Origin of the sequence: Proteiniclasticum ruminis DSM 24773, assembly GCF_000701905.1 — a bacterium.
In the GTDB taxonomy this organism is placed as follows: Bacteria; Bacillota; Clostridia; order Clostridiales; family Clostridiaceae; genus Proteiniclasticum; species Proteiniclasticum ruminis.
Window position 1 is genome coordinate 1 of sequence record NZ_JNKC01000010.1, and the last position, 57671, is coordinate 57671.

A 57671-nucleotide genomic window follows, 5' to 3' on the forward strand; every position below is an offset into this window, starting at 1 on the left:
CTTTGACACTATTTTCCAGAGCATCACTTCCGATAATGGTTCAGAGTTTGCAGATCTTACTTCCTGTCTTGAACATACCGCTACCGAAGTTTATTATGCCCATCCCTTCTCTTCCTGGGAGAGAGGCGCTAATGAGCAGAATAACGGCATGATCAGACGGTTCATTCCTAAAGGTATCGATCCTCAGTCCGTTACCCCTGAAATGGTTCATAGAGTGGAATCATGGCTTAATCATTATCCTAGAAAGGTACTTGGTTACGCTTCTTCCTTTGATGTGTTCTACCAGTACACTTCATCCCACGCTGCCTGATTCCTCCATCACTTCCTCTTCCACTACCTGTTCTCTGGTATCACTATGTTTTGGTTATGTTTGAAGTTTGTTGCATTTAAATTTGACATTAGGCCAGATTTTTATCTTTGTAATCAATCAAATTGCGGTGGACATCAGTACACCGATCACATGGTAACCAACTCAAACAAAACCGCCAATACAGTAATTATCTCTAACGTTGAAACTTCTCTACTTTAATTATCTGTCCATCCTTGGCATATCACATCCACTTCCATGTAATACGCATAAGTCAAAATGCTAACCACCTCAAACAGCAAATCCTTACCATCGGAAGTAGTATATAGGTTTCCACAAGCGGTATCGATTCCGCTAAGGTTACTGCTCCAAGGAGCTTCAATGGAACGATTATTCTTATCGTATACCGTATTGGAAGGTGTGATTTGGGAGAAGGCATCCCGGATGAGGTTGAAATGATTCGCAGTTTCAAAGGCATTCTTTGCACTGCATTTTCCTGTATTTAGAAAATTCATTGCAAGGTTTATGTTCTTTTCATAGAATCCAAGCGAACCTCTGCTGTCGAGAGAACAGAGTTCCATATCCCCTCACTCCCTACATCTACATACCGCTTATTATCACTAGTTGCTATCATCATAATCAATACCTCAACACTACAACTGGAATGTCCGGATAACCATTTATCAAGCGACGTCTTATGCCGGCAATAGTATTTTCGATAAGTTCATCGGTGTAACTACGGCCTCTTACATCAAGAATAATTTCTTGCGTTGAACCTAACGGTAGATTGGCCAAGCGTTCTTTTACTTGGCGCTCTATTTCAGTAAATAGCGACTGCCGATTAGAACTCTGAGACAAATTATAATTTTTCACCTCTATAGCCTTTACCGTGCCATTTGGATTCTTTACAACCACATCAGGGCGGGTAGCCCCAGACGTGTTCTTTGGTACTTCTTTTCCGTTGAGGTACGATACTTGTTCTTTAGAGTTCTTAGTGCGGTTCAGGACGGTAACTTCAGAATCTCTGGGTGTAGGGATCGTTCTTGAAGAACGAAGGATTTCTAAACCTTTACTGGCACCTCCCGTGATAACACCGGTAATAGCACCCCATTTGAAACTTTTGCTACCTTCAAGAGCTGCAGCTTTTATTGCTTCGTCGAAGTCGCCAGTTTGAAATCCCATAATCGTTCCGGCAGCCATAGCACTGATTGTTCCGGAGGCAAGAGCGTAAATAGTACCTGTTTCGGCTGCAGATGAGAAAATCATGCTGACTGCCGCAGGTGCGCCAACACCACTAGAAACAACGGATACAGTCACACAAACAAGTATTACACCCGTACCGATAGTGACATCCCTGATGATACGATCATATGTATCATCGTAGGCTGCAAATTCTTCTACAATAGTTTCTCCATTATCATCGAGGGAGAAGATATATCGAGTCCCCTGGAATTGAGCGTCCAGTTCCTCTAATGTATATCCGAAATACATGTTAGACTGTGAGTTAAAGGCCACCTCTTCGAGGTATTCATCAGACACATATACGGCGTTCACGCTTTCAATAATGTAATCATCACTGTCAAACCGTGCCACCAAATCTGTATAAAAATTATCCTCTACATACTGAAGCAAATTGGGGTCGCTGAGGCTTGCAAACTCGACAGGGGCATCTTCTTCAAATATGATATCATCGGATGTGCTATCCTGTGTATTATCAATTTCCTCTATATCAGGAGCTGAGGAATCCTCAATATTGGACGATTCGATTGGGTTTGTATCCTGGTTCTGAACCGGTTGCAGCGAACATCCAGTCAGCAGCATCAACACCGCAAGAAGAAGAGCAGTTACACGTTTCATTCTTCTGTTTCCTCCTTCTCAACTATAACATTCACCTTTGCTAAATAGTCTTCTTTGCGGTTAAGTGCAAGTACGACAGAGATAATTGCTACGACTGCGATACCACCAATCACGAAGGGTGTAACATTTGGGGGATTTTCTTTATCCACCACCGGAACATCATCTACTGGTTGATCTTCATCGACCGGTGGTTGTATTTCGGTAGAAGTATCGGTGGTAGGTTCATCGTTGTCAGTCGATGTTGACTCGGTTTCTGTCTCTTCAGGCCTAGGTTCTACGGGTGGAGCCATAACTTCAACGATTCCGTCTTCACGAACAATTGCACCAGCTTCAATCTGAGCGTTAAGTTCAACAATACTCATACCCGTTGCAGATAAGGCTCTTAAGTAATTGTTTGTGCCTACATAGATTGTCTTTGTGGTTTCTTCGCTTGTGTACAGATTTTTCACGGTAAAGGTATAAACGCCTTCACTGGTATACTGCTCCCCATCTTTTGCAGGATGGTTGAAACGCACATCCTCGGTCAAATAGCCATCCGTACCAACATCAATGACAGAGCGTTGGACATCGATAGTGAGATACTTTGACTTTGCCATATCCAGTTTAAATCCGTTCTCGGTAATCGCATTATTGGCAAGTTCTGTTCCAGTTAAACGATCAAATGGATAAACCATACAATTTCCATTCCGGATGGAGAAGTCGAACATTATTTTATAATTGGTATAGCTTGCCATGGCGTTGAATGGGCCACCCATAGTCTTTATTTCATAATTCAGGGAGACAACATAGTCACCTTCCTCAAACAACTGAACCTTGGTATTGGCACCGGTCGTAACGTTTGCATCAAGATAATCGGTGTAGATAATCGGCTTTTGTTCTTCGCCTTGCGCATTTGTGTATTGAATGATTAGTGTACCATGTTCAAAATTCGTCTGGTCAATTTCAAAGTAACGGTCATAGCCATTTGTATCTTCGCTGATAGAAAGATGCTTGTTTCCACGCAACTTATTAATATCCTCGGATAAGTGGAACCACAATGTAACCTTATCACCCACATTCTTCAAAAACACGGGAGTTTTATCAGATGTAGCAGTTTCACGGGTATAACCATTAACATAGAAATAGCCAATATCCCATCCATAATGAGGGTCATCCTTATCAATCGGCTTGTTACCAGAATAGCCATTGTCTTTCCCAGTGTTGACTTTACCACCTAATTTTTTCATCGGAGTTGCATCGGGGCTGTTTTCATCAGTTTGATTGAATACATAGAAATCATATACCTCTGCAACCTGTTTTTGCTCATAGTTTTTCTTGGTCACGAACAGGATTTTGGAATCCTCAACTCTGCGCTCCATCTTATAGGCTACAATCACTCTGTAATAACAACCGTTCTGAAGTTGTACATCCCTTGTCTCGTAGAAGCCGTCTGTATCGGCTTCTTCTTCAAAAATATCGGACATAAGAACATCTTCAGTCCAGTTGATACCGTCTAACGATGTTTGAAGAATCAAGACCCCGCTTTGGATTTTGGAATCCAAGGTCAAGCCGTTAACTTCCTTTCCACCATCATCAATCAGATGCCATTCTCTTTCCTTACGGTCTAGAACCCCTTTGTTAATTGAGTAAGTAAAGGATACATTTCCGTTATTCACCTCATAAGCAGGGAATGAATTAACATCAGAAGATGCTTTAACACTTCCACTGATGGACAATGTGCCAACGGCAGTGGATGCGGAAGGTGAATTTTCGCCCAGAATATAGTGGCTGCCTTTCTTCAAATCATATACATCCGCATTAATCGTCAGAGCGATATTGCTTGCATACGCCACTTCTGTTCCAAGCATACAGCATAGCAGCATAATGGCTGCGACGACTGTGGAGAATATTCTCTTCTTAATTCTACTTTTCATTTTCATTCCCGCTCCTTTATGGGCTCTTCACATTTTATTTTTGACGGGTCATATGACTAAAACAGCATTATTTCTACTGAAATCTATGCTCTATAAATGTGCCTGTAATGTTCACGAGATTATTGCCTCATTTGGGCAACTTGATTTTTAAGCAAGTCTAATCTAGTTTTCTATTTTGTATACTTTAACAATTGTTTTGGGAGAACTGCTTCTCATTTCTCCCAAAACACCCTTTGCTGTAATCGCGCTTCTTTTAATAATATACATCAGCATATTCCTGCAAATATATCATCAGCGCACATATCAAACCACCTTCCGTAGCTCATAAGAAGATATTTCCACAAGATAGCAGAAATAACATATAGGTTATCACACAACTGATGAGAAGTGCCTCCTTTTCTGGCATTAAGTGCTGTACTTTGTGGTAGAAACTGGTGCATTATTAGTGTTCTAATTGGATATACTTTATTTTACAATATAAAACGCTCCATAAGTCAGGGTGACTGAGAAAATTTCTATATTCTCATTATAAAAGAAAGAAATAAAAGTTACACCTTTTCGTAAGTAATTTTGATAACAGGAATTGTGACTTTTATTTATTCGGACTACATGCTTGCCGTTTGATGTACCAGCTGTCCACCATGGTACTGGGGATCGTGGCTTTTCTCTGCTTTGCCAATGCACTTGGAACCATGGTCCTGCTTCAGGATTTCCCGGAAGGCCTTAGATTGATGGGTCTGACCTGGCTGATGTGTCCCTTCGGACTGCCGCTGATCGCAGCCTTCCTGGTTGAGCTGCTTGGTGTATTCAATGATTCATTAAAAGCAATTTAGTAAGTATCAGGATATTGTTACTGGCGCAGTGGAGAAATCTGCTGCGCTTTTTTCATTTGGAAGGAGGTGCTCGTCGTGGCAACCACAAGATTAATCCCCATGCATGTCATTAAAGGTCAGTCCGTGGCCCACACGGTGCACGAGCGCCTTTCCTATGCAATCAATTCAGCAAAAACAAACAGCGGCCAGCTGGTAAAAGCTTATGACTGTGAACCGGAAACCGCCGCTGGAGAGATGCTGCTCTGTAAAAAAGAATATGAGACCTACATTGGGCGGAGTGAAGAGAATAAGAGCGACATCGTGCTCTATCAGATCCGGCAATCCTTCAAGCCCTGTGAGATCACTCCGGAGAAGGCCCGGGAGATCGGTTACGAACTGGCCATGAGCTTCACCAAGGGCAAGTACCAATTTGTTATATTCACTCATACGGATCATGCCCATATCCATAACCACATCATTTTCAATTCCACATCGATTGACCATACACAGAAATTCAGGAATTTCCTTGGCTCCAGTGAAGCGATCCGGAAAATCAGCGACAAGCTTTGCCTAGAGAACGGACTCTCGATCATAGAAGCTCCAAAACAGGGACCGTCTCATTACGGCAAGTGGCTGGGCGACAAAAAACCGCTATCCTGGCAAGAGAAACTAAGACAAACCATCGATACCGTCATGGCACAAAAACCAGCTGATTTTGATGCTTTCCTGAAGTTAATGGCGGAGAATGGTTATGAAGTTAAACAGGGACAGCATCTTGCATTCAAAGCTAGCGACCAGCAGAAATACACAAGATTGAGATCCCTTGGAGAAGGTTATTCTGAGGACGAATTGAGATCCGCGATTCTCAGAAAGACAATTCATACTCCAAAATCCAAATCTTCTTACCGAAGAACTCCGGACAAGATCAATCTCCTGGTGGATATCCAGGCAAAGCTTCTGGAAGGGAAAGGTCCAGGTTACGAGCGATGGGCGAAGGTTTTCAATCTGAAGCAGATGGCCCAGACCATCAATTTTTTGACGGAGAATAACATCACCGACTATGAAAACCTGGTTGAAAAAACAAAAGCTGTGACCGATCGATATCACGAACTGTCACAGCAGATTAAGGATCTTGAAAAGCGGATGTCTGAAATCACTGAGTTGAAGAAGCATATCATCAATTATTCAAGGACGAAGGATATTTACACTGCGTATCGGAAATCTGGATATAGCCATGATTACTATGAAAAAAACCCGGAAGCCATCTTAATCCATAGAGCTGCTAAAAATAGCTTTGACCTTTTGGTAGATAAAAAGATTCCTTCTATCAAACAGTTAAACAAAGAATATCAAAACCAAAAGCAAATCAAAAAGACCTTAAAAAAAGAATATTTACAGAATAAATCCGGATACAGAGAAATGGTAAACGCAACAACAAACATTAATATGCTTATTGGGATGGATAGGACTAAAGCCTATGATAAACAAAGATAGTTATTTTATACCCTCGCAACTAATTGTGCTATCTCATCAGCAATCTCTTCGATGGTATTTACGGCTGTATTTCGAGCTAACTTATCTGCTAAGGATGGGCTATAGTTAATAACCTCGCTCTTTGATATGTTATGCCATATGGGAAGAAGTATTTGCTCGCCTGAAATTGATTTTGTAATTATGCCGTCCAGCTCATAGTTTGCCCATCCTTTTTTTATAAAATCCCTCGATATGACTACTATGCCAAAACGACTATTGGCCAAGCCTTTATCGATCTTTCTGCGTAGACTATCTCCTATCTTTAATTCAAATTCATCATACCAAACGCTTATATTTCTTTCTTTCAAGGCGAATGCTAATGGACGGACGACATCATCTTTATCTTCAGATGCATGTGATACAAAAACATCAAATTGGGGCGTAAAGTCATCCTCGTTATTAACTCCGAATCCATGTTCATGTAGCAATGATGGCATTGAAGATAACGGCTTCTGTTCCACGCGTGGCAAAGCTGTGGGTAGAACTCTTACCGAACTCCTCACAATACCCTTAAGTCCCCTTAAATCTATTGCTACATACCAGTGGCCTGAATGAGTAGTTTGTAAGCGAATTGGAGATCGAGTAACTAACCCGCCGACATATCGGTATTTTCTACCATTTTTATAATTTGAAAAATTAGAGCTGTCTAATAGCTGTACATTTGCAGCACTACCAAAAAGAGTTATTTCAACAACTCGCCCTCTATCAAGATTACCTAAATCATATTGCTGGAAATTCATTTTAATCACCTCCAAGATTTTATTTTGGGTCAGGGACTCAAATTAGTTTTTAACGAATAGGATATTCGGTAATTTGGCAAGTGTATAAACACTTGCATTGCTTGCCATTCTTATTGCTCTATAATAACAAGTCATCAACTTCGTCAGCAATTTGGTTCTCTTCATGGCCTTCATCAAGCTGGCCATATTGCTGCCAATCTTTTGATATCTCAATCCAATTTACTTGCCCTTCTGATTTACATGTCCACACATCCCAAAAATCTGGATCGTTAGATTTTGGTCTGTGCTCTTCTTTCAGGTAATTCATTTGAACTAAAACCGGAAGTTCCGAAGCCCAACCCATCAAAATTGCGTTGCGGGAAGGCAATGATGGCAATTCTCTTAGCAAACCTCTTAAATTGTCTGGTACCAGTTTGTGCACTAATTCTTGGTCACGATCGTTGCTTATTCGATGCAGCAGAAACGTATTGCACTGTGATAATACTGTGGCAGATAATTCACTGGGCCTTTGTGATGAAAGAACCAAGCCTAATCCAAACTTACGACCCTCACGAGCAATTTTTTCAAATACCTGAGTGCACATTGCAGAAGCAGAAGTACCTTCGCCGTCTGTCTGATACTTTTTAATAAATGTATGTGCTTCTTCCATTACAATTGTTGTTGGCAGAGTATTTCCATTATTTATTTTTCTGAATCGCTGTAATGCCTCAAGCGTAGTTCTTGCGATTACTGCAGCAATTATATGAACTACTTCTGCAGGGACTAATGATAAATCGATGATTGTAATCGCACCTTCACTTGTGCTACTTGGGCAAATATACTCGTTTAACCAACCTGCCAGAGTCATCTCTGGGCAACCAGTTGTTATCATTTTTAGTCTTGTATCAGATAGGAGAGTGCGAATACGCATAAGCATCGTTTCAACATGTTCTGCAGTCCCCATTATTTCCGAATTTGCTTCGATACTTCTGAGCAGCTGATTCCCATCGAAAGGACGAGGTATATCAGCATCAATTGGCAATGAATCACTATCAGTACCACCAAATGCAGCATGGGCGATTTTTGCACATCTTAATAAATCTTCTACTTCAGATTTCCTAAAATCATGATGGGCGTATTGTACGCTTCTTGCTTGCACGAGGATGTCAATTTTGGTTCTTAAATTCTCCAATTTTTCTTTTTCATTATCTGAATATGAGTCATCAAGAACCAAATCACTTTGCCATTTCTGGATTTTTTCAAAAAATGATTTCGGCTTAGGGAATCCTCCCCAAGGAGTGCCGGCATTGTATTCAATTGTAATAACAGTAACAATTGTTCGAAGAAATCTTCGCATATCATGGCTTGGAGTTAGTGTTATCTCAAGTTTCCCATCCCGAACTGAGCGTAATGCTTGAATTAAGGTAGGTCGTTGTGCCTTTGTACTGGCCTGCGTGAATGCACACCATTCAGCACTATTCCAAAACCAAATAGGTACATGAAGTTGTTTCACGTTATTCTCTTCATCGGGCTCAACAGCAAATAGTCTTACATTTTGAAGCCCAGAGAAAGCCTTTGAATACTCTCCGTTTGGATCGAGAATTATGAATCTTGAATTGATAGAATTATCTGGTCTATCAGGCGAGCATTCCTTTTTATATTGTCCGGCAGCTTCAATTGACCAACGAATAACTCCTGCAACAGTACAAGATTTACCACTGCCCGTATTCCCCAGGATTGCTAAATGCCTTCCAAACAAACGATCAGGATCAATTGATACCACCGCATTACCTGCCAATGGACTAATCCCGATATTGACCCGCCTGTTTTCTCCTGATTCAACGATTGCTTTTAACTGATCTTGTGAAGGAAGTAAAACAGGATCCCCAACTGTTGGGTATATTTCAACGCCTCGCGAGAATGAATAAACTGACGATCCATTGGATAACTTTCTTTTTTCTTTTAAAATCCCTAATGGATTTAAACTCATTTTTCGTAGAGGGTAGGGAAGATCAATAACTCCGAAATCTTGCATGCCTTTTCTTTTTGGATATTGAGATCTCTCAATTGTTATCCATTCAATTTGAGACACAAGAAAGCCACTTTCACATGGAATTAAAACATAGCTGTTTATTCTTGGAAATGGCCTTGGAATGCCTGCATTTAATGCAATATCACTTGGTGCTTCAATATCTAAAAGCACTTTAATTTCATCTGGAGATACAAAATCAACACTCCCTATTCTCAAGGAATCAGCATACGCTAATGGTGTAATCATTAACTTTCCGCGCCTTCTTCAATATAGGTTGATTTACTAGACTCATCATATGCAGGACCATGTCTTTGCTTAAGTAGCTCTGCCATTCTTATTGTTGTGCGATCAATTGCTGGCTTAGGTAGAAAATTCTCAGTAAGTTTTCGTATATCAGCCAAATCTTTACCAATAATGAGACTAACTTGAGAGGCCCGCCCCAAATCAGCATAGAAATTTTTAATTCTACTCTGCTCGTCATCATAGGAAATAATAACAACATGTGTCGACGGAATTGTTAACATATCTCTAATTATTCGATTAATATGATCGTCTCCAAAACTATACCCGTAAATTACCAAAGTGCTATTCGGTCTACATAAGGCAGCAGCAAAATCACGGAACAATTCCACATAAGGATATTCTGACGTTTCTCTGTCCTTTGAAGAATTTGGATAAATCATTATTTTTGAGTGGTCTACACCCGAAAATCCAGGGAAATTAATGAATGGTTCAATATTTGCACCAAAAGGAAGGCCGATTCTTCTTATCTCTTTATTCGCCTCTATCCAATCTATTGAACCGTGTAATTTCGTATACCGCGCAACACCTTCAAGGTACCGTGGTTCACCTCTCATACCTGGCGGATTGTAATGCATGTCAATATCTAGCCTTGAAGATCTAAAAATAGGAGATAAATTACCAACAAAGCGGTCTATTAAATGTAAACCTGAAATCTCAGCGCCAGCTTCAATGACTCTGTCATAATTGGTTGTGAAGATGTTTAGTCGATCCCTAGTCCCTGTTCTACTACTAAAACTCATTAAAAACGTTGTAAGGATATTGAAGGTATCAATTCGTTTTTTCTCGTCTGATAAAATAATGCATGATTCACCAGCAGAGATACCAGCAACAAATTTATTCAACAAATCGCTATATTCAGTTCTAAGTTTTTGATACGCTTCTTGTTCGCCAATAATTTCCAGGCCGCACATTAGATCATTCATTACACGAAAATAATCTTCAATATTGCCCTCATTACCTCTACCGTTGTTCAAGGCACTTTTGGCAGCTGCAGCGTGAATTTTTTCTGCATAAGGGCAGTCTTCTTTTAATTCAGGTTTTCCCATACCGTTATAGGACACTTTTTCAGGGGATGCAATATATTGAATTCCAGTAGAAAGTCCGCTTCCAATTAGAAGTGATAAGTGTTCGGATTGAAATAAAGAAGTCAGCCATGGTTCTATTCTGTTGCGAAGATCGTTCACGGTAAACGAACCATCAGTTACCCATGTGTGTTTTGGTGAATCTGAACATACTGAATATTCTTCACTACTACCATTTTTACTTTCAAACGTTATTGGTAAGTGGTCATCTCTCACCTTAAGAATATTTTTCATTGTGGCGATACCTCCTTGGCATACGAAGAAGAATTTTAATGCTCACTAAGAGTAATTTGTTATTGTCCTCGGCATAATTAAATCTCCTCATTAAATTCACTTTCGGATCATCCTTGAACAAGTTCCCATAGCTTGTCGTAACTACTCACCACATCATATTTTATATTTTCGCCACTGATAGCCCGGAAATGCTCTCTGGCGCAGTGGGCTTTTGCTTTTTCAATTTCTCTGAGTTCCATAGAGGACATGTCACCTTTGGTTTCAGCAACAAAATAAATATGTTTGACTTTACCCTCATAGAAAGCAATTGCCCAGTCGGGATTGTATTTTCCAACAGGTGTATTTATATAGAATCCTTTTGGCAGTTTGACATATACTTCAACTTCTTGTGAGTGTGTCTCAAGCTGATTAGCAAAGTCGCGCTCATTGGTCGAGTCATAGATTACATAGTCATACAAATGCCGTTTTGCTTCTATGGCATTGACACCCAGAGCACCTTTCTTGAGATCCGGCTCAGTAAATATATTTGTGCTAAATTCAGATGTCAGCTTATCGTAGGTAATATGCTCAATAATCGCTGTAGCTTTCTGCTCGTTGATAATATTTGCTGCTCGCAGGATAAACTCTTCAGGATTATTCCCAAACTGGTCAAATATCGATTTTTCAATACCAACTAAAATTGAAGCTACCGCTTTGCGAGTCATACCAGTTTCAGACACGATCTTTCCAACGAGATCATACCGTACCAAACTACTAGCCTTCATTTCTAGGTAAGGGGATGCCTCCTCTCGAACCATATCAGCTCGAACAAAAGCCCCTCCGGCTTGCAGCTGAGCTTTGGATTCGATCTTTTTTGTTTGCTCGCCTTTCTCCACCTTGAAATATATTTTTGATACACGCAATTTGGAGTTCAGCTCAGTGATGGCTCTTTTGATCAGCTCATCCTCATCAAAGCTTACGGTATAGTAGCTTCGGCTGTTGATTCTTGACCAAAGTTCCTGGAAGGCTCTGCTATTCAATTTATCTTTATCGAGCGTCAAATTGACTGTATTTTTACGAGCGTTCTCTGGTTTATTAATATTAGGATCGTAGACAGAATCAAGCACAGAGATTACTTCATGGATTTGTCCAGATATTTCCTCTGGCACTTCAAGAGATCCACTTTGCTTTGATTCATAATACTTTTCTGTCAGTTCACCTCGCTTGATATAGCCGTTCTCTATCAGACTCTCATAGATAGCCAGTGCGATATCTTCTCCAAATTTCTCTTCAAATAATTTGGCTTGAACCTTGCGCGGACGATCGGCAACTGCTTCTGCAATTTCGCTTTGCAAGCCTTTTGCAAAACTATCGTAGCTTTCATTGGCGATAACAGTCAGAACATTGACATTGTGAATCTCTTCGTGAGAAAGGACATTTTCATCCATTCTCTCACCAACTTGGTTTACAGAGAGACGCAAACCACGTCCAACTTCCTGTCGCTTACGAACATCACTTCCACTTTGTTTCAATGTACATATCTGGAATACATTGGGATTATCCCAGCCTTCACGCAGCGCTGAGTGGCTGAAGATGAACCGGACTGGTTCGCGACGATCCAGAAGCCGTTCTTTGTCCTTCATGATCAAGTCGTAGGCATCAGAATCATCAGATGTACGTTCTTTCTTATCACCAAGTTTACTGTCGATTATTCGACCGCTTTTCTTATCTATTGAAAAATACCCAGCGTGTGTCTGATCAGCAGATATACTTTCAACGTACTTAAGATAACCATCTGCATCATCAAGAGAAAGCTGCATATTTCCAACTATAGCCTTATATTCTTCTTCAAATATCTGGGTATAGGTGCCACCCGTGGCATTTCCCTGATCATCGTATTGTCTGTATTTTGCTACCTCATCAATAAAGAACAAAGACAGTACCTTGATGCCCTTGGCAAACAATTGACGTTCTCTTTCAATATGGGAGTGTATGGTTTCTCTTATTTGAATTCGGCGCAACTGTTCTTCACTTACCGAACCAATTACATCGCCTGCATACAATTTTTTACCATTCGTAAATTCCACAGATGAATCACGTCCATCAATGCGAAGAACCGTATACCCATCCTTGTATTCTGCAAGTTCCCCAGAGTTATCAAAAAGGTTGTACCCTTCAGTGACAATTCTGGAAACCTTCCGAATACCTGTTTTCCCTTTAATATCAAATTCTATTGTTGCAGTTGGATTGCCCTTTGAGAGGTTGATGCTCTGAATATAGATATAGCCTTCAGTTGCAGTGCTCCCTGAAACAGAGATCCCCTTTACGGCGATTTTTTTAACAAGCTTTTTATTGTAAGCTTCAAGGGCATCAAGGCGATAAATCATATTGTAAACACTATCCGCCCGATGCGTTGCTGAATACCGCAGTGTTGCTAAGGGAGTGAATTCTTTTAATCTTTCTTTGGTTGCTGCACCTTCTACTGACTGTGGTTCATCGATTATCAGAATCGGATTTGTTTTAGCTAAAATATCAATTGGACGGCGAGAGCGAAAATCATCAAGTTTCATATAAATACGCCTTGCGTCTTTACCTCTGGCATTGAATGCTTGGCTGTTGATAATCATGGCATTAATTGAACTATCTGATGCAAAACGATCCAGTTCAGTTAGCTGCGCAGAGTTGTATATGAAGTAGCGGATCTTTTTACCGTAATCTTCAGCAAAGTGATCCTCTGTCATTTGAAATGACTTATAAACACCTTCACGTATGGCGACACTAGGGACGACAATAATAAATTTACTCCAACCATAACGCTTATTCAATTCGTACATTGTTTTGATATAGGTATAAGTTTTACCTACACCGGTTTCCATTTCAACGGTCAAGTTAAACCGTCCATCTAGTGATTCCGATGGCTTGATTTGGCCCGATCTTTGTATGCTGCGGATATTCTCAAGAACCTTATCGTCGCCAATAACCACTGGTGCATTATTGAAACCAGTAAAGCTTCGAGCATCTTCCAGGCCGATTTGTCCCAAACCTGGATCTATCATATAGGTCGGTGAGTGAAATGGCTGACCATTAAACACTTCACAAATCGCATTTGCAGCATCAGACTGAAATTTTTGATGCCTGAATCGTAATCTCATCATCTCACCCCCTTAAATCACTCTTACAGTGGTATTCGGTGCGAGAAGTTTGAAAATCTCGACCACATTTATTTTCTCTGGCGAACTTGTAAAACTGCTATCACGAAATACTACGCGAAGAGGCTGACGACTTGCAATCTCTCGGACCACCTTCTCAGTAATGCGCTCCTCAAAACAAGCTATTAAGTCACCTTCGTTATACGTGTGAACTGTGAAGCCATCAATCTTTTCATGAGTGTGAGGTAATGAAAGAGGAAGTCCCCAGTCAAGCAGACATCCAAACAGAAGATCCATATCTGTTCGGTCTTCCTTGATGTTTGACTGAAGCATAGAAATCATGTCTTGAGTGTAATCGCCTGCAGCATAATAAACATCGTTCATATTCGTTTCATCGAGTTTGAGGACGCGGAAGCCGATGTCAAGGTTTTGAGCAGTCAATCCAGCTTCGGCTTTGATTTTATCACCAGCACGGCGGATACGTTCTTTACCAATTTCACAAATATTAACATAACCAGCTTTATATGCATCTGACTTTTCATCTGCACATTCAGGGAGTTGTACCATTATAAACTGACGGTTACCACCATCCTCAGCGTTTAGTCGCATGACAGCGTGGGCAGTAGTCGAAGATCCAGAGAAGAAATCAAGAACAATGTCACTATGTGATGTTGATAATCTTAGTATCCTTTCAATTGTTCCCAGCGGTTTTGGTTTCGGAAAAATTCTTTTATCAAATCCCAAATCAATAAATTGTTCAGTACCTCGTTCGCTATTAACATCTTTGAATGTCCAGGAAGTCGTAGGTTTGACTAAACTACGTCCTTCTAAATAATCCTTTTGCATAATGCCCCACACTCTTCGTGTAGGCATAAATTTTGCTACGAGGTCACTAATCTGTTTGTTAGCTGTATTTAAACCCCACCGCCAATTCCCCTCTTTTCCGTCTTCACGCTGAGGAAATATGGATATGAAACCTTGAGGAGCATTCTTTTCAGTAGTCGGATACAAATCCCCAGTTTGTTCATTATAGTGGAAGTAATAAAACAGATTAGGTCTGTCTTCTCGCAAATCATTTTCGCCAGTTTTACGTAAATCAATCTCGCGATATTTTCTACCTTGCGCATCTATTTTGTTATAACGCTTTGTTATTTCTTCTGTTGGTTCAAATCCGTACCAAGTCAAGGTCGTTATATTTTTCGCATAAACTAAAAGGTACTCATGTGCCGTCGCGATATATTTATCGTCAGAGCGTCCTTTGGGATTGTTAATATTAGCAATACAACCTATGAAGTTACTAACTCCGAGAATCTCATCACACATTTTACGTGAATTGTGAATTTCGTTTTCATCGATGCTAATGAAAATTACCCCATCATCACTAAGCAGATTCCGCGCCAATACAAAACGAGGATACATCATGCTACACCAGTCGGAATGAAAACGTCCATTTGTTTCAGCATTCTTAACCAATCGGTTATTTACTTCGTCATAAAGCCCAGATTCTTCCTCGTATTCTTCCAGGCTCTTTGAGAAGTCATCGAGATAAATGAAGTCATTACCTGTATTATATGGTGGATCGATGTAGATCATCTTAACTTTACCAAGATAGCTTTCTTGTAAAAGTTTTAGAACTTCAAGATTATCACCTTCTATGTAAAGATTCTCAGTAGTATCCCAGTTCTTACTTTCTTCAGGACATGGGCGTAGAGTTTTCCTAATAGGCTTTCCAGCTTCAGCTATAGCTGCTCGCTTGCCCACCCAGGTAAACTCATATGCTTCATCGGTGAACACGCCTTCACCAAGCATAGAGCGAAGCAGATCAATATTTACTTTTCCTTCAACGACTACGCTAGGGAATAATGTGGCAAGTTTTTCTATGTTCTCAGCAGTAAGATTCGGGGTCTCAAATTTCATTTTATCAGCGATGTTCATTGGCGGTGTCCTCCTTGTTGATCCTTGCGGAATGTTCCTATTTGGTTTATCGCGGCTTTCAATACCTGAAAGCAAATCAGTGCAGTATGCTTGTCGGGGAAAAAGTTTGTACTCATTTGCTCATATGGATGAATGTAATTTCTGAAATCGCGCACAATATGGCTGAACTTCTTAACATCCTGCTTCAGAAGTCCCACCTCAGACGCGGCATCTATGTAGTTGTTTAGCGTCCAGTTAGGAAAAGTTCGCACTTTGCCAGTGTCCTTGTCTTTCGGAGCACAAGAGGTTCGATTGAACTGTTGTGGATAGGTTGTTGCCATACCAAGCAATATTCCCTCCATAATGCTCCCAATTAATAATATAGATGCCAACGATGCTCCACCACCGATACAAGTTTCGACCTCTTTAAGTCGCAATTTGATTATCTCACCCACATTCGAGTCTAATCCCAACGAGTCAACGTTGACATCGAAGGGCATCTTAAGAAACTCGTCTTCCTTTATCTCGGCGGTTGCACTTTTGCCGCTGTTAACAATAACTTTGTCGAGTCGTTTGAATGTGATTGTATCGTTATCGCGTATAACCACCCACTTATCGAAAGCCAAGTATTGATTGAATTCGGCAATCAGATTATCCAATTCAGCTATTCGCCCTATATAATTCACGACGGCAAATGTATTACGAATACACTTATCTAATTCAGGTTTTCCATTAATTTGTTGTAGTTTTTCATCGGTGTATGCCCACCTCGATGGGAAGCCCTGTGCATACACATCGTTAAAGCCTAAATGATTGAAAAAGCTGACGAGTTCATAGCCTTTCCGGTAGTCTGCTGTGTTATCGCCATTTATGATAATTCGAAGTTTTTCGAGTGTCTTTGCACTAAGTTGCATTATCCCAATCCCTCCAAATCAGTTCTCAACCGTTTTAATTCGCAATTCAATTCCACTTGGCGGTTGAACTGCTTTTCCCGCAATATTTTCTTTTCTAATCCGGCTATTTCACGTTCAATTTTTTGCCGTATTTTATCTTTTTCAACAGCTTCGGCTATATCTCCCTCTGAATCTAATCTTCCGCCAGCTATATGGCGTGCAAGATTTCCATAAACGGTATCTAGATTTAATCCATCAAGCTTTAGCGTGCTTCCATCTATTCGAAACCAGTCAGAGTTGTAGAATGTACCTGATGCTTCGATCCAAGTTTGAGCAACATTTTCAAAAGTCAGCACGAATAAAATTTTGTATGGGATTGCCTTATTTATAGCCGTCAAAACACGTTTATCCAAGCCGCGCTGCCGCAAGGAAATTTCAAATACTTGTATTTCTTTAACATTCTCACCGGGAGCCAAGCCTACTGTAGTATCAGACAGTTTATTTCTCCAGATAATCGATTCAATTTGATTTTTTATGATGTCGCGCAACTGGGTAGTCATTGTTGTGTTAGCATAAATTTTTTCCTTTGACACACGCCGGTTGACTTCAGTTGAACGGGGTAATCCTAACATATCTTCACCTCACCACCAGGAAGCAAATCATCTCAAAGTCATCCAGACCGCTTATCTTGTTATTTAAGGCTGAGGTGCCGCAAATATTAAAAAGACTGTCAATATCGTTTTCCTCTTTCACCTCAATGATGGATGTTATTGCATCTGTAAGAAGGGTTGAGATACTTTGCATATCCCGACCATCTTTTGTCTCAATATTAAACTCACGGCAAACATCCATGACCGGGGTGTTTATTCCTTTGCATAGTGACCTGAATTTATCGAGAAGTTCCTTAGGGGAAAGATGATCACAGATTACTTCCCCATCCGTTCCAACATAAACCATATAAAATGGGTGAAGTCGATTTTGCATGTCTATATTTACACTGTTATTCAGGTTCTTGAGAACGAACACGACTCCAGGAGGACAATCCTCTGAAGCAGGAACCACAGCGTGAAGTCCGTAGGGGATCGTATCCATGTCGCCGTTTTGTTTTACATATTCAAGCAGATCAAGCCTGAATTCATTCAAACCCAAGTCCATAATGGATATCCCTGATTGCATATCTTCGATATCCACAACTTCTTCCTGAAGTCGTTTGAGTTGTGCTTTGCGGTATTCGAGATCGCCCTTTTCTTCTGCATTGATCAGATCGTCATCACCAGTGGCTGTCATGATCGAAATGCGCATCCTGGTTTCGACTCGTCCTTTGAGGGAGAGATACTCATCCAGATCCACATCCGGCCAGAAATTAACAAGTTGAATTACAGTATTATGGCTGCCTATACGATCGATTCGTCCAAAGCGCTGGATAATGCGAACTGGATTCCAATGAATATCATAATTAACACAGAAATCACAGTCTTGGAGGTTCTGGCCTTCTGAAATACAATCTGTTGCAATCAAAACAGAGATATCATCTCGATTGTTTGGCATCAAAAGATTCTTATCCTTGGAGATCGGCGAAAACAATGTCAGTACATCATTCATGGACGCTCTTTGACCCTTGATGGTGGTCCTGCCTTCAACACTTCCCGTTATTATTGCTGAGTCCAAGTCAAATCGCGACTTCACGAAATTACTTACATTCTTGTAAAGATACTCGGCAGTATCGGAGAATGCTGAAAAAATCAGGATTTTTCGATTGCCTTCATTAATCGGATTTTTCAGTTTGCTCTCAATCAATCCTAACAGAGTTTGGAGCTTAGTATCATGTTCAGGTGTAATATCATCGATCATGATTTTCAGAAGTCCTAGTGTTTCAGCATCTTCGGAAAGCCTATCTCTCCAAGACTTATAATCCATATCCGCAAGATCAATTTTTATACTATGTTCAGCAGCGAAGTACTCTGTATTGCGATCATCATCATCGAAATCAACATCATCACCAACAAGTTCGCGCCCTTTGATAACTGAGCCACCCCCTACTGTGAACGCATCGATCTCATCAATTGTATCATCAATAAGTTTCTTAACGCGACCTAAGGTTAACCGAAAGGACTCCACAGAGCTTTCAAGTCGTTTCAAGAGGTTAATGCTCATCAGACGTCGAATTCCCATTTCTCGCCCCGCACGGTTTATGTTAATGGATGTATCGACATACTTTCCCAATTGACTCGGAAAGATAAAGTCGGTTGGTATATATACCGAGAGGTTTAGTCTCATCAATTGCTCATAAATTTCACTATAGTTGATTGATCCTACCAGGTTGCTGAGAGCCGGACGAAGGGAAAGCGGTTTTAATCGTTCTGGGAACGAACCAATCTCATTCATGTTGTAATATTTCTCGATGTGCTTGCGAGAACGGGCGATTGTTACGCTATCCAGCACTTCAAAAAAGTCAAAATCCAGAGATTTTAGGAGCATCTCCGTAGTTCTATCCCCATCATTTTGCTTATTCCAATTATTAAACGCCTTTTGGGCATTTCTGAATATCTCATCAATCGGCCGTTTGGTTCCAAGCTTGTCATTAATAAGGCTTGGATTACCTTCGTATGCTAGTTCAAGCTGATTCCTCAAGTCAATAAAGCGGTTGTTTACCGGGGTTGCTGAAAGCATCAAGACCTTTGTCTTAACACCAGCACGAATGACACGGTTCATAAGTCGAAGGTAGCGGTTTTCACGGCGATTATCACCATAAACTTCGCCGCCGTTTCTGAAGTTATGAGACTCGTCAATGACAACCAAGTCATAGTTGCCCCAATTTATTCTGCCCAAATCCAGACCATTTGATTTGCCACGCTCTCTGGAGAGGTCAGTATGATAAAGTACGTCATACCGTAATCGATCTTCTGCAATTGGGTTATTTACATAGTTATCTTTAAATGTATTCCAGTTATCTGACAGTTTTTTAGGGCAAAGGACAAGTACAGAACGATTTCGATTCTCGTAATATTTTATTACAGCAAGTGCAGTGAATGTCTTACCAAGTCCTACGCTATCAGCAAGGATGCACCCATTGAATGTTTCGAGCTTGTTTATTATTGCAAGAGCTGCATCCTTCTGGAATGTATAAAGCTTGTTCCAAATCTTACTGTCCTTAAATCCAGTAGCTTCATTTGGCAATACATCCTCAGAAATATCTTCCAGAAATTCATTAAAAATATTATAGATTGCAACAAAATATATAAATTCTGGAGCATTTTCGTTATAAGCTGCAGTAATGCCGTCAATGACTTGCTCAGTTACATCCTGCATCAGATTTTTATCGTTCCAAATTTGTCCAAACATACGAACGTACTCGTCTGAAAGTGGTGCAAACATTTTATTGACCGGATTGATAATGTTGTTACCGCGTTCACCCCCAATGTCGGCAGTGGTGAAACCATGGAGTGGCATATAAGTTTTGGATTCTTCCCCAATTACATTCATAAAACTGCTGATGTTACCACCAGTTAAGTTTGAGCGGAATTTTACTTTCTTACGAATCCAATCCGCACATTCGCGAGCAATCGCCTTTTGTGTCAATTCATTGCGGAGCTTCACTTCAAATTCAGTACCATACAGGGAGCGCTCACGATCCAGGCGAGGAATATAAAACTCCCGTTTTTCTTTCGCAGCTTTCTCGTGCAGGAATGTCGGGGAGGTGAAAATAAAGCGCAACTCTTCAATGCCATCAAGCTGTTTCTTGAGGGCCTGGTAAGCGTATATAGAAAAACATGCAGCCGCAATGGACAGCTTGTCTCCTTTTTTTATTGTAACCATCAAATCGTCTTTTACAGTTTTACTAACGTTATCAAACAATTCCGGCATTTGCATAATTTTCCCTCATTTCTAAGAGTATTTTTGTCTTCTTTCGCTGCATAATACATAAATTACTACAAATCGTTACCCAGCCAACTTAGCTTCCTTCCCCAGTTAACTTTGTTTACAGATTTTTTCATACATTCAATAATCAGAAGTATGAAAGTATTCTAGATTCGTGTAAGAATCAAATCTTTCATATGATAGCAATACAGTATCTATCGATTCGATTATAACATGATGAATTTTTAAATTGTGCAATAATATAGAGATATTCCTGATTTTTTAGCCTAAATCAACCATGATAAACATAGCATAATGACAAAAATTGTTTGATTGATGATATCCTTATCTCTAGGATAAGTCTTCATCAAGAGTATCACCTTCAAAACTTCCTTGTAGCAATCTCCTATCAATATCATTTAATCATACTATCAATATAGAAATACGGACAGTTGGCGACCAAATTATATTCCTTAAACTTATAAATCTTCATCTATATCTAGTTTTTTGAATAAAGCAAATAAAATCAGACTCAATATTAACAAATAATACAGAGTCTGATCGAAAGGTGCTAGTATTTAATTTGAAGGTGTATTATACTATCATTTTCTCGTATTATTGACATCTTTTTAATAGCTTATCACGCCAATCACTTCTGAATCCCCATCTATCAGATGACACTTTCTTAAAAAGATCATTTGTAAATGCAAGATCGAGCTGTGTGATTATTGTGCAGTTCCAGAAGTCCGCATCACTTGTTAGATTCTTAAGTATATAGACGTAGTCATAAATTAGATTTGTTTTCTTCAAAATATCCCTTCTATTTGTCATAGGTGTATGCGAGGTGGATTCATCAAAAAGCCTTACATTATGTGCCAGCAGGTTTCTAAAAATACTGAGCCCCCTCAAATAATTACTCATTAAGTCGGTCGAAATCTCGTACTCTCTAGCTACTTCTTTCATTATTTTTGTCGGGAGTACATTCTTATAAAGATTATGTATATTTCCAATTGTTAATATCTCAATAGCAGCCCAAATAGGAAGACAGCCCCAATATTTCTCACAGTGATGCTTTATAAATGTAGAATTAGCAGCTTTTTTTGTATATTCACTCTCGTAAAATTTAATAAACTCATTATGCTTATACCTTGTGTTGTCTATTAGGAATTTTTTATCCTTCTCGACTTTGTAATCTTCCGTTGGGAGTTTACTAATAAAGTACTCACTATACAGATAATTAATACTCCCGTCTATCGGATCATCCATAGCCAAATAATAGGCTATTTTTGTTTTTATATCCCGTTCAATGTAGTCTACTGCTTGTAAAAATATGCTCCGTAAGTGCATGTCAAATTGTATAATTTTATAGACTTCCTCAAAAGTTAGATCTGTTTCATAGTACTCAACACAATCTTCAGTTATTACTTTATATTTATGGAGGTATCCTGTAAAGTAGTAGTAATTTGTCGATAACAATATTCTTTTAGCTCTTTCTACATCATCTATCTTAAGCCCTTTCTCCTGCAATTTTTCCACTTGCTTTTCAATAGAAAGAGGTTTTTTTATAAGCTTCGAAAGCACTTTTTTATCAGGCAATATATGCATGTTATCGTTTACCTCCTAATAAAACGGAAACCGCCATTTTCCACATTGCACAAAAGCGCTAGAGGTGAGGCGGTCCTTATCATGATTCTATATTACGCTATTGATAGTTTTGTTGCAACATTCTACGTTATTTATACGAAATAATCAAATTGTTTCTTATATAGTCGCAAATACATTGAACTAATGTTACAACAATTATCCAATTGTAAAACATCAACAGAGCAAAATCTTCCAATTTAATACGATTGGTAAACATCGATGTTATATGCTTTCTAGTATTAATCAGCATGTCCTGAAGTTAAATAATACAAATAAAAAATCTCTGAGACTAGTATCAAGTAAAATACAAGCCTCAGAGATTCTTATTAAACTACTGGCGGAGAGAGAGGGATTCGAACCCTCGGTACGCGGTTAGCGTACAAAAGTTTTCGAGACTTTCACCTTCGACCTCTCGGACATCTCTCCACAACACACATAATATACCATTATATCCGCCCCTGTGACAAGAGAAAACAGCTAAAAACTTAATGCGCCCCCTTAAAGAACCTCCATAGAAAGCCCCTTCATCACATCCAGCGCTTTTCGTCCAAGTTCATCCTCCTTGGCTCTAGTCATATCCGTGCGAATGATGATTTTTGCATCAGGAAACAGGTTTCGAAGGACCACGGCATTAGACAGAACACATACAGCCGTATCCACTCCCACAAGTTCAATATGATCCATGCTCAGGTGATCCTTTCCTGCATTCGTCAGAGCTTCCATCAGCTTTTCCGGATGCACCGCATAATAGCCCTTTTTCACTGCCACATGACCTTTCAGAGCTTCCTTGAGAGGTCCATAAAGTTCGTGACCCCAATCCTTCTCTTCCTGGCTCCTTAGATCCTCTTCCATCTCATGATGATCATTTAGCGTGTAGACAACGGTCTCCCCGTCTGCCTTCGCCTTCTTTATTCTCGCAAGAATTCCTGGAACTATCTCTTCTCCACCAGGAACTGCCATGAGTCCTCGTTTATTATCCACAAAGTCATTTTGCATATCCACAACAAAAAGCAATCTTTTCCCCTCCTTGTAGAAAATGAGCTGGGAAAAAGGGGAAATCCCCCTTTCTCCAGCTCATACATAGCCTTACACTATTTCATAATCACATTATCTGAAGATGGCATTGATCTCATCAAATTCCTTCTTCGACAGCGTCACTTCTTTCGTTTTCTGATTCTCAATGATCTGATGGGCATTCTTTGCCCCAGGAATAATGGCATCGATGAAGTCCGTCTCCAGGTACCAGGCCAGCACCAGCTGGTAGACCTGACAGTCCTTTTCCTTGGCCAGATGCTTCAGCACTTCAATCTTCCTCAGATTCTCCAGATACTTGGTAGAGAAATTAGGATTCTTCAGCCTTCTTTCCGGAATCACCGTATCCTTTGTATATTTTCCTGTTAGAAGGCCAGCAGCCAGAGGGAAATATGGAATAAATCCAATGTTATTCTTACTGAGATAAGGAATGAACTTCTCCTCCTTCTCTCTTGTGAGAAGATTATATTCATCCTGAACCACATCGATGTATCCATCTCGGTTGGCTTCTTCCAGCTGCTCCAGAGTAAAGTTCGATACTCCGATCTCGCGGATCACTCCTTTTTCCCTGAGCCTTTGCAGAGCCCCTACAGCCTCATACTTCGGTGTACTCTCATCAGGGAAGTGGATATAGTAAAGATCAATATAATCAGTCTGAAGGCGCTTTAAGCTCTTATAGACCTCTTCCTCCAGAAATTTTGGACTGTTGTCCACCACAATCTCGCTGCCCTCTATCCGGTGGGCTCCTTTTGTAGCCAGAAGGACCTTATGCCTTGCATTGGACTTTTTAAGCACTTCTCCAATGACTTCTTCTGAATGGCCAAAACCATAGTAGTAGGCTGTATCAAAAAAATTCACCCCAAGCTCCAGCGCTTTCACGATCATGTGCTCGGAATCTTCCTCACTGATGGGATTATAGGATGGATTCCCCACGGCATTGGTTCCTAGACCGATGGGATTCAGCTGAAAATCGTCATAAATACTCTTCTTCAAATCTTGACCCTCACTTTCTAAAACATAGTTTCACTGTCTCTATTATACCCTAAGGCAGAAAGCAATGTCGAAGGAAGAAGTTTAAAGAAATCATGAACGAATGCATAAGAAAAGAGAGCCCTCAAGCTCTCTTTAAAGAACATTTTCTCATTTTGCTGAAAGACTGATGGTGACCTTCACATCCGTGACCTCTTTCAGTTCTTCTTTGCTTACAGGAAACAGTACATGCCGTGTGGCGATATCCATAGTACCAATCTCCGCAGCACGTCTTCTGATAAATACTTCTGCCACATTTCCTTTCACAAGGAGACTTTCTCCTGTGACTTCATTGGACCCTGAACTTTCCACCAGGATCACTGTGATAAACCCTTGGGTTTTAAAATATTCCTCATTCACTTTCTGAAGTGCATTGAGACTTCCATCATCTATAAAAAACGGATTCTCGAGGATGGTGTACTCCTCATTGTAGTCCATGAACTCCTCATATGTTCTGATGATTCTATGTTCGCTCTTCATATCCAAGGAGTCTGAAGTTCTAAAATTCATCACATCCAGAATCTGGCCACTATAATTTACAGCCACCTTAGGTGTCTCCGCTGGCACATCTTCTGCAGGTTCCTCCGCTGGAGCTTCCGCCACTTCCTCTGGAGCACTTTCGGTTACACCAACCGTATCTCTTTCTAAAGCAGTCTCTTCTGCTGCCATTTCCTGTGCTCCACAGGCTGTCAGGAATAACATAGACAGTATAAGTAGTATTCCTTTCATCGCTTCACCTCCTATACTTATTTAAACATACACGTGCATATCATAGATTGCGAAATAATAACAAAAATAAAACAAATCATTACAGAGAAATGAGAACGGCACAGATTTATCTTGCGCTGTTCTCATTCATATTATTATGCAATCTTGCTCTTGATGAGGTCTGCGATTTTATGGGCAGCGGCATCAATCTCTTTCTGATCTTCGCCTTCCAGCATGATTCTGACTAAGGGCTCGGTTCCAGATGGACGGATCAGCACTCGGCCTTTACCTTCCAGACTTTCTTCCACTTCACGGATGAGGTCCATGACCTCTTCATCAACCTCATGGATGTTCTTGAGCTCATTAGGGATCTTCACATTGACTAGGACCTGAGGCAGCATTCTCATGACGGATGCCAGCTCAGAAAGGGTCTTTCCTTTCTGCTTGACAATACCAGCCAGCTGAATGGCAGTGACAATACCATCCCCTGTGGTGTTGAAGTCCTTAAAGATCACATGGCCGGACTGCTCTCCACCGATGGAGTAGTTGTTTAAAAGAATATCCTCCAGCACATAGCGGTCTCCCACAGCAGTGATGGATACCTTAAGACCCAGTTCCTTCGCCGCAAGCATCAGCCCCAGGTTACTCATAACGGTGACTACAATGGTGTCATCCTTGAGTTTTCCCATCTCCTTCAGGTAAAGACCTGCAATGAGGATGATGAAGTCTCCGTTGACCAGTTCTCCCTTTTCGTTCACTGCAAGGCATCTGTCAGAGTCTCCGTCAAAAGCAAGACCCAGATCGCATCCCTTTTCCACCACAAACTTCATGAGATCCTCCGGATGGGTGGATCCGCACTTTTCGTTGATGTTCACGCCATTGGGTTCATGATGGATGACAAAAACTTCCGCGCCCAGCTTTTCAAAAGCTTCCGCTGCAGCCAGGTAGCTTGCGCCATTGGCACAATCCAATGCAATCTTCAGACCAGAGAGATCTCCCTCTAATGTATTCACCGCAAAGGCCACATAATCTTTTGTGGCATTTTCTGCACGGCTCACATGGCCAATGTCTTTTCCTGTAGGCACTGAAACACCTTCAAAATTCCCTTCAATGAGCTTTTGGATTTCATCTTCCAACGCATCAGACAGCTTCAGACCTTCGCGGTTAAAGAACTTGATGCCGTTGAACTCTACAGGGTTGTGGGAGGCAGAGATCATGACGCCCGCATCCGCATCATATTCACGGACAAGATACGCCACAGCAGGTGTAGGCACCACGCCAAGGAGTACAGCTTCAGCACCAACGCTTAAGATTCCTGCCACCATGGCAGACTCCAGTAAATCTCCAGAGATTCTCGTGTCTTTCGCCACCAGGATCTTTGGCTTATGTGCACCTTTCGTTAATACCAAAGCACCAGCCTTACCCAGCTGAAACGCCAGCTCCGGTGTCAGCTCACTGTTGGCGATTCCTCGAACGCCATCTGTTCCAAACATTCTTCCCATACAATACCTTCCTTATCTCAAATTAATTCTCTCGTGTACTCTTAAACAATTTTCACATGTCTTATTATATATCAGATGTAGAAATCATAGCAAACCTTTTAGCTTATTCCTTGATTTCCAAGGAAAATTTCACTTTTTTTCAAGTATATCCTATATTGACATTTACCCGGACAGATTATACTATGAAATCCTGGAGTGTCACAGTGATACCAACCTTTTTTCACAAGTCAGACACCTGGGAAGGAAACCTCACCATGATCAGCACCTTCAAAGAAATCTATGGCAGCTACCCTCTTAAAAAATGGGATATCGCCTTACTCTTTTTCTTCGTATTTCTAAGCTTTATGCCGCCCCTTTATTTCCACCTTACCCAGTCTCCCACAGTAGGAGATAAAGTCATCATCGTGGAAAAGGATGGTAAGGAGATTTTCCGGCATGCTTTAGATGAAACCATGGCTCACGAAATAAAGTTTCCGTTTATCCATAACGGAGAATCCTATGAAGGAAATCTAGAATTGAAAGATGGCGCTGTGAAGCTTCACAGACTGCCGGAAGAGATTGTTCCCTTATCCATTCATGAGGATATGGGCTGGATCTCTGAAAGCTATGAAGTCATCGTAGCTCTACCTGTGAAAATGGTCGTCAGAATATCGAGCAGTGAAGTAGATGAGGTGGATATTACCACCTAGTCTACTTTTCTTTTTCTCCATTTCTGTTTTTATCATGATCTTTGTGGAATCCAGGTTCCTGAACCAGATTGTCCATGCCGCCCACACCAAAGGGCATTCCTTGGGACAGCATCTTGTCATAGACCACCTTGGTGGGCATAAGCCACACTTCACCGGTGCCTCTGAAGACCTTCAGAAGTCCTTCACCGGAAAAGCCGGAACCGATGAGGGTCTTAGTGGTTTTCTCCACGGTGAACTGTATGCCTGCAGTCCTTAGAATCGAGAAGCTGCCGTCAATCTTCAGCACATCATCCACCAAAGAGTACTTGAAAATCTCTGTTTCCGGCACTGGAATCTCCAGCACCACGATGCCTGTACCGGAGAGCTTTGTCTGAAAGAAGCCTTCCGAACCAAAAAGAGCACTGCTGATGCTTTTCATGGTGGTGACACTGATGTCGATGGTGTCCTCCGCTGCAAAGAAAAGCTCATCATCGATGATGATTTCTTCCTTTTCCAGCTGAAGGATGGCGTAATGTCCAAAGGATGGCTCCAGAAGGATTTCACCAACTCCCTTAAATAGAGGCTTGATCACAGGCTCTCCTGAGATTTTAGAAGAGACAAATTTCTTGGACAGTCCCATGAGGCCACCTGTGTTGGTGGAAACCTCAATGGGTCCTCTCATAAAGCTCAAGGCATTGGGCTCTGTATAAACACCGCCTCCCTGCAGCACAATACGAAGCTGACGCAGCTTGATGTTCGCATCTCTCATATAGGAGAGCATGAACGCTGTTTTCACATCGCTGCCTCCACGAAGATCATCATACTCCAGAACCTGAAAAGTGGAATTGTTTTTAAACTCGCTGAGCTTGGTCAGGGTGTTGTTCATTTCGATATTGGTTTTCAAGGACATCGCCGCCTTTTTTAGTATTTTTTCTCATTATAGCACTTGGTGGATGAACTTGTGAACCAATGAAAAAGGCTTCCCACTGCTGAGAAGCCCCATCCATCTTTTTCATCTTTTACAGCTCTGCTTTTTCTTTCACTTCTGCACTGCTGTGCACTTCAAGCCTTTCATTATACTCCACACGCTGGATTCTGCACCCAGGACCAATCTTGATTTTATTCCCCCGGACCATCTTCGCTGTAGTATTTTCCAGATAGATGTCATCTCCTTCAATGAGATCAGAAGTTAAGGTGCCGCTCTTCCCTCGGGAGATAAGCCCAGAAAGCACTCCGTTAAAAAACTCCCCATCGGATTTCACAGAAAGACTTTCGCAGTAGATTTCTTCTACTTTGGAGTCTCCTACAAGCTTAAACTCTCCATGTCCCACATTAAGAACTCCTGTGATCTCTACTTCTCCACTGAACTCCGCTTTTTCCGCATTGACTTCTTCTGCTCTTTCCAATGCACCAAAGACAGTGAGCTTCTCTGCATCCAGCTTTTTGAGGGTGCATTCCCCAAACACCTTCAGATCCTGACATTGAAAGTGTCCAAAAATTTCTGCATCTCCATAGATTTTCGCCTCTATGGCTTCCACGTCTTTTCTGAACTCCGCATCTCCGTATACTCTTAAGGTCTCCACCTTTACATTCTCTAAAGCTTCCAGGTCCCCTGCCGCTTTTATGCTGTAGGCTTCCAGTTCGCCTTTCAGGAGAAGATCTCCTGCACAGGAGATCTTCCCATAGAATCCTTTTTCCAGCGTGATGTCTCCAACACTTTTTACATCTTGTCTATCCATCTTTACCTCCTACCAGCGCATCTTGATGATCCATTCTCTCATGGCTTCCAGCTGTACTTTATACATGTCATCTGTCTGATAATCTGTTGCAAACTCACGGCCATTCAGGAGATTTTTCATCTGGTAGCTGATGCCTTCTTCTTTTCGGTCCAGGATTTTACCATCGTGGGTCAGAATATGAATATTGAATTTATTTCGTTTCATTTTTATCCTTCCTTTATTTCCAGAGAGTCTATCTCTGACAAAGTCCATCTGCCGACTGGTCTAAAATACTTTGCTCCTGCCGCTTCATTGGATCAACGGATTTTCTACAACTCTATTTTTTCTTCCACCTTCGCCTGCTGGTGCACTTCCAGCTTTTCGCTGTATTCCACCTTTTTTACTTTGCATCCAGGTCCTAAAGTTACTTTCGCTCCGCGTACTACTTCTGCAGTAGTATTCTCCAGATAGATGTCATCTCCTTCTACAAGGGTGACCTTCAGCTGACCGTTTCCTCCTCCAAAGAGGCTCTTCAGAAGCCCCCCAGAGCTGAGTCCTTCTTTTACCACAATCTCAGAGCCTACCAGTTCTCCTAAGGAAGAGCTGCTGGCTATTTTCAGTTCGCATTTCTCGCAGTTTACGGTTCCTTTGGAGGTGATGGCGCCTGAGAGGTAAAACTCCTCGCATTCCATATTCCCGTCCACCGTGATTTCACCACTGAGCTTCAGGTGGTTGCTTCTGATGTCTCCATGAACTTTGATGCCTCCTGAAAGTGATATCTCATTTCCTTCCAGGAAGTCTCCTATGGAGCTTCCACCGGAAATCTTGATCTCCTCAGATCTTACATAGCCCCTGACTTTACAGGCTCCGGAGATTTTACAGGAGGTGGCGTCCACATTTCCGTCCACCGTGATGGCTCCGGAGATGGACATGGTCTCACAGGATATATCAGAAGTAATCTTGCTGGCTCCGGATACCTTCACATCTCTATATTCTCCACCGGTGGCCACCGATGCACCGCTGATTCTTAAATCTCTCTTTTCCATGTTTTTTACCTCCCGCTATATAAGTTTCAGTTTCAGTTTTTCCAGAGCACCACGGATGCTGTAGTTGTCCACGATGGGCACCTGGTCTGAGTAGAAGATTTCTCCTGATTTATGGAGAAGGGATACGGTTACGCCAAATCTTCTGTAGACAGATAAGGCGGGATCTTTATCCTTGATGTTTTCGTACTGGTCACTGAGCATTTTGAGAATTCTTGAAAGGTCTTCCACACTTAAGTTCCCTTGATGCAGCAGGTCTTCCGAGATATACATATAGAGGATATCCTGAAAGCTGTATTCTTCCTTTCCTTTAAAGATTTCCTCATAGAGCCTGATGATCTCAGTGTGGAGCACCCCTAGTCCGATAAGGTCTTCTTTTTTTCTCATGAGCTCTTCTGGTATATCCGAGGAGAACTTGTCTGCAAGGTCATCCAAGGATGCACCATCTTTCATATTGAGAATCTGCTGAATCCTCTCGAGAATTCTTTCTCTTGGGAAGAAGGTTTCATGTCCTGTGTAGGTGGACTTTTTCATGAACCATTCTTCCGGAATCAGTTTCTTCCGTTTCCACCGATACAGCTGTCCATAAGAAATGTCCATTTCTGTCAGCAGATCTTTCTTGGAGATTAATTCTTCCATTTCTCTCACCTCTTGAGTATAATGTAACATAACATTGTTACGTTGTAAACCCCAGTAATAAAACAAACCAAGAAATGACGTTATTTTATGATTGTCTAGGTAAAATCAATTTTCATCTAAATATTATCATCAGCATCGAAGTAAGACCCTTTCAAATTTTCACTTTATCAACGTAACAACCCTGATGATAGTTGAAGGCTTGTTACGTTCATCTTTAAACAGCGTAATAACCCTATGCAATCATTTCTTTTTCATCTGAAAAATCTGAATCATACTATGTGAATTATGAATATTCTTATAGAAAGATAACTTTTTTTTGTTATGATATAGTTAATGAATATTTTGAGAGGTGCCGCTTTGACTACTGGAAATGCCTATACCAAACCAAGTCCTCTGGATCTTTATCTGGAGACATACAAAACCATGTCAAGATCAACGCTCTACATTTTTCTCTTTGTACAGTTTGTATGGCTGATTCTCCTCATTGCCTTTGTATGGCGATATATACAAGTGAAAAAAGGAAACCATGAAAGGATCAACGACTACATCGAAGACCTCTACAAAGGGGATGGTGTGTATGAGACCATGCTGAAAGGCGTCACAAGTTATGCCTTCTTTAATATGATCATCGCAATCTTGATATTTGCCGCTGGACTGCTCTTCCCCTCTTACCAGATTCAGCTCTTCAATACTTTACTTTTCACAGGAAACCGGCAATACTGGAAGCAGCGGTTTGGCGAAAACCCAAACCCTACGTTTATTCATAGAGATTGAAAAAACATTACTTGGAATCCTTTAAATTCCCTTATGATCCCGTCATAGAATTGATAGGAGATCAATAGACTCTACTCCATACACACCTTTATATAGAGGAGGCGGTATTTTGAAAGTCACAAGTAAGACTCTATTTTTAGTTACAATATTTGTTGGAGGTGGTTACTTACTTTTCTTCATCATGAAGAAAGACTGGTTCGGCGTAGCATTCTCTGGATATCTATTCCTAAAAGGTCTTCATCTGTCCTTTGATCAGGAAGCCTATGATGAAGGCAACAAAGAGGCTGATCTAAAGAAAACGCTGCATCGGAAGGCATTTGGAAAGTTTGCCCCCTTTGCCCCTTATGTTCCATTTCTTTCTCTCTTCGTTGCCTTGGGGTTGAGCCAGATCTTTGAAGTGACACTTTTCCTTCGTATTGCCTTGCTGTCTATTGTTCTTTTCACATTTCTTTATATTCTATGGTTTGAACAGATCATCAAGAAAGAAAGACAAAAAGCAGAGGTTGTTGAATCGAATGTAATTATAGAACAAGTGGACCACCCCAAATCATAAGACCGCTTCATTCAAGCAAAACAATACATGAATCTACAGTACTATCCATACTCCTATTTATTTTGAAAGCGAGGAATTATCATGTTACTTGTACTTTACTTCATATTCGCAATGGCCAGCACCGTAGGAATGAGTTTCGCTTGGAGACAAAAAAATGTCACCAAAAAAATCTCCTACTTTGCATTGTCTTCGATTCTTCTTCTCCTATTTGCATATCTTTTCCAACTGGAACTGAGAACGGTAGACTGGACCCCTTTCTTACCAAAGTAGTAAAACTTGATAGAAATGCTTCTTTTTTCAGAACTAAAGAGACCTCTCTGAATGTGCTTACACACATAAAGAGAGGTCCTTCTTATTTACTACGTATTATTAAGCCTTCTTGGCGTATTCAATACCCTTTTCAATGGCATTCTTATTCATCTCAAAGAAGGTCTCTTTTCCATGGCCTTTGAGAGATTCCAGAAGCTCATCCTTGGAGATGATTCCAGTCTTCTCTACCAAAGCACCCAGAAGAATCATATTGGCGATCTTCGCAGAACCAATGGCTTCTGCTTCTGTCTGGCTTGGGATTCTGATGACAGTCACATCATCTCTGTCCACTTCTCTTGTGACAAGATTGCTGTCCAGAATGATCAGTCCGCCTGGCTTTACTGTTTTCTCAAACTTATCCAGGGAAGGTCTGTTCATCACAACGATGGTGTCAGGCGCAGAAATAATCGGTGCTCCAATTTCCTCATCAGAAAGGATCACAGAACAGTTCGCGGTACCTCCACGCATTTCAGGACCATAGCTTGGACACCAGGAAACATTCATTCCCTTATCCATTCCACCGAAAGCCAGGAACTTCCCCATGGACAGAATACCCTGCCCGCCGAAGCCTGCAAAAATAACTTCTTGTGTCATTATTTCGCTTCCTCCTTCTTGTCAAGATCCTTCTTTACACCCAGTGGGTAGTAAGGAATCATGCTTTCTCTCAGCCAGTTCAGAGACTCCTCTGTATTAAGTCCCCAGTTGGTAGGGCAAATGGAAAGTACTTCCACCATGTTGAAGCCTTTACCGTCGATGGCATTCTGGAATGCCTTCTTGATGGCTTTCTTGGTCTTGGCTACCCCTGCAACCTTATCTACAGATACTCGTTCGATGTAATAAGCGCCATCCAGCTGTGCCAGCATTTCAGAGAATCTGATGGGATATCCTTGTGTTGCAACATCTCTTCCATATGGAGAAGTTTCAGTCTTCTGTCCAGGAAGAGTTGTAGGCGCCATCTGTCCGCCTGTCATTCCATAAATACAATTGTTGACAAAGATGGTCACGATCTTTTCGCCTCTTGCTGCTGCATGGACTGCTTCTGCAGTACCGATGGCAGCGATGTCTCCATCTCCCTGATAAGTGAAGACAATCTTGTCTGGATTTGCTCTCTTGATACCTGTCGCAACAGCTGGAGCTCTACCATGAGCTGCTTCAAACATATCACAGGCAAAATAGTCATAGGCTAGAACGGAACATCCAACAGGAGCCACCCCAATGGTCTTGTCGATGATATCCAGCTCTTCCATAACCTCACCAATGAGTCTATGGATTACACCGTGTGTACAACCAGGACAGTAATGTGTAGGTACATCCAAAAGTCCTGTAGTTGGTTTAAATAGAATTGGTCTGTCTTTCACTTCCATTACTTGTTCCCCCCTACGATTTCGAGTGCCTTCGCAAGAATCTCATCTGGAGTAGGAATCATACCGCCGGAACGTCCATAGAAATGAACCGGCTTTCTTCCTTCAACAGAGAGTCTTACATCTTCTACCATCTGGCCCATGCTCATTTCTACGGTGAGGTAGCCATGTTTGGTGCTTCCGATGGTGAGATCAAAGGCTTCCTGTGGATATGGCCACAGGGTAATAGGTCTGACAAGTCCAAGCTTAACGCCCTTTTCTTTGGCAAGCTTGATGACGTTCTTACAGATTCTTGCTGTGGTTCCATAGGCAACCAGAATGAGGTCTGCATCTTCTGTATTCATCAGTTCATACTTGACTTCTTTTTCCTTGATGGCTGCATACTTTCTGCCCAGATGATTGTTGTGCTCTTCCAGAGCTTCTGTCTTCAGGAACAGGGAGTTGATCACATTGTGATGCGCTCTGCCCATTCTTCCATTGGCTGCCCAGGTCTTTTCAGGAAGATCTCTCTTTTTGAGGTTTTCCTTGAATTCTACTGGCTCCATCATCTGTCCCAGCATACCGTCTCCCATGATCATACAAGGTGTTCTGTATTCATCTGCCACATCAAAGGCCTCCTGAATAAGGTCCACCATTTCCTGGATGGAGGATGGGGCATATACTGGCATGTGGAAATCTCCATGAGCTCCACCCTTTGTAGCCTGGAAGTAGTCAGACTGTGCTGGCTGAATACCGCCAAGTCCTGGACCTCCACGCACGATGTTGATGATGACGCAAGGAAGCTCCGCTCCAGCAAGATAGGAGATTCCTTCCGCCTTCAGGCTGATTCCTGGTGAAGAGGAACTGGTCATGCATCTTACGCCTGTGCCAGCTGCTCCATAAACCATATTGACGGCTGCAATTTCACTTTCCGCCTGCAGAAACACTCTGCCGATGGTTGGCATCTTCTTTGCCATATACGCAGCCACTTCTGTCTGCGGTGTGATCGGATATCCGAAGAAGCATTTGCAGTTGGCTCTGATGGCCGCTTCTCCAATAGCTTCATTTCCCTTCATGAGTACCTTTTCGCTCATACCTAAACCCCCTATTTATATACTGTGATGACTAAGTCCGGACACATTCTTCCACAGGAAGTACATCCAATGCACTTCTCCATGAGCTCCGCAGGAATCCCTGCTGGTCTGTACCCTTTTTCATTGATTCTGTCTGTGAAACCGATGATGTTCACAGGACAGGCAATGACACACTGTCCGCAGCTTTTGCATCGTTCTTCCCTAAACACAACTTTTGGCATACCATATCCCCCTTTTATTTTAACTCCATGGCGTTTTCATAAAGATTTCTATGGGAAGCAGCTCCCCATTCAGTTTTCCTTCCAGTTCTCCAGCCAGATCTTCTCTGGCCACGGTGTACAGATGGGGAATCCCCAATTCTTTGGAAAGCTCAGACACAATCTGATCCCCTTTCAGAATTTCTTCCACTGTGGTCTCTAAAGACAGGTTGGTGTTGGAAATGAGATGCGTCACTTTCAGTCTTGCGCTTCTCTCAATACCTTCAATGTACTCTTTGATTCCTTTTTCATCTGGTGTCATAGGACGCTGGGTATTGATGACAAAAAACAGATTGTAGCCTGTTTTTAAAAGCTCCCCATTGTACTGCCCTAAAACCACGGCACCCATGTCGTCTCCACCGATGTCCATGATATAACTGGTATCTTTTTTGACAAAAATACCACTGACTTCCGCAGGCACCATCATGAGCTCCGCATTGGACCACTCAGGATTTGCTGCGATGACATCAATCCCTTCTTTCCCCAGGGTCTCCTTGAAGTCCCGGATACAGAAAAACGGATTCACGATGTCGAGATCCACCAGGGCGACCTTTTGGCCTTCCCGGTTCATTTTCTTGGCCAGATTGATGGAAATTTCGGATTTTCCGCTGCCGAAATGTCCGGTGATGATCGTGATTCTCTCCAAAGGCTATACCTCCATACATACTTTCATGGTTCTATTTTAGTACAAATTCCTTTGGGAATCTAATTTTCAATTTCATGACAAAGCTCTTCATCTGATTGAAAATTAATGAATTGTTTGTAAAGTGAGAGGAACTTTCACAACAGAAATGGTCATCTGTTATGAAAGACCCCTGAATACCTTTACAAATCACGATTTTTAACTTTTTTAAGATTTTTTCACTCTATATTATGAATTTGATAATTTTATGTCATTCAATTTCTATTCTGTTGTCTATTCGTAGATGATGGCTTCTTCTTCTCCACAGAGGACACGATTGGCTGCTTCAGCAAGCGCCAAAAGCTCGTCTTCCCCGGGATACACCACCACAGGGGCGATGAACTCCACTCTTTCCTTGATGATATTCACCATCATCTTGGAGTAGGCAATGCCGCCAGTAAGAAGGATGGCATCCACTTTTCCCATAAGCACCGGTGCAAGAGAACCGATTTCCTTTGCCACCTGATACCCCATGGCGTCGTAAATCTTCTTTGCTTCTGCGTCTCCCGCAGCTGCGCGGTTTTCCACTTCTCTAGCATCATTGGTTCCTAAATAGGAAACAAAGCCGCCTTTTCCTGTGATCATCTTGAGGATCTCTCCCTTGGTGTACTTTCCGGAGAAAGAAATTTCCACAAGATCTGCTGCAGGAAGGGTTCCGCTTCTTTCTGGAGAGAAAGGTCCTTCTCCATTCAGCGCGTTGTTCACATCCACAACCTTTCCATTCTTATGGGCGCCTACACTGATGCCTCCACCCAGATGCACCACAATGAGGTTCAGCTCGTTGTAGTCCAGATGGTTTTCCTTGGCATAGCGCTTTGCCACTGCCTTCTGATTGAGGGCGTGGAAAATGCTCACTTTTTCAAACTTGCTGTTTCCGGAGATTCTTGCCAGATCCTCCATTTCATCCACCACCACCGGGTCTGCGATGAAGGCTTCTTTTCCATATTCTGTAGCAAGGCCCTGAGCAATCATTGCTCCAAGGTTTGATGCATGCTCACCCTTGATGCTCTTTTTCAGGTCCGCCAGCATGGCTTCGTTTACTCTATAGGTACCGGATTTGATGGGCTTTAAAAGGCCCCCTCTGCCCACATAGGCGTCAAAAGAATCTAAAGCTTCCCCTTGATCTGCCAGCACCTTTTTGATTTCCTCAATTCTCCACTCATACTGATCGATGACACTATGGAAACTTCCAATGACAGAAGCCTCATGACGCAGTGTATGAGATGCCACTTCGGTGTTTCCGTCAAAAATACCGATTTTTGTGGATGTGGATCCTGGATTGATGATTAGTAGTTTACTCATGTTTTCCCCCAAACGATTCAAATAGATTTTACACACTGTTTCCTGAAAAAAGGTTTCTTCTATGCGTTCAGCACGGCCATGGCGATGCTGTTGACTTTGCTTTCAAAGGAGTCTGCTCTGGAGGTGACCACCACTGGGGCTTTTGCTCCCAGAAGGACACCACCGGACTTGCTTTCCGTCGTATAAGTGAGCGCTTTATATAGGACATTTCCGGATTCGATGTTCGGCATCAGAAGAATGTCCGCATGACCGGCCACAGGGCTCTTGATGCCTTTATGTTCCGCAGCTTCCACACTGAGCGCATTATCCAGGGCCAAGGGTCCATCCACGATGCATCCTTTGATCTGCCCTCTGTCATTCATCTTGGACAGCATGGCTGCATCCACGGTGGCCTGCATGGCTTCGTTGACCACTTCCACAGCGCAGATTCCTGCTACTTTGGGTGTTTCAACACCAAGGCTCTTTACAAAGGAAACCGCATTGGTGAGAATCCCCACCTTTTCCTTAAGACCAGGGTAGGTGTTCATGGCTGCATCCGTGACAAAGAGCATCCGGTCATAACCTGGCACTTCAAAGGCTGCTATATGGCTGATGAGGTTGCCTGTGGCAAGACCTGTTTCCTTGTCCAGCACAGCCCTAAGAAGAGACTTGGTGTCCACCAGGCCTTTCATGAGAATGTCGCACTCTCCCTCTCTCACGAGATTCGCTGCAATCTTTGCTGCTTTCGCCGGGTTCTTCTCTCCAATGATTTTAAAAGTGTTCTCCAAGGACAGCTCGCTTAGAAGAGACAGAATCTTCTCCTCGTCTCCCACCAGCACTGCATTGCAAAGCCCCAGCTCTTTCGCCTTCGCCACTGCCTTCAGAACTGGCTCATCTTCCGCCGCAGCCACTGCAATGACTCTTTGACGGTCACTGCCCTTGATTTTCTCATAGATTTCATTAAAACTTTTCACTCAGTATTTCCTCCCTGTATCTCAGCGGTTTTTCTTCTCCGCTCAGCACTCTTCTTGACCCTTCATAGAGTGATTTCATTTCCAGTTCACCGGGCACTCTCACCACCGGTGCAATGAACTTCACATATTCTTCCACCATCCCCATGAGCATGCTGGAATAAGCGAGGCCTCCAGTCATAATGATGGCTTTCACATCGCCCTTCAGCACTGCTGCGGATGCGCCAATCTCCTTGGCGATCTGGTAGGCCATGGCCTCGTAGACTTTGGCTGCATAATCATCCCCATCATGGATCATTCTTTCCACTTCTCTGGCATCTGATGTGCCAAGATGGGACACAAGACCCGCACTTCTCTGGAACTTTCTAAGAAGAGACTTCTTGTCGTACTCTCCGGAGAAGGCATATTTCACCAGAACTCCTAGAGGCAGCGTGCCCACACGTTCCGGACTGAAAGGTCCCCCGTGGTTTGCGTTGTTCACATCCACCAATCTTCCCTTTTTCAGCGGTCCTATAGAAAAGCCTCCACCCAGATGCGCCACGATGAAATTATCTTCATAAAAACTGAATCCTTCTTCTTCGCAGACCTTTCTTGTGACGCCTTTGATGTTCAGGTAATGAGCAAGAGAGCCTCTTTCTTCTCCTTTAAGACCTGTAAATCTGGCCACATCGTCCATTTCATCGCAGGCCACAGGATCGACAATATAGGCTTCTACACCAGCCTCATCGGCAATCTCTTTGGCAAGGATAGGTCCCAGGTTCGAGGCATGCTCCCCTTGCACGGCAGCTTTCAGATCGTTCACAATATCCATATCCACAAGATAGGTGCCCCCTCTTATGGGTCTCAGAAGTCCACCGCGGCCAACCACGCAGGCAAGGTCCTCTTTTCCGATTTTCTTCTCCCGGAGGACCCTTATGATTTCTTCCCGTCTAACTTCACTCTGGTCGATGATATGTTCAAAGGCCTTCAACACTTCCACATTGTGTTCCACCACTTCTGTATGAATCTCCATGGACTCGGTACTGTAAATGGCAATCTTTGTGGATGTGGATCCAGGATTGATGACAAGCACATATTTCATACGCTTTCCCTCCCATAATATTTCTATTTAATCATAACAGAAACCCTTTACATTTGAAAATATGTAAACTCTCTTATTTTTAAACCATCTGTTGTAGATGTTCCAATAAAACCGTTTTTCCATTATCTTTTTCATATTTTATGTTGAAACATACACAATTATATTGTTTATTTGTCAAAAAATCATCTGGACTTGTCCAGATGATTCTTCACTACTTCATAGGTTTGTACTTTCGGATCACTGCTTCTGCCACCTTTATGCCATCCACAGCACTGCTGATGATGCCTCCAGCATAGCCTGCCCCTTCGCCACAGGGGTAAAGGCCTTCTGCAGAAGGACTTTCTAAAGTTTCTCCCCGGAGAATCCTCACGGGCGCGGAGGTTCTTGTCTCCACCCCTGTAAGAAGTGCGCCGTGTTTTGTGAATCCCTCCATCTTCTTTTCAAACTGCAGCAGTCCATCTGCCAGCCCCTCAGTAATATAGGCAGGAAAAAGATCCTTCAGAAGCGCACTCTTCACGCCGGGCTCATAGGACGGATGCACTTCTCCAAAGGTCTCTGTGAGCTTCCCTTCTAAAAAATCCTCCACCTTCTGGACCGGCGCATGATAACCGCCTCCTCCCAGCTGGAAGGCTTTCTTTTCTAGATTTCTCTGGAAAGCGATGCCCGCCAAAGGATGGGAACCGTAATCATCCGGTGTGACAGAAACCACCAGAGCAGAATTGGCATTCTCCTTGTCCCGGGCATGATAGCTCATGCCATTGACCACTAGATGCCCTTCTTCACTGGCCGCTGGCACCACAAGACCTCCAGGACACATGCAGAAGCTGTAGACCCCTCTGCCATCTCTGGTTTTCGCTGCTAAAGTATACTCTGCCGGGCGCAGCTTCGGATGCCGGAAAGAGGGTCCGTACTGGCTTTCACTGATTCTCCACTGAAGATTCTCAATGCGCACGCCTACAGCCATGGACTTGGCTTCCATGGTGATTCCTTTGGAGAAAAGAGTCTCGTAGGTATCCCGGGCACTGTGCCCCAGGGCCAGGATCACCACCTCTGTTTCAAAAGGTTCTCCATTGACAGTGATTTCCTTCAGCGCTCCATCCTTTATTTTGAGATTTTCCATCTGGCTGTAGAAACGGACTTCTCCACCCAGTTCCTTAATTCTTTCCCGGATTTTCACCACCACGTCTTTCAGAAGATCGGTACCCACATGGGGCTTGGATAGATAGGCAATCTCCTCCGGCGCTCCTGCGGAAAGAAGCGTATCAATGACTTCATGGATTCTTGGGTCCTTGATTCTCGTGGTGAGTTTTCCGTCAGAATACGCACCTGCTCCTCCTTCTCCAAACTGGATGTTGGTTTTCACATCCAGGATGCCGGTCTTCATGAAGAAGTCCACCTTCTCATCCCGCTCTTTCATAGGCGCTCCACGTTCCAGAACCAGGGGACAGTATCCTTCTTCCGCCAGCTTCAGAGCAGCGAAGAGTCCCGCAGGACCAAGTCCTACAACAACTGGTCTGTGCTTCAGGAGCATATTTCCCTTTGTGAGGGGCTCCCGGATTGTCTCCGCATAGTGGGAAACCTTTGGACTTCTGTTTTTCCGAAGGGCCAGCTCTTCATCCTTCACCGTAAGGTGAACAGTATGCACGAACTTTAAAGGTTCTTTTCTCGCATCAATGGACTCCTTCTGAATTTCCAGAAACAAAATCTCACTTTCCGGGATTCGTAAAAGCTTCGCTGCTTTTCCCTTCAGATCACTTTTTTCTTCTTCTAAGGTCAGTTCCAGATTAGTAATCTTTATCATCATCTTCACTCCAAAAATGGAAGCCCGAAGGCTTCCATCTGTATTTTTTCCTTGATATTATCCTGCAGGGGTCTGTTCCGGCGGCAGCTCTTCTTCACCTTCCACTGTAATGGTGACAGAAATGACCAGCGGATTCACAGAGACTTCAATCATATCCACCGGCAGCACAATCTTTGGTGTCAGCTCGTATTCACCAGGCTGAAGCCCCGTCAGATCAATTTCTGCGGTGATGGATTCTTCTGTGATTTCATCCAGTGCACTTTGTGGTCCGCTGACCACGATGTTCACCGAGTTTGTGGAAAGGGTAACACTGAACCCTTCTCCCATACCGATGGTGGTGACCCGTTTTGAAATGGTCTTGGTCTCAAAAGCTTCCAGCACGAGAGATACGGTAGCGCTGGAGTTTCCTTCCACAGCTATGATGCCCTCTGGAATCACCAGCCGTTTCAGATGGTCTCCAGACTCATTGATTTCTGACAGATTCAGCTCTTCCGTGGAGATCTCGCTGATCTGGTTCAGCAGACTGTCCGGTCCTGCTATAAGAATGGTGGCTGGTGCCACAGAGGTGCTGAGAAGTTCAAAGCCTTCTGGAACTTCACCCGCGGTATCCACCACAATGGGCACAGACTTCGTAGAAAAGACTTCAATGTTCATCTCCACATAAAGAGGAGAGAACTGCACGTGGTTTACCACCTGGTCTTTTTCATCGATGGCCACAAGGGAAAGAATTTCTTTATAATTTTCCTCCAGACCTTCCCGCTGGCCTCTGGCTGCAAGAGCCTTGACCTGATTCACATACTGCGCAGGTCCTTTCACCATGACGGAAGCTGGATTGAAGGTGGTCCCTGCCACATAATGGCCGTCGGCTGCTTCTGCATCAAACTGGGACACAATAGGCACTTCTCTTTCCAGATAATCATCCAGATACACAATGGCTTTCACATTGCTGCTGGGTGTCACATCCAGGTCCGCTGGGTAGGAAGTGATTTCAATGGGCACTTCGTTGATGCCTGCTTTCAGGGGAAGATCATCGAGATTTGCCACCACTCTGAAATTGCTGGCAACACTACGATATACTTCAGACGCAGGTCCTTTCACCGTCAGGGTCACCATGATGTCCTGATTCGGAAGAAGCGCCAGATTCTGTTCTGTGATGTTCTCCAGGTTTTCCAGTCTCACGGGCACATTGTACACCTTCATGGTCTTGATGGGATTTTCCACATTGATGATGTAGATCCAAAGACTGAAGGATAAAATGAGACTGACTATTTTTAGGAGGAGATCCGATCCTTTTTGCTTAGCCATGATTCAATCTTCTCCTTCCATGTAATTTTCTTTTCAATCTTGCTGGTCAGGATCTTCACAAGGATTTTCTGAAGCCTCTCCTTGTCGTAGTTTCGGACAAGCTTGCCGTTGAGGGCAAGAGAAATGGTGCCTGTTTCCTCTGAAACGATGAGCACCAGAGCATCAGACACTTCTGAAAGTCCTAGAGCTGCCCGGTGCCTTGTGCCCAGGCTTTTGCTGATGTCTTTGTTGTTGGTGAGAGGAAGCACACATCCAGAGGAAGAGATCCTGTCTCCTCTTATGATGGTAGCTCCATCATGAAGTGGTGTATTGGGTACAAAGATATTTTCTAAAAGCGCCGTGGAGACCACCGCATCAATTTTAGTGCCTGTCTCACTGATGTCCCCAAGACCTGTGTCCTGTTCAATAACAATGAGGGCTCCGGTTTTACTTTCACTTAAATTGTCCACAGCTTCTACGATTTCATTCACAACTTTGGTCAGGATATCCGCATCTCTCAGCACCCTTCTGTCACTGAAGGCCGATCTTCCCAAGTGCTCCAGAATCCTTCGGATTTCCGGTTGGAAGATGATGACCAGCGTCAGCACTCCAATGGTGATGGTCTTACTGATGATGGTATACACCATGGTGAGATTGAAGATATAACTGATGGGAATGAGCAGCAAAATCAGCACAATGCCGCGAAGAAGCAGCTCCGCCCTTGTTTCGATAATCAGTTTATAAGCTCTATAAATCAGATACGCCACGATGAGAATATCAATGACGGAGGAAATATTCATATTTCTAACGGTATTCAGTATGGTATTGAGCGTTTCCACGGGACACCTCCCCTGCTTTTCTCAGCAGATTTTAGTCAATATATTTAAATTATACAATAGAACGCGCTTGGATTGTGCACAATTTTCGGTTTTTGGCAATTTCTTTGCAGTATTCACCGATGTTTCATATTATGCATCGATAAATAGGATCCTCTTATGCTGCATGCTCCTCTCCCATTGTAGCGGATGAACTAAAAAACCTCTTAAAAGAACGGGTCTTTTAAGGGGGTTTTAATATCTTTTCAAGATTTCTAAAGAATGCAGTCCTTTACAGCTGATTTTTCTTCAGAATAGACCCTCTATTCCTGTTGTGCACAAAATTTTCTGGAGGTCTCTTCCACTATCTCCTAAGATTGCCTGATCATATCCTTCCTCTTCTACAACCTTTCTTTGATGACAAAAAGTGAAACCCGCAAGGATCTTACGCTTTCTGTGTAACGATAGGAAGCAAAAACCCCTTCCAAAAGCACAGCTTTCAGAAGGGGATCTTCAATTACTTATTTCTGTTGATGAATGCTCGCAGCTCTTCCTTTGGTCTGAAACCAACGATCTGGTCCACCAACTGGCCATTTCTAAATGCCAGAAGTGTAGGGATGCTGGCAACTCTGTACTTTGCTGCCTGCTGTGGGTTGTTGTCCACATTGAGCTTCACAAATTCCACATCTTCAATTTCGTCGTTGAGTTCTTCAAATAGGGGAGCGAGCATTTTGCAGGGTCCGCACCAAGGTGCCCAAAAGTCCACCAGTACAAGTCCTTCTTTTCCAAGTACATCACTTTCAAAAGTGCTGCCTGTTACTTCCTTAATCATATCTTTTCCTCCTGAGTCTTTAAATTATATTACCCATTATACACATTCTTTTTCATTTTTACAGTTGGTCGTGAAAAATTAACAGAAGGTTTCCTTTGACAAATTTTGACATCAAAACGTTTACATTCCCTTCAGAAAGAACCTTGTTTCAGGTTCTTCTTCCCACTATAGGGAGGCCAGCCAAGCTTCAGCGTCTACCTTCAGGATCTGTGTGATCTTCTCTTCCTGAAATGGACTTTCATGTCCACCCCTCTGAAGTAGCACATACCGGTTGTTTTTGGTCCGATAGAGAATCTCTTCAAATCCTTTTGGATCTCCAAAGTATCCCTTGGTGACTCTTCTGATTTCTGTGGCTGTTTCAAGATTTGGTGCCTTCTTTGCCATCTAGTTCCCTCCTTCCAAACATAAAGGTCTTTTACATTATATCACCATCTGCTAAAATCTTCAAAGTTCCTCTCCCCAATGGCTTTTGGTTATTTTTTATGTGTTTTTAGGGTAAGAATCTGCTGTTTTTTCTACTGTTTGGCTCTACTTCCCATTCAGTGTAAAAACTGGCAATCGATGAAAAATGATCCAAGGAGTTTTACAGAACTTTCATGACACGTCAAAAAGCACTTCATATTTAGACCCTATAGTCTATTAAAAAGAAAAGAACCCATTACCCGAACTGACGCAAAGGAGGTACCAAATGCCCCAAAAGAAAAATCATGAACTGAAAGGCAGTGAAATGCCGAAATCTGATGAAATCAAAGCCCAGGTCATTGAGAATGATCTTGAATCTCTCATGGACCCGCAGCCCATATATGACAACACCAGTCACTCTGGGTATAACAGACTGAAAGGAAAAGTCGCCATCATCACCGGTGGAGACAGCGGCATTGGCAGAGCCGTTTCTGTGGCCTATGCCAAGGAAGGAGCAAAGATTGCAGTGGTGTACCGCGATTCCCATGAGGATGCAGATAAAACCAAAGAAGTGGTGGAATCCTACGGCGGAGAGTGTCTTCTTCTATCAGGAGATCTGGGAGAGCCTGCTTTTTCCAAGAAAATTGTGGAGAAAACGCTGAAAAAATATGGCCGTATCGATATCCTCGTGAATAATGCAGCCGAACAGCATCCTAAAGAGTCCCTATTGGAAATCACCGATGATCAGATGGAGCGCACCTTCAAAACCAATATTTTCTCTGTTTTTTATCTTACAAGAGAAGTTCTGCCTCACCTCCGTGAAGGTGCAGTCATTCTTAATACCACTTCTGTCACCGCTTTTCGGGGAAATCCCACTTTGCTGGATTACTCCGCCACCAAAGGAGCCATCAGCGCCTTTACCCGTTCCCTGGCTCTCAATCTTGCGGATGAAGGCATCCGGGTGAATCAGGTGGCTCCAGGTCCCATCTGGACACCGCTCATTCCTTCCACTTTCGGGAAAGAAAAAGTAGAGAAATTTGGCCAGGATGTCCCCATGGGAAGACCCGGCCAGCCAGTGGAGCTTGCTGAAGCTTATGTATTCCTTGCCTCTGACGGAGCTACCTATATCACAGGACAGACCCTCCACATCAATGGTGGAGATATTGTGAACTGCTGATATTTCATAGAAAGAGAGTCCGGTAAACTGTATACCGGACTCTCTTTCTCTTTTTACTTGCAAGCTTAGTCTCTAGTCTTCCACGCTCAGGCAGTCTCCAGTGCTGACACGGTCTTTCAGCACTCCACTCTTTGTTTCAATGACAGATCTTGAGTCTTTCACAACTTTACTGATTCTCCAGGGCTTCATATCAAAAATGGTATGCACTACGCATAGATCCTCATCCAGAAAAAGCACATCGATGTTCATTTTCATAAAGAAGCAGTGAATGCTATTGCATGGAGTAATTCTGAGTCCTTCATGATTTGGCATAGATGTCTTTCCCATGAGTCCCTTGAACCGGCCATAAAAACCTTGTGCTTCCTTCAGGTTTTCAAGAAGCACCTCTCCATTTTCATTTTTTAGAACCACCGTCATTTTCACTCTCCTTTAAAAGATTCTTGGCTTTTGTCTTACTCCTTCCTTCTTCTTCCTCATACCAGAAAATGTAGTCCGCTGTTTCAAAGACATTCCCATCATAAAGCATCCTTTTGGTGAGAATGGTCCCATCGAAATTGAGTACTCCAGGCTGGGTCACCTGGATGCGAAGCCTGGGAGACTCCTCTTTTCCAAAAAGCGCCTTGTATCCTTCGATGAACTTTTTCGATGGATCCTCTGCTTTTTTCAAGAGTAGCATCTTATAGTCCGATCCCTTGGCAGGCAAGTAGAAATCTCCCTCCTCCTCTTTGACGAAGCTAATGATGACCTCTTTTTTCTTTTTGTCAGTGAGATGAAGGGCTCCTTCTTCCTCTAAAGACATCCGGTCCTTTTTATAATGAAGACTTCCACTGACAAGATGCTTCGGCATCACAAGCACCTTATAAAAAACCCTGCCCAGAAGATAGAATAGAAGCAGCCCAATAAAAAGAAAGAGAAGAAGGCCCAGAAGAACCGACCTGTAGGGTGATACATTCTGAAGAAGCCCTCCAAGAAAGCTCACCACATTGACTTCAACAATGATTGGGTTTCCTGATATCGTCCTGCCCTCTCTTAATCCCGACACGGCTATTGAAAGAGGAACAGACTCCTCCTTCCTGCTTTCATGGGGTTGATACCGCAGGAATATCCTTTTTTTCTCCTGAGCGTCAATCTCATGAACTGGATTCAAGATTTCCCCCTTCTCATCCTCCAGAGTGAAGGTTAGGGTTTCCGGGAAAATGCTGGCATTTTTTACAATAATTTCCAGAAGAGCGGACTCTCCGGATTTCACAGAGACCTGAGAGGAAGCTGATGACACCGAAATCTCCTTTAGTATGCCTATGTTCACCTCACCCAGCTCTTTTTCCTGCACAAAGGGTTCCCCTTTGTAGCTTCCACGGAATCCAATTTGAAGATGCGCTTTTCCCTCTTTTTCAAAGGACACCCGGGTGCTGTAAAGGCCATCACCAGCGCGAAGATCCCCGGAAGCCTCCTCCCCATCATCGTTGAATACATAAAGAACTTCCTCGCCATCTTCATAGGTGAGATGAAGCGCATACTCTTCCAGAAGAAGATCTCTTCCTGGTATAAGATTTACACCACCGGAGGAGAGACTGCTTCTGATGATCCTTGAGGAATCCAAAATCTCTAGAGCGCTGGTTTCAAAATAGTCTGATGTGATCACTGGAACATTTTTCACAGAAAAGGCACTTCCTGCAGTGGCTATGGTTTTACCGTCTTCCTTTAAAAGAACCTCCACCTCATAGAATCCATGGTCTTTGGTGTCCTCAAAAGTTCCCACATAGACATCATTCTCTAAAGTCAGTCCGATGGGCGTTCGGCTCTTCACACCATTTTTTGTGATGACAGCTTCCAAGGATGCTGTTTCTGGGATGGGCGTACTGGAATACACACTGAGCCTCAGCGGTTCATTCATGGGATGCACGGCATTCATCACAGGTTCCTCCATCCAAAGCTTGAAGAAAAAGTCTGTGCTGCCGAAGGCCTTCATGGCTGGAGCTGCAGTTTCTCCTGGCGCTGGGGTCAGCTTGACACTCCAGGTGCCCACCTGCTCCTCCTCTTTCTGATTGAGGGTCAGTAAGGTGTACCCTCTCTCTTTATATAAAGCAACGCCCTCTGTGATGCCCACTCCTCCAGGCCCTGTGACGTCCACCTGATAATTGTCTGTATTCTGCGTAAGAAGCAGCGTGGTCTGGCTGATGTAGGGATCCATCTCAAAAGAAATGGTCTTCTCTTCTGATAGGACAAACTCTTCTTCCAGAAGAGGACTTCTGTTTTTTAGACTTTCCACAATGCCAAAAAAGACCTCTGCCAATGTGCCAGGGTCCTCTGTGATGGTGGCTGCACCCAGGGTTTCCAGAGACATTCTTTCCAGGATTGCAGGATCAATATCTCCAAACCCAACGGTATAGATGGGAATCTTTTCTTCTGCTGCCCTTCCTGTGAGACTCCATAAGCCGTTCATGTAGTTATCCATGTAACCAGGCTCTTCACGCCTTGCAGGGTCAGGGTCCGGAATTCCGTCTGTGACAAAAAGAATGACTTTCCGGGCTTCATTCTCCACCTCTTCCAGCTGGGTGAGGGCAGATTCCATGGCTTTCACATAATCCGTGTCCCCTGCAGGAAGAAGGTTTCCAGTGAGGGCGTTCTTCATGAGATTCTTATTCGCCGTGCTTTCCACCTTCTGGAAAGGAACCGCAGTTCTCACATTCTCATCGAAGGTGATGACTCCGATGGCGTCCTCTGGACTTAAGAGATCAATGAACATTTTGGCCGCGGTTTCCCGTAGTCCTTCTGGGTCTGTCTGCCCCATGCTGCCTGATACATCCACAACGAGACTCACCGCAAGGTTTTCAAGCCTTACTCTTTCCTCCGCCTGGACTTTTACCAGGGGAAAATACGCAGCAAAAAGACAGATCGCTAAAAATAGTGACCATGACTTTTTGTTTTTTCTCATACTACCTACCTCAATATATCTGTTCCGCTCAGTGCTTCCAGTACGTTCAGAAGTGCCGGTCCTAAAATGATGATGAATATGGCGGGAAGGAAGAAAAAGACCAATGGAAAAATCATCTTCACAGGGAGCTTCGCCACAGCCTGCTCAATCCGCTGTCTTCTTCTTGTTCTCGCGGACATGGACTGGACTCGGAGCATATTGGCGATGTTTGATCCCAGCTGGTCCGCCTGGATCACTGCTGTGACAAAGGTGTTTAGATCATCCACGCCTGTCCTTTTCGAAAGGGATCTTAGGGCCTCTGATCGGTTTCTGCCCTTGGAGATGTCATCCAGCACCGCTCGGATTTCTTCTGCCAAAGCTCCCTTCATTTTTTCGGCGGAGCGCTTCATGGCCATATCAAAGCCTAGACCAGCTTCCACAGAAACGTAGAGAAGATCCAGAAAACTAGGGAGAGACACTTGAATCTCTTCCTGCCTTTTTCTGGCGATGCTCCGGTACTGCACATAGGGGAGCATCCATCCCAGAAATGCCATCACCGCTGTGAAAAGAAGTGCTGGTAGGTTTGTAAGAAGACTCACCACATACATGAGTCCACCAAAGATCACCGCACTGACCAACTGAAGAAGTAGAAGTTTATTGGTATTCATAACCTTCTGCTTTCCTGCCTGGATGATCAGCGTCTCATACTTGTCTTTGATGCCAGAAGGGGTCATTCTTCCCACGGCCTTGGCCATGCGGTCCACCAGAGGGGCTATGACACGGTCAATGAAGGGCGTCTTCAGTTCATCTTCCTCATAATCCACACCAATGGCTTTAATGGACTGAAGTCTTTCAGAAACCATGACTCTCTTTCCAAAGAAGACCTGATAGAGCACTACCGTGATGAGTGTTACAGTGACCAGGGTGAGTAGATAGAGCAGCGGTTCCATACAGTCTCCTCCTTACATTTTCACTTTGATGATTTTCATAAGAATCAGCACACCAACAGTCTGCATGATAAGCACCACACCTATGAGGATATTTCCAATAAACGTATTAAAGAGTGGAAGGATGAAATTAGGGTTCACAAAATTCAAAATTAAAACAAGCACAAATGGAATTCCACCGACCACAACCGCCGACATCTTACTCTGAGCGGTGATGGTTTTGATGTCTCCACGGAGTTTTATGCGGTCACGAATAGTATTGGCTAAGACATCCAGAATTTCCGAAAGGTTTCCTCCCACCTGCCTCTGAATGAGGATGGCGGTGACGAAGATGTCGATGTCCTCGTCCTCGGTTCTCTTGGAGAAATCCGAAAGAGCCTCATCAATAGGTTTTCCAAGGGAGTTGTCTCGGACGATCTTATTGAACTCATAAGCGATGGGGTCTTCCATCTCTTTTCCTGCCACCAGCATGGACTGGGTGAAGCTAAGTCCTGCACGAAGGCCATTGGATAAAATCGATAAAGCCTCGGGCAGCTGGTTGTTCAGCTTTTTCCCTCTACTCACCTTGGCCATTCTTACATAAAGCCCTGGAATCATGTAGAGAATCACCATAATAATAATCCCCATAAAGATTGGCACCTTGGTTATAAAAAGGAGAACTCCAACAGATCCACTGAGAAGCACCGAGATACCAAAAAGTTCTTCTGGCTTCAAAGGCAAATGGGCTTTGGTCAGAGTATCCTTATTCTTTTGATAAATCCTTCCGATGAACCCGATTCTCGAAAGCTTTGACAAGAAAAGTTCGTTTCTTGGGATATTTTGATTCTCCCCTCGCTCCTCTGCGTAATTTTCCACATCAGAAGTTCTGATCTTCTCCATCCGGTGCTGAATCTGTGCAGACTTTCCAAAAAAGAGCAGATACAGTCCCACAAGAAGAAGAAGGACACTAAAAAATACTCCTGCATATATTGCATAAATCATCCTAACTACCTCCTCATCTGAGAGGAATCTGGTGGCACCTCATATTTTTTGAAAATGGCCGACGGCACATTTTCCCCATAGGTTTTCAGTTTATCAATGAACTTCGGTACAATGCCCGTAGCCACATGTTTTCCCATGACTTTTCCTGTTTCATCAAAGCCTTCCTGACGGAAGACGAAGATATCTTGTAGGGTGATGGTATCATTTTCCATACCCACCACTTCGGATACTTTTGTGATCTTTCTGGATCCATCATTAAATCTGGACACCTGCACAATGAGATCCAATGCCGATGCAATCTGCTCACGGATGGCTTTGGAGGGAAGCTCCATACCGGCCATCATGACCATGGTTTCCAATCTAGACAGAGTATCTCTTGGGGTATTGGCATGGATGGTTGTGAGAGAGCCGTCATGACCTGTATTCATAGCCTGAAGCATATCCAATGCTTCTGCCGAGCGGACCTCACCTACAACGATTCGATCCGGTCTCATACGAAGGGTGTTGACCACGAGATCTCTGATGGTAACTCTTCCTTTTCCTTCAATGTTTGCCGGTCGGCTTTCCAAGGTCAGCACATGTTCCTGCTGGAGCTGAAGCTCCGCCGCATCCTCCACAGTGATGATACGTTCATCATGAGGGATAAAGCTTGAGATGACATTCAGGAGCGTTGTTTTACCACTACCGGTACCACCAGAAACAATGACATTGCATCTCCCGCGGACACTGGCCCGTAAAAACTTTGCCATATCCATGTTGAGGGTTCCAAAGGTGATGAGGTCTTCTAATGTAAAGGGATCTGTGGAGAACTTTCGGATGGTGATGGTGGGACCTTTTATAGATAGTGGTGGAATGATGATATTCACACGGGATCCATCTGGGAGCCTCGCATCCACCATGGGACTGCTTTCATCCACACGTCTGCCTAAGGGTGCAATAATCTTATCGATGGTATGGAGCACATGCTGATCGTTTCTGAAGGTCACAGTGGTAGGTTCAATCTTACCGAAACGTTCAATATAAACATGGTTGGGACCATTGACCATAACTTCTGTTACAGAAGGGTCATGGAGATAAGAGGTTACCGGGCCATATCCGAAAACTTCATCCATGACATACTTAGTGATTTTCTGTTTGTCACTGATGAGCCAGTGCTTTCTGTGACGATTGGAAAGGTCATTGATGGAGGCACCAATCTGCTCTTTGATAATCCTTTCCTGCTCTTCCAGTTTGCTTTCGGGATTCATCACCACATCATCAATAACCGCTTCCAGCACCAGCGTTGCAAACTCTTCAATCTCTTTTTTCTTCTTCTCACTTTGTTCTTCCTGCTGATCCTTTTTCACATCTTGATTGTTTGGTCCAAAACTGTTCAGCATCATTACTCGTCACCTCTTTCTTCTTCTGACTTTGCTGTTAGGACTCTTTTCCATCTCCAATGGTCTTCACCATCTTATTGATGGATCTTGTGATGGAACCTCTGGGGTGCTTCGTTACATAAGGAATCCCCTGATTCAGTGTGGAAGTTGCCTTCTTATAGTCTGCAGGCACCACATACTGAATTTCATAGCCCAGTGTTTTTTCGATATCCTTGGGCCTGATTTCACTTCTTCTGCTCTGCTTGTTGAGAAGTACAGAGATTTTTGATTTCGGAAAATTGAAATCTACAAAAGTGGCAATGGCTCCTTTGACGTTTCTCACCGTTGCCACTTCGGGGGTCGTCAGAAGAAATACTTTCTCTGCAAACACAAAGGCTGGATTCACCGGGTCATAGAATCTGGAAGGCATATCCACAATGACATAATCATATGCCAGCTGAAGGTTCTTTAAAATCAGCTGAATATGCTCCGCATTGATGAACTCATTCATTCTGGGCTCAATATTTGCTGCCAGCACCTTAACTCCGGACTCATGACTGGTCATATAGGTGTTCAGGTATTCTAGATCCAGGTTCCGTATGTCATCCACCACATCTGAAATGGTATATCTAGGCGTAAGATTTAAGGCCAATGCAATGCTTCCGAAGTCCAGATCAAAATCTACTAAGGCAACTTTCTTCCCTGTATTCTTCGCAAGGGAAACCGCAAGGTTCGTGGAAAGAAAAGTCTTTCCCACACCCCCTTTGGTGCTGAAGATGGTGAAAATCTGCCCATATCCTGTTGATTTTCTCTGCTTGGATGGTGTCACTTTCTGAAACTCCATTCTCTTTCTGGTGAGCTTATTGGCCTGATAGATGGAGTCCACCAGCTTATTGGGTTTAATGGGAACCAAGACCACATCCTTTGCTCCAGAGAACAGTGCACGGTGCATGATGTCCTCATGGACTTCTGATTCAATAATAATCACCGCTTTGTCCATATATTCTGTGGTGACACGTTCGCAGAAGTCATATCCGTCTCCATTGTAGTTGGAAGAAACCAGAACCACATCCACATTCTCCACATCGATAATGGCCAGAGCATCTTCCATGGTATCTGCATCTCTTGCAATGGAGATGTAATCCACATTGGTAAGAATATTTTCTATGTCAAATTTCTCTTCCAGATTGGTACTTAAAATGAGTACTTTTATGGTATCCATCTACCTCGACCTCCATTCTGCAAAGTTATCCATGCCAAACTGAGTCAGGTTCACCGTCTCACCGTCCAGAGGATTTCTAAGGGTCATGTTGAGGGACCCGAACTGGCTGGCAAAAACCAGCACTTCTGCCTGCTCCGGGGTAACCAGGAGCGTCAGGCTGCTAGTGAGCCCGCCATTGGCTGCTAAGGCTTCAGGACTGTTTTGTGGATTGATGCCTTTCTTGATAATTTCAATATTCTGGAACTGTGTGATGGTAAGGGGTGTCGGGTTTATGCCTGGTTCTGTATACGTGGCAAGGATGTCTACTTTATCTCCTACAGTGATATATCCTGCTACTCCAGACACTTCTCCAATGGCCAGCGTCAATGCTCTCATGTTTTCAGGAATTAAATAGGCAAGCTCTGTACCTTCTTGATCGAAGGCGATTCTGCTTTTCAGCACCTGCTCCCCTGTGATGATTTCTGATTTTGTGATAAAGCCCACAATCTCCGCTGCTTCTTTTACAGCATCGGGATGCAGCGCATCTTCAGGAATGTTCGTCACCTGAAGCATCTCCTCTGTGATTCTAGTGTTTTCCGGAATGGTATTGATAGCTGTAACGACAGCTGCTGTTTTGATCTCCGGTGGTGGAGGCTCTTCAATACCAGAGATGTAGTTATAAAGCAGCGCCACCGTGATAAGTGCTAAAAGCACTGCAATGACCAGGACACGTTTTTTCAGTTTCACAGTTTCTCCCCTCTCTTTCATCCACTAAAACATAAAAAGGGTCCATCCGCGCTACGAGGAACACCCCTCCAGGCAGATGAACCACAAGCTTACTTCACGAGTTTGCTGTATTTTGCTGCATTGGGATCGACAGGTGACACATTCTGGTCACCTTGTTCAATCACTACGTCAAGCTCCCTTACTTCACCAGTCATTCTTCCTAAAATCGTTCCTTTTGGATAAGCAACGCCAACCACCGACTCTGGATAAGATTTTTCTTTCCCTATGCCGAGCGAACGATAGTCTGGTCCAAGCAAAGCATGTGGTGAACCAACTGCATTTTTATTTTTACTGGCACCATCTATAATGACATCCAGTATTTCAAACACTGCAAACTGCTTGATCTTAAAATACAGTTTACCACCTTTGTCTTTTTCAAATTCAGCTATTGGAATTAACCCATGCATATAGCTTTGTCTTTCCAATATAGTAGGGAGCGAATTTGCTGTCTTCATTCTTTCTTCAATGGCATTAATAGAGGATTGAGCGAGACCCGTCTTACCTTCAAAAATCTGGTCTACATACATTGTAATTTTTGAACTATCCCCCTCTATTGCCGCGTTAATGTCATCTTGGCCTGACCAAGCCGGATCAATGTAGATAAATCCAGTGTTGCTAGGATATTCTACCCCATTGATGACTATTTTCTCACTGTGCAAATACTGCTTTCCAGCTACATAGGATTCTTTAGTCAGATAGATCGGAATTAAGTGTCCTCCTGCTGTTTTTTTCACATAACCCCATGTTGCTGCCGCGGATGCACTGACATCTTGAGTGTTAAAACCCAACATCCTTGCAAAGAAAAGACTATCTGTTTTCCTTGGAGTTACAACAATAACATCTCGGTACTCTGATTTGCCATCTGCAAGTTCCACAGTCATTTTCGTAATCTCAACCGTAGGTTCACCCTCTGCTCCATTTCTTAAAGCGGTTTCTTTTGCAATTCTTATGGCTTCAGCCTTAATAGATGAAATCTTCAGCGCATCACTTACACCTAGAGATTTCTCCATTTCCTGTGCTCCAGCAAGAGCTCCTGCATCCGCAGCTGTCACCATCTGTCTTCTGGTGGTGTAGAGCATTCCCGCATCTACAACTAGGGCTGAAAAACCTAGAATTACCAAAAACAGAAAGAGAAGCATGAAAATACCCGCTGCGCCTTTATCATCTCGTACCAGCTTTTTGAGCAGCATTTCCATTCTCCTCCTTTATTCAATCCGCATAACCGCTTTTGCCTGAATTTCCACTGGACCTGTAAAAAATAAACCTACTAGGGGATTAACCAATCCCTTGATTTCAACAATCGCATTATTGGTGTTATTGATGATCTCATTGTTGGTCGAATACTTAAAATGTGCAATATCATTTGGAATTGTGATACCGCTCACACCTGCTACCGCTTCCGAGGATGCAATATAGGCACGGTTTCTTTGATCTATGGTGGACACTACCGCAACACGAGCTCCTTCACGGGCCGCACTGGTCAGTGTAATCTTCGCATTAAAGAGCCATCCAAATTCCAGAATGCCAAGAAGAACGAATAAAACCAAAGGAATTGCGATGGCAAACTCTACAATTCCCTGGCCATCATCCTCTTTCATTCTCTTCCATCTTCTTAACATAACCTTTCACCTCATTTGGTTCAAAAAAAACTGGGAATCCAATTGGTATAGACCAAAGCCGCTCCAATGGCAATGGGTATTGCATAGGGGATATAGAGCTTTCCGGATCTTACTTCATCCTTTTTCAGCGATCCATACCATTCAATAAATTTGTGGTACCCCGTCAGTCGATAAAGAAATTTCAGCAGCGGACTTATGAGAAAACCTCCAAATAGCCTGAGTGATGCACCTAACCCTCTTTTATAGATACCATATCCAAGGGCGATAATCCCGCCAACAATGGCAGTGTAGATAAAGGTCATGAACACAAATCTTGTTCCCATAACCGCCCCTATGGCTGCCATGAGCTTCACATCTCCAGCTCCCATACCACCAAAGAAAAATGGAGGAAGGAATATGAGAAATCCTGCAGTGAACCCTAAAAGGCTGGACCATAGTCCAGAAAACCCAAAATAAACAGTTGAAAGGATCACTCCTATTGCTATGGTTGGAACTGTAATCTTATTGGGGATTTTCTGAGTCCGAAAGTCATGGTAAACACTCATGACGAGTAAAAGAAATAACAGAACTGTGAAGATTGTTTCCGCCATGTGTACCGCCACCTTCTAGTGTAGTAAAGCCCCCCTGATGAGGGGGGCTTTTGAATCAATTATTGGTTGGTGTCTTAATAGCAGCATTTCCAGCATTTATACTGCTGCTAATTCTATTGAAGATTGCTTCTAACTGTGGTCTGAAAACAGTTATAACACCTAGTGCAATTACTACCATCAATAGCAAGATGAGTCCATACTCAACAAGTCCCTGTCCTTCTTCTTCTTTCCAGATTCTTTTTAGTAGATCCATCATTCTCTCTCCTTTTTAATAGAATAAATAAAACAGCAACGTTTTTTATACCCTCATTCTAAACTCGTCTGATTATTTTGTCAATTGATTTTGTATGAATTATCCTATTTTATTAAGTTTAAACTAAACAAATTGACCCCAATCGACATAAAAACTTAAAATAATCTCAAATACTCAGAATTATACACATCTGTATAATTTAAGAATTAATTATATTAAATATTTAAACAACTGTAACTATTCGCTAATTTTTTTAAATCGCCATGGGGTTTTTCACAATAATTCTGATAATTGATGTGCTATAAACAATCTATTAAACCACAAGTGGAATCCCTTGAAATCAAAGCTATAAAACCTTATCCTTTTCACTATCTTATCAATGTCCCCGTTAGAATATCCAATCATTTTATGACTATCTGCTATCACCAACAGCATTAATTCAACGATTTCCGAAGAGTAGTCTCCTCATTTCTAAATCTCATTGATTGTTCACTATAATATTCTTTTAGAAAAGACAAAAAAAAAAGAAGCCAGCGTTTAAACTGACTTCTTCTGTCTATTTCTTTGATACTTTTACTTCTATTCCTGTTCGAGAATAACCTGCTTCGCTCTTAATACGGAGGAAGCAGACATGGAGAACTCATCCAGGCCATACTCCACAAGTGTTGGAATTGCAGTCTCATCTCCTGCCATTTCCCCACACATTCCACACCATTTCCCCTGGGAATGCGCTCCATCAATGGTCATCTTGATCAGTCTCAGCACTGCTGGATGCATTGGATCGTAAAGGTAAGAAACCTTCTCACTCATACGGTCAGCAGCCAAGGTGTACTGAATCAGGTCGTTGGTGCCGATGGAGAAGAAATCCACATGCTTTGCCAGTTCATCCGCCATAACAGCAGCTGCTGGAATTTCCACCATGATGCCCCACTCGATGGATTCAGAAACTTCATGACCTTCAGCCTTCAGTTCCACAGTACATTCTTCCACCAGTTCTTTAGATTTCTGGAACTCACTAAGAGAAGACACCATTGGGAACATCACCTTAAGGTTTCCGTAAACAGATGCTCTTAAAAGGGCTCTCAGCTGAATCTTAAATAAATCTGTACGGTCCAGACACAATCTGATGGCACGGTAGCCGAGGAACGGATTCATCTCATTAGGCATAGCCAGGTAAGGCAGCTGTTTGTCTCCACCGATGTCCAGTGTTCTGATGACTACAGGTTTCCCTTCCATCTTCTCCAACACATACTTATAGGATTCAAACTGTTCTTCTTCCGTTGGCATGTCATCTCTGTCCATATAGAGGAACTCAGTACGGAAGAGCCCTATGCCATCTGCACCATTTTCCAGAACCTTATGTACATCTTCAGGCTTTCCAATGTTTCCCGCCACTTCAATACGCTTGCCGGACTTGGTCTTAGCTTTCACATCCACCAGCTTCTTCAGTTCTTCCTTTTCCTGATTGTAAGCTTCTTGAAGAGCCACATACTTTGTTACAGTTTCATGATCCGGATCAATGATGACCCTTCCTTCAATTCCATCCACAATGAGAATATCTCCATTCTGAACAGTTTCTGTGATGTCATGAAGACCCACTACTGCAGGAATCTCCAAGGTTCTTGCCATGATGGCACTATGGGAGGTTCTTCCACCGATATTTGTAAGGAACGCAATAACCTTTTCCTTATCCAGCTGCGCTGTATCAGAAGGCGTCAGATCATGAGCAATGACAATGGTATTGGTTTCCGCAATATCAAAGCTGTCTTCAATACCTGCAAGATTGTTCATCAGTCGCTTG

Annotated in this window: 55 protein-coding genes and 1 tRNA gene (1 of these 56 running past the window's edge); 8 read left to right on the forward strand and 48 right to left on the reverse strand. The window is 42.9% G+C overall.

Annotation, left to right across the window (positions count from 1 at the left end):
• Positions 1-310: IS30 family transposase (locus T487_RS0111210; RefSeq protein WP_031577222.1), on the forward strand; the 310-nt coding region annotated here is incomplete at its 5' end.
• Between the two features lie 215 nt (positions 311-525).
• Here T487_RS0111210 and T487_RS0111215 read toward each other — a convergent pair.
• The 3 genes from T487_RS0111215 to T487_RS0111225 are packed head-to-tail and all read right to left on the reverse strand — an operon-like array spanning position 526 to position 4083.
• Complete coding sequence (locus T487_RS0111215; protein ID WP_031577223.1) at positions 526-888, reverse strand: Imm70 family immunity protein; 363 nt, start codon at positions 886-888, stop codon at positions 526-528.
• A gap of 58 nt (positions 889-946) precedes the next feature.
• Positions 947-2164 carry a hypothetical protein gene (locus T487_RS16015; RefSeq protein ID WP_051651684.1) on the reverse strand — a complete coding sequence of 406 codons (1218 nt, stop codon included), beginning with the start codon at positions 2162-2164 and terminating at the stop codon, positions 947-949.
• On the reverse strand, positions 2161-4083 hold the full coding sequence (locus tag T487_RS0111225; RefSeq protein ID WP_031577225.1) for a hypothetical protein: 1923 nt from the start codon (positions 4081-4083) through the stop codon (positions 2161-2163). The genes T487_RS16015 and T487_RS0111225 overlap by 4 nt, the downstream gene beginning before the upstream one ends.
• A 617-nt stretch (positions 4084-4700) precedes the next feature.
• Here T487_RS0111225 and T487_RS0111230 point away from each other — a divergent pair.
• Together T487_RS0111230 and T487_RS0111235 are read left to right on the forward strand one after the other, a co-directional pair.
• Positions 4701-4910, forward strand: a complete 210-nt coding sequence (locus T487_RS0111230) for a CD1845 family protein (protein ID WP_031577226.1) — start codon at positions 4701-4703, stop codon at positions 4908-4910.
• A 75-nt stretch (positions 4911-4985) separates the two neighbouring features.
• Complete coding sequence (locus tag T487_RS0111235) at positions 4986-6383, forward strand: relaxase/mobilization nuclease domain-containing protein (RefSeq protein WP_031577227.1); 1398 nt, start codon at positions 4986-4988, stop codon at positions 6381-6383.
• 5 nt (positions 6384-6388) lie between these two features.
• Here T487_RS0111235 and T487_RS0111240 read toward each other — a convergent pair whose 3' ends face one another.
• The 14 genes from T487_RS0111240 to glmM form a co-directional block, all read right to left on the reverse strand.
• Complete coding sequence (locus T487_RS0111240; protein WP_031577228.1) at positions 6389-7162, reverse strand: DUF1883 domain-containing protein; 774 nt, start codon at positions 7160-7162, stop codon at positions 6389-6391.
• A gap of 118 nt (positions 7163-7280) precedes the next feature.
• Complete coding sequence (locus T487_RS0111245) at positions 7281-9419, reverse strand: ATP-binding protein (RefSeq protein WP_031577229.1); 2139 nt, start codon at positions 9417-9419, stop codon at positions 7281-7283.
• Positions 9419-10792 (reverse strand): SIR2 family protein, encoded by a 1374-nt coding sequence (locus tag T487_RS0111250; RefSeq protein ID WP_031577230.1) that lies wholly within the window; start codon positions 10790-10792, stop codon positions 9419-9421. The genes T487_RS0111245 and T487_RS0111250 overlap by 1 nt, the downstream gene beginning before the upstream one ends.
• A 107-nt stretch (positions 10793-10899) precedes the next feature.
• The gene (locus tag T487_RS0111255; RefSeq protein ID WP_341349284.1) at positions 10900-13926 is read right to left on the reverse strand and encodes a type III restriction-modification system endonuclease; all 3027 of its coding nucleotides are present in this window, start codon (positions 13924-13926) and stop codon (positions 10900-10902) included.
• Between the two features lie 9 nt (positions 13927-13935).
• The gene (locus T487_RS0111260; protein WP_031577232.1) at positions 13936-15855 is read right to left on the reverse strand and encodes a site-specific DNA-methyltransferase; all 1920 of its coding nucleotides are present in this window, start codon (positions 15853-15855) and stop codon (positions 13936-13938) included.
• On the reverse strand, positions 15852-16748 hold the full coding sequence (locus T487_RS0111265) for a hypothetical protein (protein WP_031577233.1): 897 nt from the start codon (positions 16746-16748) through the stop codon (positions 15852-15854). The genes T487_RS0111260 and T487_RS0111265 overlap by 4 nt, the downstream gene beginning before the upstream one ends.
• The gene (locus T487_RS0111270; RefSeq protein ID WP_031577234.1) at positions 16748-17359 is read right to left on the reverse strand and encodes a DUF4391 domain-containing protein; all 612 of its coding nucleotides are present in this window, start codon (positions 17357-17359) and stop codon (positions 16748-16750) included. The genes T487_RS0111265 and T487_RS0111270 overlap by 1 nt, the downstream gene beginning before the upstream one ends.
• A 4-nt stretch (positions 17360-17363) precedes the next feature.
• Complete coding sequence (locus T487_RS0111275; protein ID WP_031577235.1) at positions 17364-20597, reverse strand: helicase-related protein; 3234 nt, start codon at positions 20595-20597, stop codon at positions 17364-17366.
• Positions 20598-21200: 603 nt separating this feature from the next.
• On the reverse strand, positions 21201-22181 hold the full coding sequence (locus T487_RS0111280) for an Abi family protein (protein ID WP_162178253.1): 981 nt from the start codon (positions 22179-22181) through the stop codon (positions 21201-21203).
• Between the two features lie 383 nt (positions 22182-22564).
• Positions 22565-22655 (reverse strand) — tRNA-Ser (locus T487_RS0111285).
• Between the two features lie 72 nt (positions 22656-22727).
• A complete protein-coding gene (locus T487_RS0111290; RefSeq protein ID WP_031577237.1) occupies positions 22728-23243 on the reverse strand; it encodes a cysteine hydrolase family protein in 516 nt (171 codons plus the stop codon).
• Between the two features lie 93 nt (positions 23244-23336).
• The gene (locus T487_RS0111295) at positions 23337-24254 is read right to left on the reverse strand and encodes an aldo/keto reductase (protein ID WP_031577238.1); all 918 of its coding nucleotides are present in this window, start codon (positions 24252-24254) and stop codon (positions 23337-23339) included.
• Positions 24255-24401: 147 nt separating this feature from the next.
• Positions 24402-25019: a hypothetical protein gene (locus T487_RS0111300; RefSeq protein ID WP_031577239.1), complete on the reverse strand. Its 618-nt coding sequence runs from the start codon at positions 25017-25019 to the stop codon at positions 24402-24404.
• A 134-nt stretch (positions 25020-25153) separates the two neighbouring features.
• On the reverse strand, positions 25154-26500 hold the full coding sequence (glmM, locus tag T487_RS0111305; protein ID WP_031577240.1) for a phosphoglucosamine mutase: 1347 nt from the start codon (positions 26498-26500) through the stop codon (positions 25154-25156).
• Between the two features lie 203 nt (positions 26501-26703).
• Here glmM and T487_RS0111310 point away from each other — a divergent pair, with 203 nt between their 5' ends.
• A complete protein-coding gene (locus T487_RS0111310; RefSeq protein WP_051651685.1) occupies positions 26704-27189 on the forward strand; it encodes a NusG domain II-containing protein in 486 nt (161 codons plus the stop codon).
• A gap of 1 nt (position 27190) precedes the next feature.
• Here the strand turns inward: T487_RS0111310 and T487_RS0111315 are convergent, their stop codons facing one another.
• The 6 genes from T487_RS0111315 to T487_RS0111335 form a co-directional block, all read right to left on the reverse strand.
• Complete coding sequence (locus tag T487_RS0111315; RefSeq protein WP_242848056.1) at positions 27191-28054, reverse strand: AIM24 family protein; 864 nt, start codon at positions 28052-28054, stop codon at positions 27191-27193.
• Positions 28020-28184 (reverse strand): hypothetical protein, encoded by a 165-nt coding sequence (locus tag T487_RS16565; protein WP_162178254.1) that lies wholly within the window; start codon positions 28182-28184, stop codon positions 28020-28022. Before T487_RS16565 ends, T487_RS0111315 begins: the two co-directional genes overlap by 35 nt.
• Positions 28185-28187: 3 nt before the next feature.
• A complete protein-coding gene (locus T487_RS0111320) occupies positions 28188-28907 on the reverse strand; it encodes a hypothetical protein (RefSeq protein WP_051651686.1) in 720 nt (239 codons plus the stop codon).
• 9 nt (positions 28908-28916) lie between these two features.
• The gene (locus tag T487_RS0111325; protein ID WP_143004645.1) at positions 28917-29111 is read right to left on the reverse strand and encodes a hypothetical protein; all 195 of its coding nucleotides are present in this window, start codon (positions 29109-29111) and stop codon (positions 28917-28919) included.
• Positions 29112-29215: 104 nt separating this feature from the next.
• Positions 29216-29932, reverse strand: coding sequence for a polymer-forming cytoskeletal protein (locus T487_RS0111330; RefSeq protein WP_031577246.1), 717 nt, complete (start codon positions 29930-29932; stop codon positions 29216-29218).
• Between the two features lie 15 nt (positions 29933-29947).
• Positions 29948-30568 (reverse strand): DUF4004 family protein, encoded by a 621-nt coding sequence (locus tag T487_RS0111335; RefSeq protein ID WP_031577248.1) that lies wholly within the window; start codon positions 30566-30568, stop codon positions 29948-29950.
• Positions 30569-30901: 333 nt separating this feature from the next.
• Between T487_RS0111335 and T487_RS0111340 the strand changes: the two genes are divergently transcribed.
• From T487_RS0111340 to T487_RS0111350, 3 genes are all read left to right on the forward strand, one after another.
• Positions 30902-31342, forward strand: a complete 441-nt coding sequence (locus T487_RS0111340; RefSeq protein WP_143004644.1) for a hypothetical protein — start codon at positions 30902-30904, stop codon at positions 31340-31342.
• Positions 31343-31451: 109 nt separating this feature from the next.
• Positions 31452-31895, forward strand: coding sequence for a hypothetical protein (locus tag T487_RS0111345; RefSeq protein WP_031577250.1), 444 nt, complete (start codon positions 31452-31454; stop codon positions 31893-31895).
• 81 nt (positions 31896-31976) lie between these two features.
• Complete coding sequence (locus T487_RS0111350) at positions 31977-32165, forward strand: hypothetical protein (protein ID WP_031577252.1); 189 nt, start codon at positions 31977-31979, stop codon at positions 32163-32165.
• A gap of 99 nt (positions 32166-32264) precedes the next feature.
• On the opposite strand, the gene T487_RS0111355 is transcribed toward T487_RS0111350, so the two are convergent.
• The 13 genes from T487_RS0111355 to T487_RS0111415 all read right to left on the reverse strand — a co-directional run bounded on the left by T487_RS0111355 (position 32265) and on the right by T487_RS0111415 (position 44026).
• The gene (locus T487_RS0111355; RefSeq protein WP_031577253.1) at positions 32265-32798 is read right to left on the reverse strand and encodes a 2-oxoacid:acceptor oxidoreductase family protein; all 534 of its coding nucleotides are present in this window, start codon (positions 32796-32798) and stop codon (positions 32265-32267) included.
• Positions 32798-33568, reverse strand: a complete 771-nt coding sequence (locus T487_RS0111360) for a thiamine pyrophosphate-dependent enzyme (RefSeq protein ID WP_031577254.1) — start codon at positions 33566-33568, stop codon at positions 32798-32800. Before T487_RS0111360 ends, T487_RS0111355 begins: the two co-directional genes overlap by 1 nt.
• Positions 33568-34638: a 3-methyl-2-oxobutanoate dehydrogenase subunit VorB gene (locus tag T487_RS0111365; protein ID WP_031577255.1), complete on the reverse strand. Its 1071-nt coding sequence runs from the start codon at positions 34636-34638 to the stop codon at positions 33568-33570. The genes T487_RS0111360 and T487_RS0111365 overlap by 1 nt, the downstream gene beginning before the upstream one ends.
• Positions 34639-34649: 11 nt before the next feature.
• Positions 34650-34859 (reverse strand): 4Fe-4S binding protein, encoded by a 210-nt coding sequence (locus T487_RS0111370; protein WP_031577256.1) that lies wholly within the window; start codon positions 34857-34859, stop codon positions 34650-34652.
• A 19-nt stretch (positions 34860-34878) separates the two neighbouring features.
• Positions 34879-35541 (reverse strand): nucleotide-binding protein, encoded by a 663-nt coding sequence (locus T487_RS0111375; protein WP_031577257.1) that lies wholly within the window; start codon positions 35539-35541, stop codon positions 34879-34881.
• Positions 35542-35811: 270 nt separating this feature from the next.
• Positions 35812-36879 (reverse strand): butyrate kinase, encoded by a 1068-nt coding sequence (buk, locus tag T487_RS0111380; protein ID WP_031577258.1) that lies wholly within the window; start codon positions 36877-36879, stop codon positions 35812-35814.
• 59 nt (positions 36880-36938) lie between these two features.
• Positions 36939-37832 (reverse strand): phosphate butyryltransferase, encoded by an 894-nt coding sequence (ptb, locus tag T487_RS0111385; RefSeq protein WP_031577259.1) that lies wholly within the window; start codon positions 37830-37832, stop codon positions 36939-36941.
• A complete protein-coding gene (buk, locus tag T487_RS0111390; RefSeq protein ID WP_031577260.1) occupies positions 37819-38910 on the reverse strand; it encodes a butyrate kinase in 1092 nt (363 codons plus the stop codon). The genes ptb and buk (T487_RS0111390) overlap by 14 nt, the downstream gene beginning before the upstream one ends.
• Positions 38911-39121: 211 nt before the next feature.
• Complete coding sequence (locus T487_RS0111395; protein WP_031577261.1) at positions 39122-40714, reverse strand: NAD(P)/FAD-dependent oxidoreductase; 1593 nt, start codon at positions 40712-40714, stop codon at positions 39122-39124.
• Between the two features lie 54 nt (positions 40715-40768).
• On the reverse strand, positions 40769-42016 hold the full coding sequence (locus T487_RS0111400; RefSeq protein WP_031577262.1) for a CdaR family protein: 1248 nt from the start codon (positions 42014-42016) through the stop codon (positions 40769-40771).
• Positions 41983-42834, reverse strand: coding sequence for a diadenylate cyclase CdaA (cdaA, locus tag T487_RS0111405; RefSeq protein ID WP_031577263.1), 852 nt, complete (start codon positions 42832-42834; stop codon positions 41983-41985). Before cdaA ends, T487_RS0111400 begins: the two co-directional genes overlap by 34 nt.
• A 493-nt stretch (positions 42835-43327) precedes the next feature.
• Complete coding sequence (gene trxA, locus T487_RS0111410) at positions 43328-43642, reverse strand: thioredoxin (protein WP_031577264.1); 315 nt, start codon at positions 43640-43642, stop codon at positions 43328-43330.
• A gap of 165 nt (positions 43643-43807) precedes the next feature.
• Positions 43808-44026 carry a hypothetical protein gene (locus T487_RS0111415; RefSeq protein WP_031577265.1) on the reverse strand — a complete coding sequence of 73 codons (219 nt, stop codon included), beginning with the start codon at positions 44024-44026 and terminating at the stop codon, positions 43808-43810.
• A 304-nt stretch (positions 44027-44330) separates the two neighbouring features.
• On the opposite strand from T487_RS0111415, the gene T487_RS0111420 reads away from it, so the two are divergent.
• Positions 44331-45221 (forward strand): SDR family oxidoreductase, encoded by an 891-nt coding sequence (locus T487_RS0111420; RefSeq protein WP_036909458.1) that lies wholly within the window; start codon positions 44331-44333, stop codon positions 45219-45221.
• A 72-nt stretch (positions 45222-45293) separates the two neighbouring features.
• Here the strand turns inward: T487_RS0111420 and T487_RS0111425 are convergent, their stop codons facing one another.
• The 12 genes from T487_RS0111425 to ptsP all read right to left on the reverse strand — a co-directional run.
• Positions 45294-45638 carry a DUF192 domain-containing protein gene (locus T487_RS0111425; RefSeq protein WP_031577267.1) on the reverse strand — a complete coding sequence of 115 codons (345 nt, stop codon included), beginning with the start codon at positions 45636-45638 and terminating at the stop codon, positions 45294-45296.
• Positions 45616-48156, reverse strand: a complete 2541-nt coding sequence (locus tag T487_RS0111430; protein ID WP_031577268.1) for a vWA domain-containing protein — start codon at positions 48154-48156, stop codon at positions 45616-45618. Before T487_RS0111430 ends, T487_RS0111425 begins: the two co-directional genes overlap by 23 nt.
• A gap of 5 nt (positions 48157-48161) precedes the next feature.
• Positions 48162-49085, reverse strand: a complete 924-nt coding sequence (locus T487_RS0111435; protein ID WP_031577269.1) for a type II secretion system F family protein — start codon at positions 49083-49085, stop codon at positions 48162-48164.
• Positions 49086-49097: 12 nt separating this feature from the next.
• Positions 49098-50063, reverse strand: coding sequence for a type II secretion system F family protein (locus T487_RS0111440; RefSeq protein WP_031577270.1), 966 nt, complete (start codon positions 50061-50063; stop codon positions 49098-49100).
• A gap of 5 nt (positions 50064-50068) precedes the next feature.
• The gene (locus T487_RS0111445) at positions 50069-51445 is read right to left on the reverse strand and encodes a TadA family conjugal transfer-associated ATPase (RefSeq protein ID WP_143004643.1); all 1377 of its coding nucleotides are present in this window, start codon (positions 51443-51445) and stop codon (positions 50069-50071) included.
• Between the two features lie 34 nt (positions 51446-51479).
• Entirely contained in the window at positions 51480-52643 is a 1164-nt protein-coding gene (locus T487_RS0111450) for a CpaE/TadZ family protein (RefSeq protein WP_031577272.1), read from the reverse strand.
• Entirely contained in the window at positions 52644-53369 is a 726-nt protein-coding gene (gene cpaB, locus T487_RS0111455) for a Flp pilus assembly protein CpaB (RefSeq protein WP_031577273.1), read from the reverse strand.
• A gap of 89 nt (positions 53370-53458) precedes the next feature.
• A complete protein-coding gene (locus tag T487_RS0111460) occupies positions 53459-54604 on the reverse strand; it encodes a pilus assembly protein TadG-related protein (RefSeq protein ID WP_081827637.1) in 1146 nt (381 codons plus the stop codon).
• Positions 54605-54613: 9 nt separating this feature from the next.
• Positions 54614-55027: a TadE family protein gene (locus T487_RS15515; protein ID WP_036909461.1), complete on the reverse strand. Its 414-nt coding sequence runs from the start codon at positions 55025-55027 to the stop codon at positions 54614-54616.
• Between the two features lie 20 nt (positions 55028-55047).
• The gene (locus tag T487_RS16020; RefSeq protein WP_051651687.1) at positions 55048-55617 is read right to left on the reverse strand and encodes an A24 family peptidase; all 570 of its coding nucleotides are present in this window, start codon (positions 55615-55617) and stop codon (positions 55048-55050) included.
• A gap of 55 nt (positions 55618-55672) precedes the next feature.
• Positions 55673-55873 carry a Flp family type IVb pilin gene (locus T487_RS16025; RefSeq protein WP_074542662.1) on the reverse strand — a complete coding sequence of 67 codons (201 nt, stop codon included), beginning with the start codon at positions 55871-55873 and terminating at the stop codon, positions 55673-55675.
• Between the two features lie 576 nt (positions 55874-56449).
• Positions 56450-57671, reverse strand: partial view of a phosphoenolpyruvate--protein phosphotransferase gene (ptsP, locus tag T487_RS0111485; RefSeq protein ID WP_031577278.1) — the 3' portion only. Its footprint extends 395 nt past the window's final position; only the last 1222 of its 1617 coding nucleotides appear in the window; the start codon falls outside the window, past its right edge — the gene reads right to left on this strand; it ends in the stop codon at positions 56450-56452.

Bases quoted from the DNA above. Each gene is read 5' to 3' on its own strand.
- T487_RS0111260 (WP_031577232.1), bottom strand. From the start codon at position 15,855: ATGAACATCGCTGATAAAATGAAATTTGAGACCCCGAATCTTACTGCT.
- T487_RS0111335 (WP_031577248.1), bottom strand. From the start codon at position 30,568: ATGGAAGAATTAATCTCCAAGAAAGATCTGCTGACAGAAATGGACATT.
- T487_RS0111400 (WP_031577262.1), bottom strand. From the start codon at position 42,016: ATGGCTAAGCAAAAAGGATCGGATCTCCTCCTAAAAATAGTCAGTCTC.
- T487_RS0111270 (WP_031577234.1), bottom strand. From the start codon at position 17,359: ATGTTAGGATTACCCCGTTCAACTGAAGTCAACCGGCGTGTGTCAAAG.
- T487_RS0111330 (WP_031577246.1), bottom strand. From the start codon at position 29,932: ATGGAAAAGAGAGATTTAAGAATCAGCGGTGCATCGGTGGCCACCGGT.
- T487_RS0111245 (WP_031577229.1), bottom strand. From the start codon at position 9,419: ATGATTACACCATTAGCGTATGCTGATTCCTTGAGAATAGGGAGTGTT.
- T487_RS0111325 (WP_143004645.1), bottom strand. From the start codon at position 29,111: ATGAAACGAAATAAATTCAATATTCATATTCTGACCCACGATGGTAAA.
- T487_RS0111425 (WP_031577267.1), bottom strand. From the start codon at position 45,638: ATGACGGTGGTTCTAAAAAATGAAAATGGAGAGGTGCTTCTTGAAAAC.
- T487_RS0111415 (WP_031577265.1), bottom strand. From the start codon at position 44,026: ATGGCAAAGAAGGCACCAAATCTTGAAACAGCCACAGAAATCAGAAGA.
- T487_RS15515 (WP_036909461.1), bottom strand. From the start codon at position 55,027: ATGTTAAGAAGATGGAAGAGAATGAAAGAGGATGATGGCCAGGGAATT.
- T487_RS0111460 (WP_081827637.1), bottom strand. From the start codon at position 54,604: ATGGAAATGCTGCTCAAAAAGCTGGTACGAGATGATAAAGGCGCAGCG.
- T487_RS0111250 (WP_031577230.1), bottom strand. From the start codon at position 10,792: ATGAAAAATATTCTTAAGGTGAGAGATGACCACTTACCAATAACGTTT.
- T487_RS0111215 (WP_031577223.1), bottom strand. From the start codon at position 888: ATGGAACTCTGTTCTCTCGACAGCAGAGGTTCGCTTGGATTCTATGAA.
- T487_RS0111240 (WP_031577228.1), bottom strand. From the start codon at position 7,162: ATGAATTTCCAGCAATATGATTTAGGTAATCTTGATAGAGGGCGAGTT.
- T487_RS0111350 (WP_031577252.1), top strand. From the start codon at position 31,977: ATGTTACTTGTACTTTACTTCATATTCGCAATGGCCAGCACCGTAGGA.
- T487_RS0111420 (WP_036909458.1), top strand. From the start codon at position 44,331: ATGCCCCAAAAGAAAAATCATGAACTGAAAGGCAGTGAAATGCCGAAA.
- T487_RS0111255 (WP_341349284.1), bottom strand. From the start codon at position 13,926: ATGATGAGATTACGATTCAGGCATCAAAAATTTCAGTCTGATGCTGCA.
- T487_RS0111275 (WP_031577235.1), bottom strand. From the start codon at position 20,597: ATGCAAATGCCGGAATTGTTTGATAACGTTAGTAAAACTGTAAAAGAC.
- buk (WP_031577258.1), bottom strand. From the start codon at position 36,879: ATGAGTAAACTACTAATCATCAATCCAGGATCCACATCCACAAAAATC.
- T487_RS0111340 (WP_143004644.1), top strand. From the start codon at position 30,902: ATGAATATTTTGAGAGGTGCCGCTTTGACTACTGGAAATGCCTATACC.
- trxA (WP_031577264.1), bottom strand. From the start codon at position 43,642: ATGATTAAGGAAGTAACAGGCAGCACTTTTGAAAGTGATGTACTTGGA.
- buk (WP_031577260.1), bottom strand. From the start codon at position 38,910: ATGAAATATGTGCTTGTCATCAATCCTGGATCCACATCCACAAAGATT.
- T487_RS0111360 (WP_031577254.1), bottom strand. From the start codon at position 33,568: ATGGAAGTGAAAGACAGACCAATTCTATTTAAACCAACTACAGGACTT.
- T487_RS0111440 (WP_031577270.1), bottom strand. From the start codon at position 50,063: ATGATTTATGCAATATATGCAGGAGTATTTTTTAGTGTCCTTCTTCTT.
- T487_RS0111370 (WP_031577256.1), bottom strand. From the start codon at position 34,859: ATGCCAAAAGTTGTGTTTAGGGAAGAACGATGCAAAAGCTGCGGACAG.
- T487_RS0111355 (WP_031577253.1), bottom strand. From the start codon at position 32,798: ATGACACAAGAAGTTATTTTTGCAGGCTTCGGCGGGCAGGGTATTCTG.
- T487_RS0111430 (WP_031577268.1), bottom strand. From the start codon at position 48,156: ATGAGAAAAAACAAAAAGTCATGGTCACTATTTTTAGCGATCTGTCTT.
- T487_RS16025 (WP_074542662.1), bottom strand. From the start codon at position 55,873: ATGATGGATCTACTAAAAAGAATCTGGAAAGAAGAAGAAGGACAGGGA.
- T487_RS0111320 (WP_051651686.1), bottom strand. From the start codon at position 28,907: ATGGATAGACAAGATGTAAAAAGTGTTGGAGACATCACGCTGGAAAAA.
- T487_RS16015 (WP_051651684.1), bottom strand. From the start codon at position 2,164: ATGAAACGTGTAACTGCTCTTCTTCTTGCGGTGTTGATGCTGCTGACT.
- T487_RS0111450 (WP_031577272.1), bottom strand. From the start codon at position 52,643: ATGGATACCATAAAAGTACTCATTTTAAGTACCAATCTGGAAGAGAAA.
- glmM (WP_031577240.1), bottom strand. From the start codon at position 26,500: ATGGGAAGAATGTTTGGAACAGATGGCGTTCGAGGAATCGCCAACAGT.
- T487_RS0111435 (WP_031577269.1), bottom strand. From the start codon at position 49,085: ATGGAACCGCTGCTCTATCTACTCACCCTGGTCACTGTAACACTCATC.
- T487_RS0111225 (WP_031577225.1), bottom strand. From the start codon at position 4,083: ATGAAAATGAAAAGTAGAATTAAGAAGAGAATATTCTCCACAGTCGTC.
- T487_RS0111445 (WP_143004643.1), bottom strand. From the start codon at position 51,445: ATGATGCTGAACAGTTTTGGACCAAACAATCAAGATGTGAAAAAGGAT.
- T487_RS0111395 (WP_031577261.1), bottom strand. From the start codon at position 40,714: ATGATGATAAAGATTACTAATCTGGAACTGACCTTAGAAGAAGAAAAA.
- T487_RS0111300 (WP_031577239.1), bottom strand. From the start codon at position 25,019: ATGAAAGGAATACTACTTATACTGTCTATGTTATTCCTGACAGCCTGT.
- T487_RS0111230 (WP_031577226.1), top strand. From the start codon at position 4,701: ATGTACCAGCTGTCCACCATGGTACTGGGGATCGTGGCTTTTCTCTGC.
- T487_RS0111365 (WP_031577255.1), bottom strand. From the start codon at position 34,638: ATGAGCGAAAAGGTACTCATGAAGGGAAATGAAGCTATTGGAGAAGCG.
- T487_RS0111315 (WP_242848056.1), bottom strand. From the start codon at position 28,054: ATGAACAACACCCTGACCAAGCTCAGCGAGTTTAAAAACAATTCCACT.
- T487_RS16020 (WP_051651687.1), bottom strand. From the start codon at position 55,617: ATGGCGGAAACAATCTTCACAGTTCTGTTATTTCTTTTACTCGTCATG.
- T487_RS0111265 (WP_031577233.1), bottom strand. From the start codon at position 16,748: ATGCAACTTAGTGCAAAGACACTCGAAAAACTTCGAATTATCATAAAT.
- T487_RS16565 (WP_162178254.1), bottom strand. From the start codon at position 28,184: ATGAAAAAGATGGATGGGGCTTCTCAGCAGTGGGAAGCCTTTTTCATT.